This is a genomic window from Acinetobacter sp. YH12211, assembly GCF_013418015.1.
GTDB lineage: Bacteria > Pseudomonadota > Gammaproteobacteria > Pseudomonadales > Moraxellaceae > Acinetobacter > Acinetobacter towneri.
Window position 1 is genome coordinate 1 of the sequence record NZ_VPCW01000017.1, and the last position, 47,431, is coordinate 47,431.

General features: G+C 39.8%; 50 protein-coding genes and 1 pseudogene. 25 read left to right on the forward strand and 26 right to left on the reverse strand.

The features are described 5' to 3' along the window. Positions 1-136: 136 nt before the first annotated feature. The gene (locus FTU98_RS09260) at positions 137-787 is read right to left on the reverse strand and encodes a hypothetical protein (RefSeq protein ID WP_004973366.1); all 651 of its coding nucleotides are present in this window, start codon (positions 785-787) and stop codon (positions 137-139) included. A 98-nt stretch (positions 788-885) separates the two neighbouring features. Here FTU98_RS09260 and ispF point away from each other — a divergent pair, with 98 nt between their 5' ends. Further along, a complete protein-coding gene (gene ispF, locus FTU98_RS09265) occupies positions 886-1,374 on the forward strand; it encodes a 2-C-methyl-D-erythritol 2,4-cyclodiphosphate synthase (protein WP_004973369.1) in 489 nt (162 codons plus the stop codon). A 34-nt stretch (positions 1,375-1,408) separates the two neighbouring features. On the opposite strand, the gene FTU98_RS09270 is transcribed toward ispF, so the two are convergent. The 3 genes from FTU98_RS09270 to FTU98_RS09280 form a co-directional block, all read right to left on the reverse strand. Continuing rightward, positions 1,409-1,930 (reverse strand): protein tyrosine phosphatase family protein, encoded by a 522-nt coding sequence (locus FTU98_RS09270; protein WP_180051309.1) that lies wholly within the window; start codon positions 1,928-1,930, stop codon positions 1,409-1,411. Positions 1,931-1,990: 60 nt separating this feature from the next. Further along, positions 1,991-3,082: a 3-deoxy-7-phosphoheptulonate synthase gene (locus tag FTU98_RS09275; protein ID WP_180051312.1), complete on the reverse strand. Its 1,092-nt coding sequence runs from the start codon at positions 3,080-3,082 to the stop codon at positions 1,991-1,993. Positions 3,083-3,254: 172 nt separating this feature from the next. Next, entirely contained in the window at positions 3,255-4,142 is an 888-nt protein-coding gene (locus FTU98_RS09280; RefSeq protein WP_180038101.1) for a sulfite exporter TauE/SafE family protein, read from the reverse strand. A gap of 227 nt (positions 4,143-4,369) precedes the next feature. Here FTU98_RS09280 and lpxB point away from each other — a divergent pair, with 227 nt between their 5' ends. After that, positions 4,370-5,545: a lipid-A-disaccharide synthase gene (gene lpxB, locus FTU98_RS09285; RefSeq protein WP_180038100.1), complete on the forward strand. Its 1,176-nt coding sequence runs from the start codon at positions 4,370-4,372 to the stop codon at positions 5,543-5,545. 5 nt (positions 5,546-5,550) lie between these two features. Here the strand turns inward: lpxB and FTU98_RS09290 are convergent, their stop codons facing one another. After that, positions 5,551-6,504: an AraC family transcriptional regulator gene (locus tag FTU98_RS09290; protein WP_178867416.1), complete on the reverse strand. Its 954-nt coding sequence runs from the start codon at positions 6,502-6,504 to the stop codon at positions 5,551-5,553. Between the two features lie 166 nt (positions 6,505-6,670). On the opposite strand from FTU98_RS09290, the gene FTU98_RS09295 reads away from it, so the two are divergent. From FTU98_RS09295 to FTU98_RS09305, 3 genes are all read left to right on the forward strand, one after another. Continuing rightward, on the forward strand, positions 6,671-7,876 hold the full coding sequence (locus tag FTU98_RS09295) for an alkane 1-monooxygenase (protein WP_180051316.1): 1,206 nt from the start codon (positions 6,671-6,673) through the stop codon (positions 7,874-7,876). A 176-nt stretch (positions 7,877-8,052) separates the two neighbouring features. Further along, positions 8,053-8,301 carry an AbrB/MazE/SpoVT family DNA-binding domain-containing protein gene (locus FTU98_RS09300; protein WP_004973383.1) on the forward strand — a complete coding sequence of 83 codons (249 nt, stop codon included), beginning with the start codon at positions 8,053-8,055 and terminating at the stop codon, positions 8,299-8,301. After that, positions 8,301-8,636: a type II toxin-antitoxin system PemK/MazF family toxin gene (locus tag FTU98_RS09305; protein WP_096900853.1), complete on the forward strand. Its 336-nt coding sequence runs from the start codon at positions 8,301-8,303 to the stop codon at positions 8,634-8,636. The genes FTU98_RS09300 and FTU98_RS09305 overlap by 1 nt, the downstream gene beginning before the upstream one ends. A gap of 89 nt (positions 8,637-8,725) precedes the next feature. On the opposite strand, the gene FTU98_RS09310 is transcribed toward FTU98_RS09305, so the two are convergent. From FTU98_RS09310 to FTU98_RS09325, 4 genes are all read right to left on the reverse strand, one after another. After that, positions 8,726-9,925, reverse strand: a complete 1,200-nt coding sequence (locus tag FTU98_RS09310; RefSeq protein ID WP_180005666.1) for an acyl-CoA dehydrogenase family protein — start codon at positions 9,923-9,925, stop codon at positions 8,726-8,728. A 51-nt stretch (positions 9,926-9,976) separates the two neighbouring features. Next, entirely contained in the window at positions 9,977-11,287 is a 1,311-nt protein-coding gene (locus FTU98_RS09315) for an acyl-CoA dehydrogenase family protein (RefSeq protein ID WP_004973388.1), read from the reverse strand. A 269-nt stretch (positions 11,288-11,556) separates the two neighbouring features. Continuing rightward, on the reverse strand, positions 11,557-12,930 hold the full coding sequence (locus FTU98_RS09320) for an AarF/ABC1/UbiB kinase family protein (RefSeq protein WP_180051319.1): 1,374 nt from the start codon (positions 12,928-12,930) through the stop codon (positions 11,557-11,559). A gap of 143 nt (positions 12,931-13,073) precedes the next feature. After that, positions 13,074-13,379 (reverse strand): hypothetical protein, encoded by a 306-nt coding sequence (locus FTU98_RS09325; RefSeq protein WP_154320717.1) that lies wholly within the window; start codon positions 13,377-13,379, stop codon positions 13,074-13,076. A gap of 230 nt (positions 13,380-13,609) precedes the next feature. Here FTU98_RS09325 and FTU98_RS09330 point away from each other — a divergent pair, with 230 nt between their 5' ends. The 3 genes from FTU98_RS09330 (at position 13,610) to aroC (ending at position 16,215) form a co-directional block, all read left to right on the forward strand. Then, the gene (locus tag FTU98_RS09330; protein WP_180051322.1) at positions 13,610-13,990 is read left to right on the forward strand and encodes a hypothetical protein; all 381 of its coding nucleotides are present in this window, start codon (positions 13,610-13,612) and stop codon (positions 13,988-13,990) included. Positions 13,991-14,096: 106 nt separating this feature from the next. Beyond that, on the forward strand, positions 14,097-15,107 hold the full coding sequence (prmB, locus tag FTU98_RS09335) for a 50S ribosomal protein L3 N(5)-glutamine methyltransferase (protein ID WP_004973398.1): 1,011 nt from the start codon (positions 14,097-14,099) through the stop codon (positions 15,105-15,107). A 13-nt stretch (positions 15,108-15,120) separates the two neighbouring features. Beyond that, positions 15,121-16,215, forward strand: coding sequence for a chorismate synthase (aroC, locus tag FTU98_RS09340; protein ID WP_004973401.1), 1,095 nt, complete (start codon positions 15,121-15,123; stop codon positions 16,213-16,215). A gap of 252 nt (positions 16,216-16,467) precedes the next feature. On the opposite strand, the gene FTU98_RS09345 is transcribed toward aroC, so the two are convergent. The 8 genes from FTU98_RS09345 to FTU98_RS09380 form a co-directional block, all read right to left on the reverse strand. Continuing rightward, positions 16,468-16,767 carry a cyd operon YbgE family protein gene (locus FTU98_RS09345; RefSeq protein ID WP_004973403.1) on the reverse strand — a complete coding sequence of 100 codons (300 nt, stop codon included), beginning with the start codon at positions 16,765-16,767 and terminating at the stop codon, positions 16,468-16,470. Between the two features lie 4 nt (positions 16,768-16,771). Then, a complete protein-coding gene (gene cydX / locus FTU98_RS09350; protein ID WP_004860610.1) occupies positions 16,772-16,873 on the reverse strand; it encodes a cytochrome bd-I oxidase subunit CydX in 102 nt (33 codons plus the stop codon). 24 nt (positions 16,874-16,897) lie between these two features. After that, on the reverse strand, positions 16,898-18,043 hold the full coding sequence (gene cydB / locus FTU98_RS09355) for a cytochrome d ubiquinol oxidase subunit II (RefSeq protein WP_004973405.1): 1,146 nt from the start codon (positions 18,041-18,043) through the stop codon (positions 16,898-16,900). Between the two features lie 2 nt (positions 18,044-18,045). After that, positions 18,046-19,626, reverse strand: a complete 1,581-nt coding sequence (locus tag FTU98_RS09360; protein WP_096900849.1) for a cytochrome ubiquinol oxidase subunit I — start codon at positions 19,624-19,626, stop codon at positions 18,046-18,048. Then, positions 19,626-19,817 carry a cytochrome oxidase putative small subunit CydP gene (gene cydP, locus FTU98_RS09365; RefSeq protein WP_070155611.1) on the reverse strand — a complete coding sequence of 64 codons (192 nt, stop codon included), beginning with the start codon at positions 19,815-19,817 and terminating at the stop codon, positions 19,626-19,628. Before cydP ends, FTU98_RS09360 begins: the two co-directional genes overlap by 1 nt. Before the next feature lie 554 nt (positions 19,818-20,371). Next, positions 20,372-20,980, reverse strand: a complete 609-nt coding sequence (locus FTU98_RS09370) for an OB-fold-containig protein (protein ID WP_167846036.1) — start codon at positions 20,978-20,980, stop codon at positions 20,372-20,374. Positions 20,981-21,132: 152 nt separating this feature from the next. Then, positions 21,133-21,444: a Rieske 2Fe-2S domain-containing protein gene (locus FTU98_RS09375; RefSeq protein WP_180005707.1), complete on the reverse strand. Its 312-nt coding sequence runs from the start codon at positions 21,442-21,444 to the stop codon at positions 21,133-21,135. 14 nt (positions 21,445-21,458) lie between these two features. Next, the gene (locus FTU98_RS09380; protein ID WP_004973415.1) at positions 21,459-22,463 is read right to left on the reverse strand and encodes an adenosine kinase; all 1,005 of its coding nucleotides are present in this window, start codon (positions 22,461-22,463) and stop codon (positions 21,459-21,461) included. Positions 22,464-22,602: 139 nt separating this feature from the next. On the opposite strand from FTU98_RS09380, the gene FTU98_RS09385 reads away from it, so the two are divergent. The 3 genes from FTU98_RS09385 to FTU98_RS09395 all read left to right on the forward strand — a co-directional run bounded on the left by FTU98_RS09385 (position 22,603) and on the right by FTU98_RS09395 (position 27,326). Then, a complete protein-coding gene (locus FTU98_RS09385; protein WP_180038098.1) occupies positions 22,603-23,052 on the forward strand; it encodes a GNAT family N-acetyltransferase in 450 nt (149 codons plus the stop codon). Between the two features lie 151 nt (positions 23,053-23,203). Continuing rightward, positions 23,204-26,143, forward strand: a complete 2,940-nt coding sequence (locus FTU98_RS09390; protein WP_180051325.1) for an insulinase family protein — start codon at positions 23,204-23,206, stop codon at positions 26,141-26,143. 34 nt (positions 26,144-26,177) lie between these two features. Then, positions 26,178-27,326 carry a phospholipase A gene (locus FTU98_RS09395; RefSeq protein WP_179994410.1) on the forward strand — a complete coding sequence of 383 codons (1,149 nt, stop codon included), beginning with the start codon at positions 26,178-26,180 and terminating at the stop codon, positions 27,324-27,326. 96 nt (positions 27,327-27,422) lie between these two features. Here FTU98_RS09395 and FTU98_RS09400 read toward each other — a convergent pair whose 3' ends face one another. From FTU98_RS09400 to ilvA, 3 genes are all read right to left on the reverse strand, one after another. Next, positions 27,423-28,763: a TrkH family potassium uptake protein gene (locus FTU98_RS09400; RefSeq protein ID WP_179994411.1), complete on the reverse strand. Its 1,341-nt coding sequence runs from the start codon at positions 28,761-28,763 to the stop codon at positions 27,423-27,425. Continuing rightward, the gene (locus tag FTU98_RS09405) at positions 28,760-29,416 is read right to left on the reverse strand and encodes a TrkA family potassium uptake protein (RefSeq protein WP_004973425.1); all 657 of its coding nucleotides are present in this window, start codon (positions 29,414-29,416) and stop codon (positions 28,760-28,762) included. The genes FTU98_RS09400 and FTU98_RS09405 overlap by 4 nt, the downstream gene beginning before the upstream one ends. Positions 29,417-29,547: 131 nt before the next feature. After that, entirely contained in the window at positions 29,548-31,086 is a 1,539-nt protein-coding gene (gene ilvA, locus FTU98_RS09410) for a threonine ammonia-lyase, biosynthetic (RefSeq protein ID WP_019837302.1), read from the reverse strand. A 106-nt stretch (positions 31,087-31,192) separates the two neighbouring features. Here ilvA and rpiA point away from each other — a divergent pair, with 106 nt between their 5' ends. The 7 genes from rpiA (at position 31,193) to FTU98_RS09445 (ending at position 37,895) form a co-directional block, all read left to right on the forward strand. Then, entirely contained in the window at positions 31,193-31,864 is a 672-nt protein-coding gene (rpiA, locus tag FTU98_RS09415) for a ribose-5-phosphate isomerase RpiA (RefSeq protein ID WP_180051328.1), read from the forward strand. A 90-nt stretch (positions 31,865-31,954) separates the two neighbouring features. Then, a complete protein-coding gene (locus FTU98_RS09420; protein WP_180051330.1) occupies positions 31,955-32,635 on the forward strand; it encodes a M48 family metallopeptidase in 681 nt (226 codons plus the stop codon). 187 nt (positions 32,636-32,822) lie between these two features. Continuing rightward, the gene (gene argC, locus FTU98_RS09425; protein ID WP_179990765.1) at positions 32,823-33,878 is read left to right on the forward strand and encodes an N-acetyl-gamma-glutamyl-phosphate reductase; all 1,056 of its coding nucleotides are present in this window, start codon (positions 32,823-32,825) and stop codon (positions 33,876-33,878) included. 79 nt (positions 33,879-33,957) lie between these two features. Beyond that, entirely contained in the window at positions 33,958-34,731 is a 774-nt protein-coding gene (locus tag FTU98_RS09430) for a DUF6776 family protein (RefSeq protein ID WP_096901621.1), read from the forward strand. Positions 34,732-34,750: 19 nt separating this feature from the next. After that, positions 34,751-35,167, forward strand: coding sequence for an ATP-dependent Clp protease adapter ClpS (clpS, locus tag FTU98_RS09435; RefSeq protein WP_004973438.1), 417 nt, complete (start codon positions 34,751-34,753; stop codon positions 35,165-35,167). Between the two features lie 9 nt (positions 35,168-35,176). After that, positions 35,177-37,453 carry an ATP-dependent Clp protease ATP-binding subunit ClpA gene (gene clpA, locus FTU98_RS09440; RefSeq protein WP_180038092.1) on the forward strand — a complete coding sequence of 759 codons (2,277 nt, stop codon included), beginning with the start codon at positions 35,177-35,179 and terminating at the stop codon, positions 37,451-37,453. Between the two features lie 88 nt (positions 37,454-37,541). Next, on the forward strand, positions 37,542-37,895 hold the full coding sequence (locus FTU98_RS09445; RefSeq protein ID WP_180038091.1) for a YnfA family protein: 354 nt from the start codon (positions 37,542-37,544) through the stop codon (positions 37,893-37,895). Positions 37,896-37,965: 70 nt separating this feature from the next. Here the strand turns inward: FTU98_RS09445 and FTU98_RS09450 are convergent, their stop codons facing one another. The 3 genes from FTU98_RS09450 to FTU98_RS09460 all read right to left on the reverse strand — a co-directional run bounded on the left by FTU98_RS09450 (position 37,966) and on the right by FTU98_RS09460 (position 40,276). Then, the gene (locus tag FTU98_RS09450) at positions 37,966-38,409 is read right to left on the reverse strand and encodes a hypothetical protein (RefSeq protein ID WP_257220039.1); all 444 of its coding nucleotides are present in this window, start codon (positions 38,407-38,409) and stop codon (positions 37,966-37,968) included. 184 nt (positions 38,410-38,593) lie between these two features. Continuing rightward, on the reverse strand, positions 38,594-39,514 hold the full coding sequence (argF, locus tag FTU98_RS09455) for an ornithine carbamoyltransferase (protein WP_180051332.1): 921 nt from the start codon (positions 39,512-39,514) through the stop codon (positions 38,594-38,596). Positions 39,515-39,625: 111 nt separating this feature from the next. Then, entirely contained in the window at positions 39,626-40,276 is a 651-nt protein-coding gene (locus FTU98_RS09460) for a TetR/AcrR family transcriptional regulator (protein WP_168417358.1), read from the reverse strand. Positions 40,277-40,612: 336 nt separating this feature from the next. On the opposite strand from FTU98_RS09460, the gene prpB reads away from it, so the two are divergent. The 4 genes from prpB (at position 40,613) to FTU98_RS09480 (ending at position 43,438) form a co-directional block, all read left to right on the forward strand. Then, a complete protein-coding gene (gene prpB, locus FTU98_RS09465; RefSeq protein ID WP_004973459.1) occupies positions 40,613-41,497 on the forward strand; it encodes a methylisocitrate lyase in 885 nt (294 codons plus the stop codon). 4 nt (positions 41,498-41,501) lie between these two features. Then, positions 41,502-42,638, forward strand: coding sequence for a 2-methylcitrate synthase (prpC, locus tag FTU98_RS09470; protein WP_004973461.1), 1,137 nt, complete (start codon positions 41,502-41,504; stop codon positions 42,636-42,638). Positions 42,639-42,935: 297 nt separating this feature from the next. Next, entirely contained in the window at positions 42,936-43,157 is a 222-nt protein-coding gene (locus tag FTU98_RS09475) for a hypothetical protein (RefSeq protein WP_004973462.1), read from the forward strand. A gap of 5 nt (positions 43,158-43,162) precedes the next feature. After that, a complete protein-coding gene (locus FTU98_RS09480) occupies positions 43,163-43,438 on the forward strand; it encodes a type II toxin-antitoxin system RelE/ParE family toxin (RefSeq protein WP_004973465.1) in 276 nt (91 codons plus the stop codon). A 7-nt stretch (positions 43,439-43,445) separates the two neighbouring features. On the opposite strand, the gene FTU98_RS09485 is transcribed toward FTU98_RS09480, so the two are convergent. Beyond that, on the reverse strand, positions 43,446-43,940 hold the full coding sequence (locus tag FTU98_RS09485) for a CinA family protein (protein WP_180051334.1): 495 nt from the start codon (positions 43,938-43,940) through the stop codon (positions 43,446-43,448). A 212-nt stretch (positions 43,941-44,152) separates the two neighbouring features. Between FTU98_RS09485 and FTU98_RS09490 the strand changes: the two genes are divergently transcribed. From FTU98_RS09490 to FTU98_RS09500, 3 genes are all read left to right on the forward strand, one after another. Next, positions 44,153-44,383: a hypothetical protein gene (locus FTU98_RS09490; RefSeq protein ID WP_026438431.1), complete on the forward strand. Its 231-nt coding sequence runs from the start codon at positions 44,153-44,155 to the stop codon at positions 44,381-44,383. Between the two features lie 531 nt (positions 44,384-44,914). Then, positions 44,915-45,076, forward strand: coding sequence for a hypothetical protein (locus FTU98_RS09495; RefSeq protein ID WP_004973471.1), 162 nt, complete (start codon positions 44,915-44,917; stop codon positions 45,074-45,076). 546 nt (positions 45,077-45,622) lie between these two features. Next, a protein-coding gene (locus FTU98_RS09500; RefSeq protein WP_180051336.1) for an IS3 family transposase occupies positions 45,623-46,767 on the forward strand; the annotation gives its coding sequence in 2 pieces (ribosomal slippage) (positions 45,623-45,887 and positions 45,887-46,767; 1,146 coding nt in all). Between the two features lie 83 nt (positions 46,768-46,850). Here FTU98_RS09500 and FTU98_RS09505 read toward each other — a convergent pair. Beyond that, positions 46,851-46,988 (reverse strand): hypothetical protein, encoded by a 138-nt coding sequence (locus tag FTU98_RS09505; protein WP_158660382.1) that lies wholly within the window; start codon positions 46,986-46,988, stop codon positions 46,851-46,853. Between the two features lie 326 nt (positions 46,989-47,314). After that, positions 47,315-47,431, reverse strand: a pseudogene (locus tag FTU98_RS09510) (IS982 family transposase); the annotation flags it as partial.

Genomic DNA, 47,431 nt, shown 5'->3' on the forward strand with positions numbered 1-47,431 from the left:
AGGGTGGATGCGGTAAAGGTCGCCCTAAGAAGCAGAAAGCAAGCGAAATCCGTGAGGAAGTCGCCTAAGAGCTTTGCTTTTAGAATCCCCCACTTGAGTGAAAACGAAAGTGGTGGGAGTATGTCAATGTTCAGCATTAATCGTATAAACGATAGATGCCCGCAAAGCGTTCACAACCTTTTTGTTTGGTTTGAATTTTTAAGATTGCTTTAGAATAATTAAACTCATAACTGCAATCGTGCTCATTGTCGATGATTTTGTTTTTTTGATCAGGTGTTGTATAAGCTAAAAAGGCAATACTTTGGCTTTCAAGGCGGTTATTTGGATTGCGATAAGCAATACCTTCAATTTTAATGCTGTTTTTATTGAGTTGATGAATTTGTAAATGTACGGGTTGTGCAGCAAATTGACCATTTTCATATTTTAAATAATGTTGAGTCATGCTTTGATTCATTGAAGTGAAAAAATTCAGTTGATCAATTCTAAAATCAAATTGCTGAGTATAACAATTTAAGCTTTTGCATTGCTGTAAGCGTTGGATCCACAATTGCTGAGTATCTTCTAACAAGCGAATAGGCGCATCACTCATCAAATAAGCTGTTAAATGTTGATCACTTAATTTTTCACGCAATTCTGAGAAATTTTCTGTGCACACCTGCGCCAACTTTTTATTGGGTGTAGATCTACAATCAATCCCTTGTGCATAAGAGAAAGATGAATATAAACAGCCAAATAACAGCAGTGTACTTAAGTTTTTGATAAGATGAATCTCAGATTTCAACAGCATGATCGCTTATACTTTCACTATGTTGCGCTAGGTCTAATATAGCGAAATCGAAAGTATGAATACAAGATTTCAATGATTTATTTCTACAGGAGTTGAACATGGTTGCACAGATTCGTATTGGACAAGGATTAGATGTTCATGCCTTTGAAGCGGGAGATTTTGTGACGCTTGCAGGTGTTCAAATTCCTCATACACAAGGTTTAAAAGCACACTCAGATGGTGATGTAGTGCTGCATGCACTATGCGATGCATTATTAGGTGCTTTGGCGCTGGGGGATATTGGGCAGCATTTTCCAGATACCGATCCAAATTATAAAGGTGCAGATAGTCGGGTATTGCTTAAACAGGTTTATCAACTCATTTTAGACCGTGGCTATAAACTGAATAACGCCGATATTACTGTGGCGTGCGAACGTCCTAAACTTGCACCGCATACGCTAGAAATGCGCCAAAGTGTCGCTGATGTATTGGATGTAGAGGTCACACAAATCAGTATCAAAGCGACAACCACTGAAAAATTAGGTTTTACTGGGCGTCAGGAAGGTATTTTAGCAACAGCGATTGTATTGATTTCTCATACAAAATAATCGCGTTAGAATTTTATCTATACAATCTGCTGAATTAAGAAAGTTCAGCAGATTCTAAAGCTTGTTGTAAATCTTGCGTGGCTTTACGACCTTGTAATTGCAAAGAAACGGCGTGAATTAAGCCTGTCCAAGTTTCATTGGGTTTCCAGATATCATGTAAAAAGTCTTGAGCCGTTGCAATATCCACATCCATAAAATATTGACGATACAAATACATTAAACTACTGACGTGGTTGTTATTGCTGCAATGTACCCACACCATTTGGCTTTCTAATAAATGATTGACCAAATCGAGCAATAATAAACATTGATCAGAGGATGGTGTTTCCCATGAAATTGGCAGTTGAATATAGTTTAGTCCAACATCCAGACAAATTTTGTCTTCATGGGGAAGGGCGTGTTCCGCATCACTTTCAGCCAAATTAATGACAGTGCCAATACCATATTCTTTAATTTGTTTTAATTCGTCTGCGGTAGGTTGACCTGAAGTAAACAGGCGTTCATGAACAAACTGGAATTTTTTAATTTGGCTAAGTTGAGTTTCAAGTTCATTCATGGCAGGTCATTTCCTATGCAACAAATAGAAACGCCATCATGAAGATGGCGTTTTTAAATCTTAACGATTTGCTAAAACGTCTTTTAATGCTTCATGCATTTCAAGTAATGCTTTTTCTGTGGTTTCCCAGTCGATACAACCATCAGTCACAGATTTACCATACTCTAAATCGCATAAGTTTGCAGGAATATCTTGACGACCACCTTTAAGGTGACTTTCGACCATAATGCCTACAATAGACTTGTTACCATCAACAATTTGCTCGGTAATGTTTTTTAATACCAGCGGTTGTAAGAATGGGTCTTTGTTGGAGTTGGCATGACTGGTGTCAATCATGATTTTGGTGCTAACTTTGGCTTTAGTTAAAGCATTTTCAGCTTCTGCAACAGAGCCAGCATCGTAGTTAGGTTTGCCATTACCACCACGTAAAACCACGTGTGCATATGGGTTACCGCTGGTGCGAATTACAGAAACTTGACCTTGATCATTCAGACCTAAGAAGCTGTGACCATGTTTTACCGATTGCATAGCGTTAGTTGCAACTGTTAAACCGCCATCTGTACCATTTTTAAAACCAACTGGCGATGAAAGACCTGAAGACATTTCACGGTGTGTTTGGCTTTCTGTAGTACGTGCACCAATTGCAGACCAAGAAATTAAATCTTGATAATACTGTGGCGAGTTTGGATCTAGTGCTTCAGTCGCACACGGTAAGCCTTTTTCATTTAGCTCAAGTAAAAGTTTACGGCCAAGGCGTAAGCCTTTTTCAATATTGAACGAGTCATTCATGTCTGGATCGTTAATTAAGCCTTTCCAGCCCACAGTAGTACGTGGTTTTTCAAAATAAACACGCATGACAATGTAAAGAGAGTCTTTTACTTTTTCGCTTAAAACTTTCAAACGATCTGCATATTCGTGTGCAGCAACAGGATCGTGAATAGAACATGGGCCAATGACCACAAATAGACGCTTGTCTTTACCATCTAAAATATTGCGGATAGTTTCACGACCATGAAGAACGGTTTGATAAGCAGTTTCAGTCAAAGGTAACTCAGTTTTTAATTCTGCAGGAGTCACGAGTGGCTGAATACTTTTAATATTCACGTCATCGATGTCTGATTGTGTAAGAGGATTAGACTGTAAAGTATTCATTGCCGTCACTGGTTTGATCATACAAAAGATTGTTTAATAGTCTGAATATAACATGAATTTCACTGTATTTTGTTATAAAAAGATGAATACTTCTTTAAAAAATAAGTGGTGAATCGGGCAGATAAATTAAACTGCCCATTTCTATAAATTATATTCAAACTTAGTTTGTTAATTATTGCTTGGATTGTGCTTCAGAAATCACAGCCGCTGTTTCAGGTGTACTTACAGGCTTAGATTTGACAGGATTCACCATAAAGTTAATACCAATCACAAATAGGGTAATCCCTAAAACTTTACGAATCACTTTTTCAGGTAAACGTGAACTGACTAAAGTTCCCACCACAATTGCAGGAATCGAGCCAACCAACAACCAAACCAATAGGTGAAAGTCGACATTGCCTGAACTCATGTGACCTAAGCCTGCAACTAGGGTAAGCAAGACGGCATGCACGACATCTGAACCGATAATACGAATCATCGGTAGATTCGGGAACATCAGCACCAATGCCATGATGCCAAAAGCACCTGCACCCACTGAAGAAAGTGTGACAAATACACCCAGTACAACTCCCATAATTACAATGAGGGCACGCTTATCTGCAGCCTGTAGTTTGACCTTTTCAAGGTCTTGGGTCATATCGGGCAATTCTTGTTTATGGTATTTATTAAAAAACGTTTCAATTTGACTGCGAAACACAATTGAGATGCCAGTTAAGGTCAACATAAAGCCCAGTACCACGGTCAGTACCATTTTGTAATGGGTAGATTGGCTTAAATAATTCTCTAAAACCCAGTGGGTCGCAAATGAAGCAGGGATACTGCCCACCGCAAGCCAAATGACAATGGGCCATACAATATTCATTTTTTTGGCATGAACCAATGAGCCGCAGAATTTTGAAATGGCGGCATAAAGTAGGTCTGTTCCAATTGCGATATGCGGTTCAATTTTAAACAAGCTGATCAGAATGGGAGTCATCAGTGAACCGCCACCTACGCCAGTCACACCCACGCAGAAGCCGACCAATACACCTGCCAAAATAAACTCTAAAGGACCAACCATGAAGATATGCCGAAGTCAAAAATCGTGAATATATTATGACTTTTGGCAATAAGCTGTTGTCTTGATTAATGATTTACTTATTCTTAAAACAGATATAGTCAATGTGGAAAATCAGTGCAAAAGATCGCAGATTCAAGCCACGGCTTACTTTCTGTTTCTTACAAAATACAGTGGCTATGCTAAAATATGAAAAATTCATATCAATTAAAATTTAGAGGATAAAACGCTTGCAAAATCGGAAACTTAAAATAGGTATCGTTGTGGGAGAAGTATCGGGTGATACTTTAGGGGCACAACTCATGCGACGTTTTCGTGAGCAAGGCATTGATGCAGAGTTTGAAGGCATTGGTGGCCCACAAATGATTGCGGAAGGTTTTAAAAGTTATTATCCGATGGATATTTTATCGGTAATGGGCATTGTTGAAGTGCTGAAAGATTTGAAAAAACTCTTTGCAGTACGGGATGGTTTGGTCGAAAAGTGGACTCAACATCCCGTCGATGTCTTTGTCGGAGTTGATGCGCCTGATTTTAATTTACGTCTTGCCAAAAGTTTAAAACAGAAAAACTTGCCGATTAAAACCGTGCAATATGTCAGTCCTTCGGTATGGGCATGGCGACAAGGTCGGGTACATGGCATTAAAGCCAGTATAGATTTGGTACTGTGTTTATTTCCGTTTGAAAAAGCCTTTTTTAAAAAATGGGATGTGCCTGCAGCCTTTGTCGGACATCCTTTGGCGAGTCAGTTGCCGTTGGAAAATCCAATTGCTGCAGCAAAACAAGAATTGGGTCTAGACCAACAGCAACAATATATTGCGTTATTACCCGGTAGTCGACGTGGTGAAATTGAGCGTTTAGGGCCGTTAGTTTTAGATGCGGCTTATATTTTGACGCAAAAATATCCGCAGTTTAAGTTTCTAATTCCTGCAATTAATGATGCACGTAAACAACAAATTGAAGCGTTACTGCAGTCTTATCCGAGTGCATTACAAGACAAAGTGCAATTGATAGAAAATCGTGGCACAGAATCCAAAATTGGTCGTCAGGTAATGAATGCGTCCGATATGATTGCACTGGCTTCAGGCACGGCGACGTTAGAAGCGATGCTATTACATCGTCCAATGGTTACGTTTTATAAGCTCAATCGCATTACGTACTGGATTGCGAAACTGTTGGTGAAAATTCCTTATTATTCATTGCCAAATATTATTGCAGGTAAAAAGGTGATTCAGGAGTTAATTCAGGATGATGCAACGCCTGAGCGTTTGGCAGCAGAAATTGAAAAGTTAATTTATATCGAAACTGCACAAATTCAAGTGATGCAACATATCACTATGCATAAGCAATTATTGTCCGATAATAGCGAAGACCCTGCACAAGCAATTTTGGCGATTTTAGATCGTTAAACTGTTCATTTCGTGATTGCATTGTTGTTTTGAAACTGCTGCCGATACTGGCTAGGTGTTAGCTCGAATTGCTTTTTAAAAGTTTGGCTAAAGGCGGTTTCGGAAGAATAACCGACACGATGGGCAATTTGTTGAATCGACAATTGTCCTTGCTGTAAATAATGCGATGCCAAGCGTAGCCGATGTTGTTGTAAGTATGCCAAAGGCGGCTCACCAATTACCTGATTAAACAAATTGGCAAATTTAGAACGTGACATGCAACATTGTTCTGCCAAACTTTCTACCGTCCATGCTTTTTCGGGTTGACCATGAATAGCTGCGAGCGCATTGGAAAGTTCAGGATGTGCCAAAGCGCCGAGCCAGTTATTTGAGTCATCAAGCTGAAAAATATAATCACGCACACATTCAATCAGTAAAATACTGACCAAGTGATCTAATATTTTATCCCGTCCCAGTCGGATTTGATGACTTTCCACCGCTAAAAATTGCAAGCCAATTTGTAACCACTCGGGCGCTGTGCTGCACATGATATGCGGAATATGCAGATATTCGGGTAGGGCACTTAAAAGCGGTTTTGCCATGGTGGTGTCCATGTGGCATTGAATCACCAAAATAAATGCGTCTTCAGCTTGTGTGTGATTTATCGTGCCAAAATTTATTGACTGCTGTGACTGAATTTGAAATAAATCCGAAATATCAAAGTGTTCTGTCCAGTGAGTGTCTGCAGTTGCACTTGCGTAATGACTGCAACCCGATGGAATCAGGACAATATCACCTGCATCAATGTGAAGGTGTGTCTGTGCAGATAAATGGATATGCAGCGAGCCTTGTAGTACTACATAAGCCAGCATTGCCCCTTGGTCACGATATTGAAATGACCAATCTCCTTGAGGATTTAAATAGATATATTCTGATTGGTGCAGATGTATATCATCAAAAATTTTACTTAAAGCATCCATATTTTAAGCATAAATCATTATAAAAAATAAACCTGTGATTTCAGGACAATATAGCGCATTTTTGCGCCAAAGACTTTTGCATAGCTTTTTTGGACGTCTGCAACTGTTCATTCTCGTGTCTTTCCTCAAATATATAGGTAGAACAGCGTAGAAGGAAGAAAATAAGATGAACGCACCACTTCATTTGCTTAAAGAGATGGAACAGGATTTTCCTTATAAAAGCGCGGCTCAACTCGATAAAAAGCGTTATTTATGGTTGATCAGCCCATTTTTACCTGTATTGGGGATGGGGATTTTGGCGGGTTATCAATTCGCTCCGAAGCCTGCGAAAAAAGTTTTTGCTCTAGGTGGCCCTTTATTATTGCATGTGATTATTCCAACAATTGATACTTTAATTGGTCAAGATGCCAATAACCCAAGCAATGAAGATGTGAAACGACTTGAGGAAGATCGGTATTATTCGCGTTTGGTGAAAAGTTTTATTCCTTTGCAATATGCCGCCAATATTTATGCAGCTTATTTGGTTGGACGGCCACAAACCTCGTTAGTCGATAAAATTTTTCTGGGTATTTCCATGGGGATGGTGAATGGTATTGCTGTCAATACTGCGCATGAACTCAGCCATAAATCTTCAAAAATAGATCACTTACTGTCACATTTGGCTTTAGCACCAACAGGATATAACCATTTTCGGGTTGAGCATCCGTATGGGCATCATAAACGTGCTGCGACACCTGAAGACCCTGCATCTTCACGTATGGGAGAAACATTTTATGAGTTTTGGCCCCGCACGGTAAAAGGTTCGTTTAAGTCTGCACTGCAAATTGAAACTCAGCGTTTAAAACGTAAAGGCAAAAGTTTTTGGTCGAAAGACAATGAATTATTACAAGGCTGGGGCATGAGTGCGGCATTTCATGCTGCATTGTTGGCGCGTTTTGGTACTGGGATCATTCCGTATTTGGCGACACAGGCTTTTTATGGCATTAGCCTGTTTGAAATAATTAATTATATAGAACATTATGGCTTGCTTAGACAAAAAGATGCGCATGGCAAATATGAGCGCACTATGCCTGAACACAGCTGGAATAATAACAATATTGTGACCAATTTGTTTTTGTATCAATTACAGCGTCATTCCGATCATCATGCTTATCCAACCCGACCATTTCAGGCTTTGCGACATTTTGATGAAGCGCCTGAATTACCAAGCGGTTATGCCAGCATGTTGCTGCCTGCCATGATTCCACCTTTGTGGTTTAAAATTATGGATAAACGTGTATTTGAACATTATCAAGGCAATTTAAACAAAGCCAATATTCAGCCTAAACGCCGTGCACGAATTTTTAAGAAATTTGGTGTGGTGGATAATTGATTGAATTATTAAGATTATTTTTTAATATTCATTTTGATATTTCTTTTGTATATATCTTTCAAAGGAAAGATTGAGATGTATACCTGATGTCTATTTTCACTCATCTTACTATGAATTGACTTCATCTCATTTTGGCGCATAATAAAGTTATATATTTATATAATATTGAGGTGGGTATGATTCATACAAACTTGAGAAAAGTAGGTGGTTCGGTCATGCTTGCCGTACCGCCTACATTATTAAAAAGTTTAGGTTTAGATGCGGGAAAGGAAGTTTCTCTGAGCATTGTGAATGGTAAGTTAGTGGTCGAACCTAAAGCGAAGCCATCTTATAAATTGGCTGACTTGCTGCAAGAGCATCAAGCTTTAGCATTAGAGCAAGATGCGTGGCATGATGTAAAAGCAGTTGGGCGAGAAGAAATCTAATGAATCAAGGCGATATTTATTTGATTTCATTAGATCCAACACTTGGACATGAACAACAAGGTAAGCGACCTGTATTTGTTATTTCACCTAAGTCATTTAATCTTATTACTAAAATGCCGATTGTTTTGCCTATTACTTCTGGTGGAAACTTTGCACGAAATATGGGTTTCGCTGTAGAGCTTATTGGTGGGAAAACTACAGGTATTGTGCGTTGTGATCAATCTAGAGCTTTAGATTTTGAAGCTAGACACGCGCGGTTTTTAGAATCCTCGCACGCAGATGTTTTGGATGAGGTTTTAGCAAGATATATCGCAATTTTTTCACCTGAAGATTAATTTATATCGAAAAAGACAGAAATTTATAGCAATATTTCTATGAAAATCTGTCTTTTATCTTACTTTACTATATGCCTTAAATCATAAAATCACTTGAGCTCACTCGAACTTTTACCTAATTCACGACGGGCAATAATCAATAGCTGAATCTGTTGCGTACCTTCAAAAATATCTAAAATTTTCGAATCACGTGCCCATTTTTCCAATAACTCATCTTCGTTATAACCCACCGATGCAGCTAACTCGACACACCTGAGCGTGATTTCATTACACACGCGACCAGCTTTGGCTTTGGAAATAGAAGCTTCGCGTGAGTTAGGCTGTTTATTGTCTGCCATCCATGCTGCTTTGAGCATCAATAAACGTGCGGCTTCCCATTCTGCTTCCATCCGATAAGTCTGTGCTGCGATATGTGAACACTGTAAATAGGGCGTGGCATAATTTGCATCTAATTGGTCTTTAAAAATTTCCTTAATCCGCTCTAAAGCGGCTTTGGCACAACCAACGGCCATAGCTGCCACCAAAGGGCGAGTGTTATCAAAGGTTTCCATCACACCTGCAAACCCTTTGGCAACATCAATTTCTGTATTGCCTAAAAGGTTGCTCGCAGGAACACGGCAATTTTCAAATCGAATTGTTGCTGTGTCCGAGGCTTTAATCCCTAATTTATGTTCTGAGCGTTCCACGGTCATGCCAGGTGTGCCCTTAGTCACAACAAAGGATTTGATCGCAGCACGTCCCAGTTTTTTGTCTAAGGTTGCCCACACAACAACGGCATCGGCGCGGTCACCAGAGGTCACAAAAATCTTTTCACCATTTAAAATATATTCATTGTCTACTTTGGTGGCAGTGGTACGAATAGCCGCAGAGTCAGAACCACAGTTGGGTTCGGTAATTGCCATGGCTGCCCAAACACCATTAAAGCGTTGTAATTGTTCTTCATTGGCCACCGCAGCAATCGCAGAATTACCTAAACCTTGGCGTGGCATACTGAGTAATAAACCTGTATCGCCATAACACATTTCGACAATACTCAGTGCGGTAGACATATTTACGCCATTTTTGTTACCTGTAGATGTGTCACCACGTTTGTTGACTGCTGCACCTGCATTCATGCCATCGCCCGCTTGGTTCATACCATCAACTAAGGCGGCAAGCATGTCTAATTCTTTCGGGTAGGCGTGTTCGGCTTTATCATATTTCCTTGAAATGGGACGTAATACATTTAAAGCAACTTCATGTGCCTGATCGACCAACATTTTGAATTTTTTTGGATTTTGTAAATTCATGGATGTATTCCTTATTTTTCTAGCTGGCTATCGTTTATTGATGGTGTGAGATTAAGCATGCAAGCCTGAATGCATAATTGCAGTCGCACGTAAATCACGATACCAACGCTCTACAGGATGTTCTTTGGTAAAGCCATGACCACCTAAAATTTGCACGCCATTGGTGGCAATTTGCATAGATTTTTCTGCACAGAGCAGACGTGCTAAATATGCTTCTCGATGAAAGTTTTTACCCGATTCGGCAAGACTCGCTGCATTCAGCAACAGCATGCGCATGGCTTCAATTTCAATGGCCATATCTGCAATCATAAAAGCCACACTTTGACGATGTGAAATTGGTTCGCCAAATGCAGTGCGCTCATTGGCATAGCGAATACAATAACTTTTCACTGCTTCACAGCAACCAACTGCCATGGCGCACCACATGAGATTGCCTAAATCTAAAAATGCGCTGTAATCGAAATCATCTGTGCCTAAACGCTCCGCAGGGGTTTGATTAAACTTTAAAGTCGCCGTTTCGCAGGCTTTTAAGCCCATTGCAGGCGCTGCTTTAAATTGAATAGAAGCATCACGTTGCACAATGAACACATCGGCTTGACCATTTAGCTCTGCACTAACCAAAAATAAATCTGCTGTTTCGGCCAAAATCACCAGCGTTTTTTCACCTGTAATTAGGTACTGTCCATTTTGCAAAGTCGCTTTGGTTTTTAGCTGATACGGATTAAACGCAGCAGTATTTTCCTGAATCGCAAAAGTGGCTTGAAGTGGCGTTGGATGGTTCGCGTCTGTTTCGGAAAACGCAGATAAATACTGATTTTGAACCTGTTCTGAACCCCAGCGAGTTATGGCATTCATTACGCCAAATGTGGAAAGTAATCCTGCGGTTAAGCCAAAGTCGCCACGTGCCAATTGTTCGGCAATTAAAATATGGCTGACAATATTTTGTTCAGTGGCAACACCGCCTAAAGCTTCGGGCAGAGCATAGGTGTTCAAACCTAAATCTGTGCTGTATTGCCATAATACTTGTGGGAATTTCGCATCATGATCTGCCTGATGTGCCAATGGATAGATCACTTCTGTAGCAAATTGCTGCATGGCATCGACCAGCATTTGCTGTTCTTCACTCAATGACAAATCAAATAAATCTTTGGATTGACGTGTCAGTCGTTGTTGCGGTAATTTTTGTGTGCTTTTAAAATTTTTTTGAGTGGTTTCAAAGGTTTTAAAACCTGCTTTGGCTGAGTGATATAGAGATTGTTCAACCCATTTGCGTAATTTGAATTGATCGAGCAGATCACTCGATGCCATTTTAGTGAGTAGCGCTAAGCCGAATCCTTGGGCTTTGTTTATCATTTGACTCATGATTGTGTTGTCCTACACAGAGAATGCTTGTTTTTTATGCTGACATGCAGACTATAAAAAAACTATGTCATTGCTGACATGCAGAATTGTCAAAGATAAACGGTAAAAATTTTCTTATAACTGGACTAATATGTGGATTTTTATAGATTATTAATTTTATAGAAATCTACGCTTTTAAAATAAATTGACCTAAATGACAATTGCATCGAGTGGGCAACAATCATTTAGGTCTATATAACAGCTTTGATCAAAGAAATAAAAGTTGGGACTTAAATAAACTTTTGAATCATTTTGCGGACATTGGTTTTCGCATCAATCACGGTCATAAAGGTGTAGGCACCAATAAATTTACGGCTAATAAACATAAATTCTTTAGGCGGCACACTAAAGTAACGCGAAGCCATCGATTTAGATGCTTGTTGCATGACACGGCTATGCAGCTGACTTTTTTTCCAGTCATAGCGCGATTGTTCATCTATCACGCCTGCAGGTAAATCGCGGTTATTGTCTAAGTGACTAAAGGCTTCGGTTGCCAATAGAAACACTTTTGCCATGTCAGGTTTAATGCTTTCAGGGATGCTGTCAAAAAACTCATAACCCGTCATGGCATTCACCATCATTTGTGGGTCGTGGTAATAACCCGCCTTGATCAAATTACGAGCCACAGTCAGCAAGTGTTGATCAAATTGACGAATAGCACCAAAGTCGAGCAGTACAATTTTATCGTGAATATCTTCACCATTACCTAAGCGAACTAAGTAGTTGCCAAAGTTCGGGTCAGTCTGCATTTCGCCCCATTCAAATACTTCACGCACAGCAATTTCTAAAGAGGCTTCGCCTAATTGGTTACGGCGTTCTTGAGGTAATGAGAGCATGACAGGGCTGTTAATCGGTACGCCACGTTCAAAGGTCATACACAGCACTTGGTCGCTACAGTATTCATCCACAATTTGCGGCACAATGTAGCGCGGATCATCTTTTAAACGGGCAGCAAAACGACGTGTCGTTTCCGCTTCAATTTGATAGTTGACTTCACGATGCATCATTTCACGCACTTCATCAAACCACTGATCAAATTCACGGGTTTGCGGCACCATGCGTGTCAATTTGAGCATATTTCTAAATAGGCTCATGTCTGAGTCAATCGCATCTGCTACGCCTGGATATTGGATTTTTAATACCAACTCCAAACCATCCGACTTGCGGGTCGCGCGGTGAACTTGAGCCAAAGAGGCTGTACCTAATGGCTCATGATCAATGGTGAGATCATCAAGTTTGGCACCTAACTGTGCCTGTAATTGCTGTTTAATTGCAGGCCATGCCAATGCGACAGTCTGGTTATTCAGCGTGTTGAGTGCTTGCGTAATTTCTTCAGGTAAAAAATGTTCGCCGTACAGCGCCATCATTTGCCCAATCTTCACGATAGAGCCTTTGAGTTTGCCAATTTCAGCCACCAAGTAATCGGCTTGTTCTTTCATGGCTTTTTTTCGTTTACGTTCTTTTTCTTCTTCGCTTGAAAACATAGAGGTGGCATTCGAGGCTGCCCATCGTGTTCCTGCAAGTAAAGATGCCTTTGCGATGGATAAGCGTCGATCCATAGAGGAAGTCTTGAGTTGTTTAAGCTTATCGTTCTGATCTGACATTAAAATCAATCCTTAAATCAGCAATACGCAGGAAAATTAGATTGTAACGGATATTAGCGCGTCTTAACGTATTAAAAAAGTTCAACTTGCTGAACGACGAGTTTCCTCGTGAAAAAAGTATGAAAAACGGCTTAAAAGTACTTTTACATCCGATATTGCACTTTGGTTTCGGCTTTTTTCATCAATTGCGCTTTGTTGTCTTGGATAAATTTGAGAATCATCAATTTTACAGAATCGTGTAAAAAACCATGCGCATATCCCTTAACAATAATCACGCTGGGCAAACTAAAAAATAGATATTTGGCATCATCTAATGACGAATTTTCAAAAATGCCGTTTTCAATCAAAATTTGCTGAAAAAATTGTTTTTCAATCAAGACTGCTTCGGAGTGGTTGTCGTTCCAATAGCTTTGGCGCATGGCCATCAAATTATTGTGTTTGTAGCTCATAAGGCTGAAAGTTTCATCTATAAAATGAGTAATTCAATTATTGGGATATTGTCACATTTTTCAATGATTGTTGTGCATTTATCATAGACTGAATCATAAAAAGCAGGGGATTGACTATATGCTTTTTAACCTGAATCTTGTAGCATCAATGCAGCAATTTGGGTTTTGTAAAATTATAAAATATTGAAAATTTACCGCGCTTTAAAAACAGACTGCGCTCAGGGGAAAATATGAAAGTTTGGATATTTACACTATTGGGGATGCTGACTTTGGGTACAGCTCAAGTTTGGGCGAATGGCGTTTCACAAGGCTATACGCAATGTATGAACAATAGTTATGGCAAAATTTCCCAATCGCAAAAATGTATTAAAACTGAGCAAAAAGCACAAACCAAACGACTCAAAAAACACTATAAAGCCTATGTAAAACGCAGCGCAGGCAATGCCAGTAATATTCAACAACAGCATCAACTTTGGGAAAACCGTGTAAAACAACGCTGTTATTTATCGACTCAAAGGGATTTTGCCGCATTACAACGTGCACAATGTGTTTTGCTGCAAACAGCAGAGCGCGCTGATTATTATCAAGGTCAGTTTGTGGGAATCAAATAAGTAAAACCATAGCAAATAAATTACTTGGAAACTGCTTAAACATTATAAAACCGAGCAAAACAAGGTATCATAAGGCGTTTTAAAATTTGACCTTGGAGCGCCTTAAGTGGATCGACCGACAATTAGCCCTGAACATTTGCAGGAAGCTGCTGAAAACCTATCAACCATTCGTGATTTTATTCGCTTTGGGGTTACAGCACTACGTCAATACGATGCACATTTAGGTCAAGGTACAGAAGATTATTTTGCAGAAAGTTCTGCATTGGTGTTACAAACTTTGTCTTTAGACTGGAATGCAGACGCTGAAATTTTAGATGCAAAATTATTGCCGAGCGAAGCAGCTGAATTTTTAAGCTTGCTCGAACGTCGTATCAATGAAAAAGTACCAACTTCTTACTTATTAAACTTGGCGTATTTCTTCGGAAAACCATTTTATGTCGATGAGCGTGTTCTAATTCCACGTTCACCTATTGCCGAGCTAATTGAAAATCGTTTTGCGCCATATTGCCTAGATGAAGAAGGTCAAATGCGCGAAGCAGATAACAATTTACCAGCCAATGCTGCGCCTAAAACCCCACAACGTATTTTGGATATGTGCACGGGTTCAGGTTGTATTGCGATTGCTTTGGCTTATGCTTTTCCAGATGCTGAAGTCGATGCAACTGACATTTCAAAAGATGCTTTGGAAGTCGCACAAATTAACTGTGAACATCACAACAAACAATACCAAGTGGCGTTGCTTGAGTCTGATTTATTCGCCAAAATCCCAGCCGAAAATCAGTATGATTTAATCGTATCTAACCCGCCGTATGTTGATGCGGAAGATATGGCAGATTTACCTGAAGAATTCCATCATGAGCCAGAATTGGCATTGGCAGCAGGGCAAGACGGCTTAGATTTAGTCCGTAAAATGTTGGCGCAGGCGGCAGATTACTTAACTGAAGATGGTCTGATTGTGATTGAAGTAGGTAATTCTGAATGGGCGATGAAACAGAATTTCAACACGGTTGATTTGCACTGGTTAAAATTCCAAAAAGGTGGTTCAGGTATTTTTGCATTGACTGCAGCACAATGCCGTCAATATCGCGATTTATTTATTCAATCTGTTCAAGCATAAGGAGTCGTTGGACGTGGCAGGTAATAGTATAGGGCAACTTTTCCGTGTAACGACTTGTGGTGAATCTCATGGCGTAGGTCTGATGGCGATTGTCGATGGCGTGCCACCGGGGATTGAACTGTCTGCAGAAGATTTACAAAAAGATTTGGATCGCCGTAAACCGGGTACGTCTAAGTTTGCGACACAGCGTAAAGAACCCGATGAAGTTGAAATTATTTCAGGTGTTTTTGAAGGTAAAACCACTGGAACTTCAATTGGTTTACTGATTCGTAATACTGACCAAAAATCGAAAGACTACGGTAATATTGCACAGACTTTCCGCCCTGGGCATGCAGATTATACCTATACGCAAAAGTATGGTTTCCGCGATTATCGTGGTGGTGGACGTTCAAGCGCACGTGAAACAGCAATGCGCGTTGCAGCAGGTGCAATTGCAAAAAAATACCTGTTCGAAAAATTTGGAATTGTGATTCGTGGTCACGTCACTCAAATTGGTACAGAAAAAGCTGAAAAGCTAGATTGGAACGAAGTACCAAACAATCCATTTTTCTGTGGCGATGCCGATGCTGTACCACGTTTTGAAGCTTTGGTAACGTCTTTGCGTGAACAGGGTACAAGCTGTGGTGCAAAACTGGAAATTGTGGCTGAAAAAGTTCCTGTGGGTTGGGGGGAACCTGTTTTTGATCGTTTAGATGCCGATATTGCCCATGCCATGATGTCTATCAATGCTGTGAAAGGCGTTGAAATTGGAGATGGTTTTGCAGTGGCAGCGCAGTTTGGGCATGAAACCCGTGACGAACTGACCACTGACGGCTTTTTGGCGAACCATGCAGGCGGTATTTTAGGCGGTATTTCTAGTGGTCAAGATATTCGTGTTGCGATTGCTTTAAAACCAACAGCCAGTATTACTACACCTGGTAAAACCATTAATTTAAACCGTGAAGATACAGACGTACTGACCAAAGGACGCCATGATCCTTGCGTAGGTGTGCGTGCAACGCCAATTGCAGAAGCTATGCTTGCGATTGTATTGATGGATCATTTCATGCGTCATCGTGCGCAGAATGCCGATGTGGTTGCACCGTTTGCACCCATTGAGCCGAAATAACAATATGCTTTAAGCAAGGTGCATAATCATTGCCAAGTGCGAAAATATGTTGTGAAAAAAGCCAAACCGTAGTGTTTGGCTTTTTTCTGCCTGAGTTTTGAGCTTAGTTCTTCTTTTAGATTGTAAGTTTCAAAATTTTATACGCTGTTTTATATGGTGAAGATGCAGAGGAATGATCTGCGGCTCCTAAATATTAAGCCAATAAAAAAGAGCGCATATTGCGCTCTTTTCAAGGAATTTATTTACACCTCATTAAAGAAACCAAGTGTAATAACCCCAAATCATCAATGGCCAAGCCACAAATGGGCTAAATAACCATTTCCAAAACCAAAAGCGTGGAATAAAACCAACACCGTGTACAAAGCCACCTGAAATACCAATCATAATAAACATCATGGCACGGTGGCTATATTCACCGTTGGCATCCAGCATTGCTGCTGGATGAAGAAGCAGTACAGCTGCGAGTGGGAATGCCAATAAACATGAAATAACCATCGCAATCTTGTTCGGTTTTTGAACTGTTGTTTCAGCGTTCACTGCAGTGTCTGTCATCTAATTATTCCTCGTCAAGGTCTTGATGAGATTCAATATACAGGGCACTCAAGACACCTGCAAAGCATGCCATCAGAATACCGAGAATCCATGCAAAGTACCACATAATTTATTCTCCTTAGACACAGCCTTAGTAAAGGCTGTGTGAATTCTCTTTAATGTGCTTGTTGGTGATAACGCCCCACATTTTGTAGTAACACCAAGTGGTGTATAGCAAAATAATTGGTACGAAGATACATGCTGCAACAGTCATTACAGTTAATGTGTTTTTACTTGATACCGCATCCCACATGGTCAAGCTTGCAACTGGGTTGAGGCTTGATGGCATTAAGAATGGGAACAATGCAAAACCTGCAGTTAAAATCGCACCGATCACCGCTAAAGATGAACCTGTGAAACTTAAACCAGCTTTGTTTTTACCTGCTGCAAGAATAATCAAAATACCACCCAAGATGCCCATAATTGGTGCAATCATGGTAATAGGGTACGCTGAGTAGTTGTTCATCCAACCTGGGTTTGCATTAGTTAAAACTTCTTTAGCCAATGGGTTTGCTACGCCGTTCGTGTCGTATGGAGTGACTAGGGTATAACCTTCGATACCACCGAAGTATAGCCATGCGCCTGCACCCAAGAAACACACAAGGAACACAATGCCCATGATTTGCGTTGCTTTTGCAGAGCGTGCACGTAAGTCACCATCGGTACGCAGCATTAACCATGCACCACCATGCGCGCAAAGCATAGACAAGCTGACTAAACCACACACTAAAGCGAATGGGTTTAATAATGCAAAGAAGCTGCCTGTATATGTTGAACGTACAGTTTCGTCTAGGGTAAATGGTACGCCAAGGAACATATTACCAAACGCAACACCGAACACTAATGCAGGAACTGCACCACCTACAGCCAAACCCCAGTCCCAAGATGTACGCCATTTGGTGTTTTCAAGTTTTGAGCGGTAGTCAAAACCAACTGGGCGCAGGAATAGGGCAAACAGAACTAAGAGTAGTGCCCAATACATGCCTGAGAATGCTGTTGCATATACCATTGGCCAAGCAGCAAATAACGCGCCACCCGCTGTAATGAACCAAACCTGGTTACCATCCCAGTGCGGTGCAATCGTGTTGATTGCAGCACGGCGTTCTTCGTCATTTTTACCTACAAATGGCATGATCGCCATTGAGCCCATGTCGAAGCCATCGGTGAGGGCAAAGCCAATGAGTAATACACCCACTAACACCCACCAAATGATTTTGAGTAATTCATATTCGATCATGCTTAAGCCTCCTCATTGGCTTTTTTCGCAGCTTCAATTTTCTCGAAGTGGTATTTACCAGTATGAAGCGAGCTTGGGCCTAGACGTGAGAATTTGATCATCAAGTACATTTCAATAATCAGCAAAACGGTATAGAACGCTGCCAATGCAATGATTGAGCCCCATACGTCGCCAGTGCTGAGTGAAGATGCAGACAAGTGTGTTGGAAGTACTTCACCAATTGTCCATGGTTGACGACCAACTTCTGCTACATACCAACCTGTTTGCGCTGCAATCCAAGGTAATGGTAATGAGAATAACGCAAATTTTAATAACCAAGGTTTGCTTTCTGCGTTGCGTTTAGCCACTGCAAAAGTTGCAAGTGCGAATAACAACAGCATTAAGAAACCAGAAGCTACCATGGCACGGAATGCCCAGAACAAACTTGGTACGTGTGGAATAGTATCCGCAGCAGCCATTTTAATTTGTTCGTCAGTCGCATCTACTACGTTTGGCGTGTATTTTTTCAACAATAAACCATAACCCAAATCGGTTTGAGTTTGCTCAAATGCAGCTTTAAGTTCAGGAGATTGGTCGCCCGCACGTAATTGCTCAAGTTGTTGATAAGCAACCATACCGTTACGAATACGAACTTCGTGGTTTGCGATCAGGTCTTTAATACCAGTCACTTCTTCGGTGATAGAACGCGTTGCAATAATCCCCATGACATAAGGAATTTTAACTGCGTAATCTGTCGTTTGCGTTTCTTCGTTTGGAATACCAAATAAAGTGAACGCTGCAGGAGCAGGGTGAGTATCCCATTCTGCTTCAATTGCTGCGAGTTTGGTTTTTTGAACATCACCTAATTCATAACCTGATTCATCACCAAGTAGAATTACAGATAAAGTAGAAGCTAAACCGAAAATTGCTGCAATAGCGAATGAACGACGCGCAAATGGCAAGTCTTGCTTTTTCAATAAGTAATAACTTGAAATCGCTAAAACGAAAATAGCACCCGTTACATAACCTGCAGAAACAGTGTGTACGAATTTAACTTGCGCAACAGGGTTAAAAATTAACGCCCCGAAGTCAACCAATTCCATACGCATGGTTTCGTAGTTAAAGGTAGAACCCACTGGGTTCTGCATCCAGCCGTTGGCAACTAAAATCCAGAGAGCGGACATATTAGAACCAAGCGCAACCAGCCACGTTACACATAAGTGCTGCACTTTGGAGAGGCGATCCCATCCAAAGAAGAATAAACCAATGAAGGTCGATTCTAAGAAGAAGGCCATTAAACCTTCAATTGCGAGTGGTGCACCAAAGATATCACCCACGTAGTGTGAGTAATACGCCCAGTTTGTACCAAACTGGAACTCCATGGTTAAACCAGTGGTTACCCCTAAGGCAAAGTTAATACCGAAGAGTTTTCCCCAGAATTTGGTCATGTCTTTATAAATTTCTTTACCAGAAATCACATACGTGGTTTCCATAATGGCAAGAATAAAAGCCAGACCTAAAGTCAGTGGAACAAAAATAAAGTGATACATCGCGGTCATTGCGAATTGGAACCGCGAGAGATCGACCACGCTTTCAGAAATCATCAACGTGTCTCCTTGATTGAGGAAGGACTGCCAGCAATACGCTCAGCAACTTGTGAATCAAAATTTTGAGGAATAGTTGGGGCATCAAACCAAATATTTTTGATGACCATTAACAGCACGACCTTAATTATTAAAATGATCGTGAGTTCACGAACTACTTTTCTATTTAAATCTTTAGGAACTAAGCTCACTTTTATAAGCCTATTTTTTAAACTGTGTTTTATATTATTAAACAAAAACATACAAAAAAAAATAGCTGGCACAGTTAAAATGCAAATATATTGTTAACTTATTATAAATCAATAGTTTGTTTTTAGGTGTTGCAGAGAATAAATGGGAGAAATTAGTATTTTTTAAACTTGACAGGAACACTTGTAATTAATAATTCCAAATCTGACTAAAATACTTATATTTTAAAAAAGCAAATCTGACTAAATTGCTATGAATAAAAATCAATCTAAAAACCACAATAAATTAGAGATATTATCAGCTAATAATTATTCTCATTCATTTGTTAAAGTTTAATGACGATTCCGCACATTTTTTTTATTTCCCTACAATGTAGTGGTACTTTGTCTTTGGCTTAGTCTAACGTAAATAGCATTTTTTCATAATAAGTTTGTTTAAATATTGTTCAGATCACATGAAATGTATCGTTTATAAACAAACAGATTGTGTTGAGTTTGAGTGAAAAATTTTAACTTTCTTAGGTCAGCAAGATTGGTTTTAAATCTTAAAAAATGACTTATTGATTGCTAAACAAGTTATTTGATGCTGAAATTTTTTTAGCTAGATAGTGTGATCTTTTTTTGCGCACAATAATAATTTGAGCTTGAAATTCAAGTTCACCAAATTCAGGTTCAACCTGCACATAATGCAGTTGTCCAAACTCATCACGCACACGTGCTTGTGCAGAAAAACCAGGACGGGCATTGCCACTGGAAATTGTGGCTAAGCGTCCGAGTAAATCGACTTGGCGTATGCTATATTTGGGCTTAATCACTTGGTCTAGACAGTGAATCATAAAGACTGTAAAAAAGATGGCAATAATAAACGCTGGAATTATAATGTAATAAGCGGGAACGAAATGTTGTTGTTGTGAGTAAATTAAAAACTGTAAAAAATATCCTGCAACACTGAAATTCATCAGTAAAAAAATAAAAATCAGTACCTTAGAAAATTTAACATCTAAAAGTGGTGATTCTGTAATCCGTTGTGAAAATGCACGCTTGAGCAACTGACTTGGGCGAAAATTAAAGTAATAACCAATCGTTTCGACAGTGCTGAGTAGCAATAAAACAACTAGGCTGAGATGAAAGGGCATTAAGTTCAAATCAGATAAAAACTCATGCATGCGCTAAACTCACGTGTTGAAATATTTATAGGTGATGTTATTAGATGCAGATCATTGATCTAACTCTGCTTAGAGAGCATAGATAAATGATCTGGTTTTGTATAGAGCTAAGATTTGGAACTTTTCGCTTCTTTCTGAAAGTTGCAAAAAAGTTAGTCGTTGATCAAGTAAATCCCACCATCTGAATGAACGCTGATCTCAACTTTCTCAAGTGATTGACCTAAACATGGGCCAGAAATACATTCACCTGTTTCAACTAAAAATAAAGCACCATGCGTTGAGCATTCGATATATTCTTGGTCACGGTCTAAGAACTGGTTTTCTAAAAATTCTAATTCCACTTGTAGGTGTGGGCAGACGTTTTGGTAAGCGTAATACATGCCATCACGTTGGGTGATAAAAATTGTGTCACCATTTTGCGTTTCGTAGGCACGTGCTTCACGCTCAGGAATGTCTTCCATCATACAAATTTTATTCATTATGCAGATTCCTTTTGAATGCTATGCAAAAGTTTAGCGTAATCTTCTACCGCAAGACGAGGGCCGAATTGAGAAACCACTTCACTTGAAATCAGAATGGCAAGTTGAGCTGCAGTTTGGAAACCTAAGCCTGCATTGAGTGCATACAGGAATGAACCTGCAAAGGCATCACCCGCACCGTTGGCATCAACAGCAGTGACTTGACGACCTGGTACAGAAAAAGCGTTGTTGCCATCATAAATTAGGGCACCTTGTGCGCTCAATGTAATGACAATGTATTTGCTTTTTTGTTTTAGTTGTTCTAATGCCGCTTCAGCCGTTTCCGTTCCTGTGTACATCATGGCTTCTTGCTGGTTACAGAAGATCAAATCCACACCATCATCTAGTAACTCATCCAAACCTTCACGCGCATATTGCACCATGGCAGGATCAGATAAAGTCAGTGCAATTTTAACCTGATTGGCTTTGGCAATTTCACGCGCTTGTTTTACCGCAGCACGTGCAGTATCACTAGTAGATAAATAACCTTCGATATAAAGCCATTTTGCTGTTTTAAGTGGCTCAAAATCAATTTGTGTAGCAGAAAGTTCTGCGGTAATGCCCAAGTAAGTGTGCATGGTACGTTCAGAGTCATCACTCACAAGTACCATACAAGTCCCTGTAACGCCTTCACTGACCGATTTGGTTGTGGTGTGAATACCTGCTTCATTTAAGCCTTTGAGGTAAATATCACCCAATTCATCGTTACCAACACGGCAGGCATAGAAGGCTTGACCACCTAAAGCACTAAATGCAACGGTGGTATTTGCGGCAGAACCACCCGAAGCTTGGCCTTTATGTCTTTGTGTTTTAATTAAGTTGTTGTATAAATTTGCTTGTGTTTCACCATCGGTTAATTGCATAGTACCTTTTTGCAAGCTATGTTGAATGAGAAAGTCATCCGAGACTTGAAATTCTTGGTCAATTAATGCATTACCAATTGCAAAAAGGTCAACAGTTGCCATGTCTTTAAATCACAGTCAAAATTAAAAACGCTAAGTTTACACCAATGCTCAGGATTGCTGTAGTTTCATGAATAAAATTCAGCTGAATGAATGTTATTGATGAAAAATAGGGGTTTAGCAGAGTTATCAGGAAGGTTAGATGAACATCGAAATTAAAGAAGCACAAGAGTTACCAACGCAAATTCAGACTTTGGCCAAACATGCTGCTCAAGAAGGCTTTGATTTTGTCCATCGTTTAATTGAAGAATGGGAAAGTGGTAAAAACCGCTTTAGTCAGCCTGGTGAGTTTTTATTGTTTGTTTACGATGGTGATCAATTGGTTGCATGTGGTGGCTTAAACCAGCAATGGAATGAGCAAGATATTGAAAGTCGTATTGGACGTGTACGTCGTTTTTATGTTTTGCCAAATTATCGTAAACATGGCGTAGGTAAACAGCTCTTGCAACATTTAGAGAAAAAAGCACGTGCTAATTTTTCGGCGTTGTGTTTAAACACTGATACCAAATCGGCAGCGCATTTTTATCAAAAACAGAATTATGTGTATGTCGAAAATCATCCAAACTATAGTTATTTTAAATACCTGATCTAGTTTTGCTCATGCTACAAGCAGCAGTGTAGGCAGCATTTTGTTGATACTTTGCAAATTTCAATCAATTTAGTCGGGTTTTCAACGTGAATTATCTAAAGAACTAAAGCTATAATGGCTTTAGTTTTTTATTTGCTTATTTTTAGGAGATCACATGACTGTAGATGTCACTGAAACCATTTCCCAGACTGTACATCCTGCGTTTCAGTTGGTACGTCAACACCATGTTGAAGCCTTAGACATTTTAGTGTCTGAATATAAACATAAAGTTACAGGTGCGGTGCATTATCATTTGGCGACAGATCATGATGAAAATGTATTTTTAGTCGCATTTCGCACCCAACCAATGGATTCCAAAGGCGAGGCGCATATTTTAGAGCATACTGCGCTATGTGGTTCAGAAAAATTTCCTGTACGTGACCCGTTCTTTTTAATGATTCGTCGTTCATTAAACACCTTTATGAACGCATTTACCGCTGCAGACTGGACGGCGTATCCATTTGCGACACAAAACAAAAAAGATTTTCAAAACTTACTTTCGGTATATATGGATGCGGCTTTTGCAGCCAATTTAAATCCTCTCGATTTTGCTCAGGAAGGTATTCGTATTGAGTTGGAAAATGGTGAGCCTGTTTATAAAGGCGTGGTATTTAATGAAATGAAAGGTGCGATGAGTTCGCCATCCGATCAGCTTTATCACCAATTGGCTTATCATTTATTCCCTGAAACAACATACCACTACAATTCAGGTGGCGACCCGAAAGATATTCCAGATTTAACCTATCAAGAATTGGTAGATTTTTATAAGTCACATTATCACCCAAGTAATGCGGTATTTATGACTTTTGGCAATACGCCTGCATACGATTTACAAGAACAGTTTGAACAGTTGGCTTTGGCGAAATTTGAACAGGGCGAAACGTTGTATTCGAAGCCTGAGCGTCGTTTAGCTGCGCCAGTGGCAGTGACTGAAAGTTATGCAGTCGATGCAGAAGAACTGAAAGATAAAACTTATCATGTTTTGGCGTGGTTATTGCCTGAAGCAAGCGATATTAAATTACGCTTAGGTATGCGTTTGGTTGAAGGTGTTTTACTTGAAAATTCTGCATCACCACTGCGTCATTATTTGGAAACTTGGGCGCATGCACAATCTACAGGGCCATTGACGGGCGTGGATGATTCCAACTTTGAAATGACCTTCTTCTGTGGTGTGCAAGGTTCTAACCCTGAACATGCAGCAGAATTTCAGGCGGGCGTTTTAAAAGTTTTACAAGACGTGGCTGCACAGCCTGTGGATACGGCATTGGTCGATGCAATTTTGCATCAAATTGAATTGCATCAGCGTGAAATTAATGGCGATGGTATGCCATACGGATTGAGCTTGATTTTAAATGGTTTAAGCAGTGCAATTCACCACAATGACCCAATTCAGGTGTGGGATGTAGATACTGCGATTGAGCAAGTCAAAGAAGAACTTAAAGATCCAATGTGGTTATCACGGCTAATTCAGACGCATTTAATTGATAACCCGCACCGTGTTCAAATGACTTTGGTTCCAGATGCAGAAAAATCGGCCAAAGATGCTGCACTTGAAAAAGCACGTCTGGCTGAGATAGGCGCACAACTCACAGATGAGCAAAAAGCAGAAATCGTCGCGCAAACGGAAGCTTTAAAAGTCCGTCAAGATACGCCCGATGATTTGAACTTATTGCCAAAAGTTGGTTTGGAAGATGTGCCTGCAGCCTTGCATATTGTGCAGGGTGAGTTGCGTGAAATTATCAGTAACCGCATTGATTATCCTTTAAATTTATATCATGCAGGAACCAATGGAATTTACTATCAGCAAGTGTTGATTCAAATTCCAGATGAAATTGTACAATCGCCATACTTTAATTTGCTGTCCATTTTAATGGGCGAAGTGGGTGCAGGTGAATACGGCTATTTAGAATTGCAACAGCTACAAACCGCAGTTAGCGGTGGTTTGGGCATGGGTGCATCTTTACGTTCTAAAGTCGATGACAAAAATCAGATCAGTGCATGGCTCACATTAACCACTAAGTCTTTGGTGAATAATCTTGAAGCCATCCGCTTGCTGAAATTAGCATTTGAGCAATTACGTTTTGATGAAAAAGACCGCATTATTGAGCTGTTACAACAACGAAAAACCCGTTGGCAGTCACGTTTGTCGGGTTCGGGGCACAGTTATGCCATGCAAATTGCAGGACGTCATCACAGTGCTTTGGCACAGCGTGATTACAACAACACAGGTTTGGGCGCATTAAATTGGTTGGCAGACTTGGTTGCTAAAATTGAAAAAGATGCAGCGGAATACGAGAAATTGATTGCTGAGTTGCAATTGATTCACCATAAATTACTGCAAGCATCTAAGCAATTTTTGTTAGTATGTGAAGAACATCAATCCGATCGTTTGGTCGAAGAAGTTCAAGAAGTTTGGGATAAACTTATTGTTGCAGAAAATCCTGCTGCTTTAACTCAAGTTCCTGTAGATCATTCAACGCAAGATCAGGCATGGTTGATTCAAGCCAATGTGCAATTCTGTGCGGCTGCGTATCCTGCGGTGGAAGTGTCGCATCCTGATGCTGCACCTTTGATGGTATTGGCTGCATATTTGCGCAATGGTTTCTTACACAGCGCAATCCGTGAAAAAGGCGGTGCTTACGGTGGCGGTGCAAGCTACGATGGCAATGCATGTTCATTCCGTTTTTACAGTTATCGTGATCCACGCTTGGCAGAAACTTTCGCAGACTTTGAAGCGAGTATTGATTGGTTATTTAATGCAGAGCAATTGCCGCATCAACTAGAAGAAGCGATTTTAGGTTTAATTGCTAGTATGGATAAACCAGGTTCGCCTGCAGGTGAAGCGATTACTGCATGTTATGCATTATTGCACGCGCGTACACCCTCATTCCGCACAGTATTACGTGAGCGTTTATTGGCGGTGACTTTAGACGATTTAAAACGTGTTGCGGAGCAATATTTGCGTCAGCAGCAAGCATCTAAAGCCGTAGTCGCACCTGTGTCAAAACGTGAAGCATTGCTCGAACTTGGTTTTGAAATTAAACAAGTGAACTGATACGTGAAATAACAACGAAAACTTAGGGGGATTTATGAGCGCGTTCAAACTGTTTGAACGCACAGGACTGTCGCTGAGTGTTGCCGCACTCAGCACTGTGTTTGTGGCGAAAACCTATGCACAAGACCCAGCTAGCTTAGTTGCACCTGCAACACCTGAAGCCTGTGTGGCTTTAGAGTCAAATGCTGATCGTTTGGTGTGTTACGATGCTCTGTTTAAAATTCCTGAAGCAGAAAAAACAGCGCTGATTAGCGAACGTCAAGCTGCTCAGGCACTAGCGCCTGAACCCGAAACGGTGACAGAAAAAATTGCAGTGGGTGTGAGTAATTTATTTTCTTTTGATGTACCAAAGCTTGATCCGAATGTATCTTTACTGGATAAGCGCTGGGAGCTTTCACCCGATAGCAAATTAGGCACATGGAATTTACGTGCTTATCAACCTGTGTATTTGATGCCTACTTTTTGGACGTCCGATAAAAATGAACGTCCACAAAGCTTGAATGAGCAAAATACCGTTCCCGTGGGTAAGGAGCAAAACCTGACCTCAATGGAAACCAAATTTCAGCTGTCTTTAAAAACCAAAGCGGTAGAAAATCTGTTGGGTGATAACGGTGATGTGTGGCTAGGTTATACCCAGTCATCACGTTGGCAGGTTTATAATGGTGATGAGTCACGTCCATTTCGTGAAACCAATTATGAGCCTGAAGCCAGTTTGATGTTCCGCACCAACTATACACTTATGGGGCTGCATGGTCGTTTATTGGGTGTGACGTTGAACCATCAATCCAATGGTCGTTCTGATCCATTATCACGCAGTTGGAATCGGGTGATTTTTAATTTAGGTTTTGAAAAAGACAATTTTGCCTTGATGTTACGTCCGTGGTATCGCATTGAAGAAGACCGCAGCGATGACAATAACCCTGAAATTAAAAATTATATCGGGCGTGGCGATATGTTGGCATTTTATCGCTGGAAAGAGCATGACTTTTCTTTGATGCTTCGTCATAGCTTAAAAGGCGGTGATGACGCGCACGGTGCAGCACAGTTTGACTGGGTTTTCCCAATCAGTGGAAAATTACGCGGTCATTTCCAATTGTTTGATGGTTATGGTGAAAGCCTGATTGATTATAACCACCGCGCCACCTATGTTGGTTTGGGTGTGTCTTTAATGAATTGGTTTTAAGTAGATTAAGATTGATTTCTCATTATTGCTCGCTGAATATAAAACGCCAATCTTGAAGATTGGCGTTTGTTTTTGAAGTCGGATCGTATCCAGCTTTTATCCAACTTGAATATCTGCGGTTGGATGTTTAAGTCGGCTTTTTTGTGGTGTGGCGATTAAATAAGCCAAAGTCAGCGGCCCTAAACGACCTGCAAACATCAACAACATTAAAATAATTAAGCTGGCAGGTTGTAATTCACCTGTAACACCACGGGATAAACCCACCGTGCACGCTGCAGATACAGCCTCAAACAACAGGTCTAAAAAATTCAGTTTCGGTTCAAGGGCAAGTAAGCTAAACAAACCGAGGCAAATTAACATACCTGTGATGCTGATCACCGCCAAAGCTTTAAAGGTGGTACGTTCAGGTACAGCATGATTAAACACACGCACCTCATCTGAACGTCTTAAAAAACTGATCACACTTAAAATGACAATAATAAATGTGCCAACTTTAATACCGCCTGCGGTACTGAGCGAACCGCCACCAATAAACATCAGTAACATGGTGAGTAGGGTGCTGGCATTTTGCATGCTGGCCATATCTAGACTGTTGAAGCCAGATGAACGTGGCACGGTAGCATGGAACCAAGCATTGAGGGCTTGATCGCCAATACTCATGGCTGCAAGGGTATGTGGATTATTGGCTTCAATCGCCCAAATCAGCAGAAAGGCCACAAAGTTTAAACCAGCAATGGTCGATAAAATCAGCTTGCTATTGGGTGAGAGTTTTTTCCAGCGTTTGGCACGTTTAATATCCATGAGTACTACAAAACCAATACCGCCAATGATATACAGCATACTAATAGTTAAGGTAATCAGGTATTGATCTGCAAAACTCATTAAGCTATTGGGAAATAATGAAAATCCACCATTGTTAAAGGCTGAAACACTATAGAAAGCCGCATAGAAAAATGCATCGCTAAATGGATAATCCTGCATCCATGCCAAGGTTAAAATAACCGTGCCAATCCCTTCAAAAAACAATGAGTAGAGCAACACGCTTTTAATGGTCATCGACACTTTAGACAGGTTGGTTTGCCCAATGGTGTCTTGCGCCATGATTTGTTGTTTTAAACCAATTTTGGATGACAAACTTAAAACCGCTAAAATCGCAAAAGTCATAAAACCTAAGCCACCACATTGTAACAACAACATAATGACCATTTGCCCAAATACGGTATAAGCATCGCCAATATTCACTACAGACAATCCAGTGATCGTCACTGCAGATGTAGCAGTAAATAAGGCATTAATCCAACTCATCTCGCCATGATGGGAAATGGGCAGTTTCAGCAAGATTGTGCCAATGCTAATAAAGCTTAAAAAGCCCAGTGCCAAAAGACTGGGTGGGCTTAAATTGACAGTTTTGATTGGTTGTTTCGCTGTTTTTTTCATTCTGACTTAAATTGTTTAGATAAGCGTTTTAATGGTTCAAGTTGTCCTTCAACCACCAAAATATCATCTGTTTGTAGCATTAAATTGGATTCAAGCGTATAGAAAATCGTTTCGGCACGTTTAAACAGTAAAAGTTTAACCTCGGGTGCATGTGACATCAGACTATGAATGCGCGTGCCATGCAAGTTGTCTTTAATTTTTACTTTTACAATATAGTGGTTGTCGTTTAGGCTCATATAACGACTCACCATCGGATAACTCAGCGATTGCGCGATGCGAACGCCCATATCTTCTTCAGGGTGAATAATTTTACTTACGCCCAAATGGGTCAAAATCATGGTGTGCGCTTTACTTTTGGCTTTAACGTAAATTTTAGAAATACCCAAATTCTTTAAATTTAAGACACACAAAATACTGGCTTCAATATCTTCACCAATGGCGACCACCACGGCATCGCAATTTTGAATATTCAGTTCTTCCAAAACGTGTTCATCGGTTGCATCGGCAATCACCGCATGGGTAATTTGATCGGCAATGTTTTCTACAAACTTTTTATTGCTATCAATCCCAATGACATCATGGTTGAGTTTGACCAATTGTGTCGCCACAGTTGCACCAAAGCTACCTAAACCAATGACAGCAAATTGTGCCATAGCATCATCCTGAAAAAATTATATTATTCTCTTAATATTTTAGAATACTTTGTGACTCAACACTGTATCAATATGACTAAAAAAACCGCTGATTGCAGCGGTTTTTTGCACTTATTGACGTGTATGATCGTTTATTTTAAGAAACGCTGATAACCCAAGTTGTTAGTAATTTCTTGGTATGGATAAGTGATCTTTTCCAAAGTTTCAATTAAACCATCTGGGTTCTGTTTGGCATCCGAAGCTTCTAAACCGACCAATACACGACCTTCCGCTGCACCGTGGTTACGGTAATGGAACAGGGTGATGTTATGGGTTGGGCCTAAGCGCTCCAAGAAAGTCAGTAATGCACCCGGACGCTCTGGAAATTCCACACGGAATAGACGTTCATTTTCAATATCGGCATGACCACCGACCAAATAACGAATGTGTAGTTTTGCTACTTCATCATCCGACAAATCATCAACATCGTACTGGGTTTTGAGTAACTCATAAATATCGTGGCGTTCTTTTTCACCAGATTTTAAGCTGATGCCGACAAAGACTTGTGCAGCAGTAGCATCGCTGGCGCGGTAGTTAAACTCGGTGATATTACGACCTTGCAGCGCACGGCAGAAGTTAAGGAACGCACCTTTTTCTTCTGGAATGGTCACGGCAAAAATTGCTTCTTTATGTTCACCGAGTTCAGTACGTTCCGCAATATAGCGTAAACGGTCAAAGTTCATGTTTGCGCCACAGACAATTGACACAATATTTTTATTTTGCAATTGGTGTTGCTCGACATATTTTTTGATGCCTGCCAAAGCCATTGCACCTGAAGGTTCTACAATGCTGCGGTTTTCATCAAAGGTGTCTTTAATTGCCGCACAGATTTCATCGGTATTCACCAAAACGACATCGCGCTCAACAATTGGGCCTGATTGATCTGATTTTTGTAGTTGTAAAACTTCAAACGGTTTCTCACCAATTTGTGCGACAGCAGTACCATCGGCAAATAAACCCACTTGCGGCAAAATAACCCGTTCATTGGCTTCAAAAGCCGCTTTTAAGCAAGCCGATTCATCATATTCTACAGGAATGACTTTGACATGCGGTGCGACATCGCCCAAGTAGGCTGCAACACCTGCAATTAAACCGCCACCACCAACAGCAACGAAAACATATTCGACATCGCGCCATTGACGCAAAATTTCATTGGCAATCGTACCTTGACCTGCCATGACCAATTCATCGTCATACGGTGGAATAAAAGTCATGCCTTCATCTTGGGCACGTTGAATTGCATATTTGTTGGCAACATCAAATGAGTCACCATGTAATACCACTTCGCCACCCAAGCGTTTTACCGCTTGTACTTTAATATCTGGCGTGGTTTTAGGCATAACGATAATGGCGCGAATACCCAGTTTTTGCCCAGACAATGCTACACCTTGCGCATGGTTGCCTGCAGAGGCAGTAATTACACCACGTTCAAGTTGGTCTTTGGGTAATTGGCTAATACGGTTATACGCACCACGCAATTTAAAAGAGAATACAGGTTGTAAGTCTTCACGTTTAAAGCGAATGTTATTGTTCAGTTTTTCACTAATTCGTGGCGCTGCGTCGAGTGGGGTTTCGATTGCAACATCGTAGACCGTTGCTTGTAAAATTTGTCGAACCAAACGAGACAGCATGTTAATCTTCCATCTAACAGTTTAAAATAGGGGGTTATTGTAACAAACCCCTGCACATTTGCGCTGTAAAATCGGCAACAAATGTCAAAAATAGTTGAGTGAAGTCATGAGTCTGTATGCTACCCAAGATGAAAAGAAGCAAGCGGCTGCCAAAGCAGCATTAAAACATTTGCCTAAAGGCGGGATTTTGGGGGTAGGTACAGGCAGTACAGTGAATTTCCTGATTGATTTATTGCCTGAATTACAATTAGAAGCAGCTGTGGCAAGTTCTGAAGCGACTGCGGAGCGCTTAAAGAAACTTGGTATTGAAGTGGTCGATATGAACTCTGTGGGCAGTTTAGATGCTTATGTTGATGGTGCAGATGAAATTGACCGTCACATGCACATGATTAAAGGCGGCGGCGCAGCGTTGACCCGTGAAAAAATTGTGGCTTCTATTGCACGTAAGTTTATCTGTATTGTCGATGATTCAAAATGGGTAGAGCAATTAGGACGTGAGTTTCCATTGCCAATTGAGGTGATTCCAATGGCTCGTTCTGCGGTAGCACGCAAAATTGTGGCTTTAGGTGGCGATCCTGCTTACCGTGAAGGTGTGGTGACTGATAACGGTAACGTGATTTTAGATATTTATAATTTAAATATTTTAAATGCGTTGGAATTAGAAAAAACCTTGAATGATATTCCGGGTGTTGTGACCAATGGTATTTTTGCCATCAATAAAGCTGATATTGCAATTGTAGCGACCAATAACGGCATTGAAGAACGTACTGTGGTTTAATTCGTCTCCCAAGCCCCTTGTTTTTAATAGGGGGCTTTTCTCCCTCCTTTATTAAAGGAGGGTCGGGGAGGATTTAATAAAAGAACAACAATGACATTATCCGACTTACCTGAAATTCAAATTACACCACATGCAAAAGCAACACGTTTACGGTTACGTGTCGAGCCGAATCAAATTCGCTTAACTGTGCCGAAATATTGCACTCAGCGACAAATTCAGGATTTTTTGCAGCAATCTGAACAGTGGATGATTGAAACTTGGCATAAACAGCAGGCGCAGCAAGGACTTGTTCGGCGTGAATTGCCAAATCAGTTATCACTTTTTAATTTGGCTAAGCCTTTAAATATTCATTATCAAACACAAAAACACAGTTTTATTTTAGATTTAAAACAGCATTGCCTATGGGTTAGTGACCGCCAACCTGCGGCATATTTAAAAGCCTTTGTTATTGCTTATGCCAAGCAAATGTTGCCGATATATTTGCAAACAGTCAGTCATGAAATTGCTTTGCCATTTAAACAGTGCGCAATTCGTCAACCGAAAACCCGTTGGGGCAGTTGCAGTACGCAACAGCATATTATGCTCAATAGCGCCTTGGTGTTGTTTCCTGAACAAATTGTGCGATATGTTGCTGTGCATGAGTTGGCGCATACACGACATTTTGATCATAGTCCTGCATTTTGGGTTGAAGTACAACGGCATGATGCGCACTATTTGCAGCATCGCAAACAGTTAAAAACAACGTCTTTGCCTTGGTGGTGGTATCAATAAAAAAGCCAACACCCACATGATAAGACTACAATGCAAAGGTGTTGCACGTATTGACTACAATCCAAATCATCTTTTATAAAATCAACAGAATAAAGAAAAGCCCCAAAACCCTAGTAAAACAGTTCAGAAAACCAAAACTTCCTGTCATACTATAGCGTTAGCTTAAACATGCTTTTGAATTGAGGTAATGCACGTGATTTCAGTTGGTATTGTCGGTGGTACAGGTTATACAGGCGTTGAATTATTGCGTCTTTTGCTACGACACCCAAATGTGAAAGTAAATGTACTGACTTCACGTACAGAAGCGGGTCGCCGTGTAGATGATATGTTCCCAAGCCTGCGTGGACACACAGACCTGTGCTACTCAGATTTAAACATCGAAGAATTAAAACAGTGTGATGTGGTGTTCTTTGCTACACCGCACGGCGTTGCAATGCAACATGCTGCGGAGCTTGTTGCAGCCAACACCAAAGTGGTCGATTTAGCAGCAGACTTCCGTTTGCAAGATTTAGCACAGTTTGAAAAATGGTATGGCATGCAACATGCTTGCCCAGACATTTTAAAAGATTCAGTTTATGGCTTGTCTGAACTCAACCGGGAACAAATTAAACAAGCACAGGTGATTGGTAACCCAGGGTGTTATCCAACCACAGTGCAACTTGGTTTAGCGCCATTATTTAAACAAGCTGAAGCTTTAGTGAAACCTGAAAGTATTATTATTGATGCAAAATCGGGTGTATCTGGTGCAGGGCGTAAAGCCAGTTTGGGCATGATTTACTCTGAAAATGCCGACAACTTTAAGGCTTATGGCGTTGCGGGGCATCGTCATCATCCAGAAATTGTAGAAGCATTGGAAAATATTTCGGGTCAAAAAGATGTGTTTAATCACATTGTGTTTGTACCGCATTTAGTACCTATGATTCGCGGTATGCTCAGCACCATTTATGTAGATTTAACTGAGGCAGGTAATGCAGCAGATTTACAAAGTCTGTATGAGCAGTTTTATGCCAATGAACAGTTTGTAGATGTCATGCCTGCCAATAGTTCACCAGAAACGCGCTCGGTACGTGGCGCTAACCAGTTGCGTATTGCATTGTATAAACCACAACCGAAAAAATTAGTACTTTTGGTTGCGCAAGATAACTTGGTGAAAGGTGCAGCAGGGCAAGCAGTACAAAATATGAACCTCATGTTTGGTTTTGCAGAACATGCAGGACTTGAGGTGATTGGTTTATTACCATAAGAACACGTTTTTCAACTTCACACACATTTAGATTTCGATTTAAATGTGTGTTTTGAATGAATCAAAACAAGAGATGACGATGCATAACACCGATACAGAAACCACGTCACAGTCAAATTCAAGCATGACACCCTCATCTACACCGCCAGAAAAAAAGCCATTTCTTGAAAGCAATGCGCCTTTAGCAATTGGCGCTGCCATTTTAATTTTAGGCAGTGGTTTTTTGGGCTATTCAGTCGGGCATCGTCAGGGCTTAACTGTGGTTGGTTACGATGCTGATGCAGAACAACTGGTTGAAGTGGTGCAAGAACAAAAAACGCGGTTGGAAAGTCTGAATAAGAGCTTAAATGCTGCGGTTCAAGAACGCGATGTTGCGGTCAGTAACTCCAATGATTTGTATCAAGCTTTCACTCAAGCAACTGAAGATAAGCAACGTACTGAAGGCATGAGTGCGATTTATCGTGAAGTTTTGCGTCAACGTGGTGGTTTAAGCCTGACCGTGCAAAATCTTGGGGTGAAACCATTACCAGACAATGCTTATGAATATCAGGTCGATTTGGTACAAGTGAGTCCAAACAAGCGACGTGCAAGTGGTACGGTAGAACTGCGTTTAATTCAAGGCACAGAAGTGCTGGTTGTTCCGATGGAAGACAGCAATTTTAATTTTGATAATTATGAGCGTTTAACAGGGCGCTGGAGCATGCCTAAAGGCTTTAATCCAGACTTTATTGAAGTCCGTTTAAATGGCGCAACTCCTGTGATTAAACGCTTCAGTTGGAGCAAAGGCAAAGCCGTGGAGGCAGATTCTGCCTTTATTTCTGAAATTCCACAAGCAGAAGCTAGCGCTCAATAATGTGTGATATGTAAAACTTATGCGAACCCAAAAAAGATCCATCTGTTTAAATGAAATTAAAACCACTTTTCATCAATCTGGCTATGTCGATTGGCATTTAACCCCGCGTTTAAGTGTGGATGATGCAGGACATGAAGATGATGGTGATATTGCGGTACAAACTGCGCCGCCACAATTAAAACGCCCACCTTTATATGTTGTCGTTTTAATGAACGATGATTACACCCCAATGGACTTTGTAATTGAAATTTTACAACAATACTTTGCAATGAATCTTGACCAAGCGACTCAAGTAATGCTAACTGTACACTATGAAGGAAAAGGTGTCGCAGGGGTCTATCCGCGGGATATTGCGGAAACGAAAGCGAACCAAGTCAATAATTACGCTCGATCACAAGGTCATCCATTACTTTGTCAGATTGAGCCTAAAGATTAAGGGGGTTACATGCTCAGTCGTCAATTAGAAGTATCACTACGTTTGGCTGTTAGCATGGCTCGTCAAAAGAGACACGAGTTTCTAACGGTTGAACATTTATTATTGGCTTTATTAGACAATGATTCGGCAGTCAATGCACTCAAGGCGTGTGGTGCAGATGTTATTGTGCTGCGTAAAGAACTCGAAGAATATGTAGAACAACATACCCCTAAACTTGCTGAAAATAACGATCAGGCACCGCACCCGACCGAAAGTTTTGACCGCATTTTGCAGCGTGGTATTTTCCATGTGCAATCTAGTGGTGGTGACCGTACGGTTGAAGGCGCAGATATTTTAGTGGCAATGTACTCTGAACGTGATTCATTTGCCGTGTATCTACTCAAGCGTCATCAAATTAACCGTTTGACCTTAACGCAATACTTATCGCACGGTACACGTAAAGACGAAACGCAAGCGGAAGAAGAGGTTGAAGAATTAGATAGCGAAAGTTCAAGCTCTGCCAATGCTGGCCCGTTAGAGCTTTACACGCTAAATTTGAATACTGAAGCGCAAAAGGGTAAAACCGATCCGTTAATTGGGCGTGAAAAAGAAATTGAGCGTGCTGCACAAATTCTATGCCGTCGTCGTAAGAACAACCCATTGTTGGTGGGTGATCCAGGCGTGGGTAAAACCTCTATTGCCGAAGGTCTGGCGTGGCTGATTGTGAATGGTAAAGCGCCAAAACCACTCGAAAATGCCGAAGTATATAGTTTGGATATCGGTGCGTTGGTAGCGGGTACAAAATACCGTGGTGACTTTGAAAAGCGTTTAAAACAACTGTTAAATGCCTTGAAAAAGAAACCTGATGCCATTTTATTTATTGACGAAATCCACATGATTATTGGTGCAGGCTCAAGCATGGGCAGCACTATGGATGCATCAAATTTAATTAAACCTGCGTTGGCAAATGGTACTTTGCGTTGCATTGGCTCGACGACATTCCAAGAATATCGTCAGGTATTTGAAAAAGACCATGCACTTTCACGCCGTTTCCAAAAAATTGATGTGAATGAGCCTTCAATTTCAGAAACGATTGATATTTTACGTGGTTTAAAATCGAAATTTGAAGAATTTCACCATGTTAAATATGATGATAAAGCATTGGTGTCTGCGGTAGAGTTATCGGCCAAATTTATCAATGACCGTTTCTTGCCAGACAAAGCCATTGATGTGATTGATGAAGCAGGTGCGCAGCGCCGTTTAAGAGCTGAGCAAGATGATACTTTAATCACAGTAGAAAACATTGAAGATATCGTCTCTAAAATTGCACGTATTCCACCTAAAACCGTATCGAAAGATGACAAGACTGTACTTGAACATCTTGAGCGTGATTTAAAACGTGTGGTCTTTGGTCAAGACGAAGCTATTGAAGCGTTAGCATCAGCAATTAAACTGTCACGTGCTGGTTTAAAAACACCAGACAAACCAGTGGGTAGTTTTGTATTTGCTGGCCCGACAGGCGTTGGTAAAACCGAAGTTACCAAGCAGTTGGCAAAACTGTTGGGTGTGGAATTGGTTCGCTTTGATATGTCTGAATATATGGAGCGTCATGCAGTTTCACGCTTAATTGGCGCGCCTCCGGGTTATGTAGGTTTTGATCAGGGCGGCTTACTTACCGATGCGATTCATAAAAACCCGCATTGTGTGTTGTTGCTAGATGAGATTGAAAAAGCACATCCTGATGTATTTAACTTATTGCTGCAAATTATGGATCATGGCTCATTGACCGACAATAATGGTCGTAAGTCAGATTTCCGTAATGTGATTTTAGTACTGACCACCAATATTGGTGCAGAAAGTATTTCACGAGTCAGCATTGGTTTCATGGATCAAGACAACAGTAATGACAACCAAGAAGCAATGAAAAAAGCCTTCTCGCCAGAATTCCGTAACCGTTTAGATGGTGTGATTCAATTTAAGGCTCTACCAGCTACCGTGATTGAAAATGTAGTAGATAAATTCTTAACTGAATTACAAGCTCAATTGGATGATAAAAAAGTCATTCTTGAGGTTGATCAAGATGCACGTGAATGGATGGCTGAGCATGGATATGATCGCTTGATGGGCGCACGCCCAATGCAACGCCTGATTCAGGAACACTTGAAGAAACCATTAGCAGAAATGATTTTATTCGGTGAATTGGCTGAACAGGGCGGTAATGTCGCTGTTTCTGTGAAGAAAGAGAATGGTAAAGCGGTTGGTTTGAAACTTGAAGTATTTGAAGATCAAACTGCTGAACCAGCTTAACTTTTATATTGCATCACCATGAATGAAAATAACCCATGTTCAACATGGGTTATTTTTTTATGTATTCCACTTTTAAGTAAAGTCGCTTATGGATGTTCAGATCACAAAAATTGCCAGTACCGTACTTTTGTTTTTTATAACAGCATTAATGGAAATATTAGGTTGTTATTTTCCTTATTTAATTTTGAATCAGGGAAAATCGCAGTGGCTTTGGGTGCCAACAGTTTTGGCTTTAGCGGCTTTTGTGTGGTTGCTTACTTTGCATCCTGCGGCATCGGGGCGAATTTATGCAGCGTATGGCGGAATCTATATTTGCACCGCTTTGATTTGGCTAAAGTATGTGGATCAGTTTAATTTAACCCGTTGGGATATGTTTGGTGGGATGGTGGTCATTTTGGGTGCATTGATTATTATTTTACAACCTCAAGGTTTAATACGTTAACTCTCAACTGTTTTGAGTATTCAACCTATTAAACCTGTAATGAGGATGTGATGCTTAATAGAATTTTTATTTAATCTGTTTTAAATTTACATTCACTATTCGACAATTGCACATTAAATTGTGTTTTCTCTGCACTGAGTTGTAAATTCAACACATACGGATTTACACGCTGAAATTGATGCTCAAACATTGAATCGCAGTTGTGAATCAAGTTTTGTTTAATCATGTTTTTAACATTGTTGTAGCCCGTGCTTTCTACAAACTGAGTAAAATCGGGTGAAATAATCATGCCGCGAATGTTAATTTGCTTGTCTGTAGTTGTACTTTGTTCAATCACGGTATTTTGATCGACTTGATACGGCATAGTGCGGGAATCTTCATCGCTGATTACATCTAAAATTTCATTTAAAGCTGCTACATTTTTAATTTTGTAGTCAGCCGTTAAAATATCGTGCTGAACCAAATATTGGTCTAATTCGCTAGGTTTAGCATAGGCTGTGCTATGAGTAAGCATTGCAGCTGCACAAAGAGTTATTGTCGCAAGTGTTTTATACATCATATTATTCATCTAGGCTCTTTTTGAAATTTTAGAAAATCAACCGTCGTTTCAGATTATAGCGAGCCAAATAAAAAAACAGCACTATTTAGTGCTGTTTGTAACAAAACTCATCAAAGCGTACTCAATGCTTTGAAGTCGTTTAGTCTTTTTTGAGGTTTTCGTTCAATAAAAACTCAACCAATGCTTTTTGAGCATGTAAGCGGTTTTCGGCTTCATCCCAAACCACGGCATTTTTATGATCTAGCATATTTTCAGAAATTTCTTCACCACGGTGCGCAGGTAAACAATGCATAAATAAGCAATCTGGATGTGCCAAGTCCATCAAATGCTCATTGACTTGATAGTCTGCAAAGGCTTTTTCACGGATTTTTTGTTCTTCTTCCTGCCCCATACTCGCCCAAACATCGGTTACAATCAGGTCAGCATTGACTGCTGCATCTTCAGCAGAGTCTACTAATTCTACACAGTGTGCAAATTCGGACAGGAAACGTTGTTCAGGTTCATAGCCTTTAGGTGTTGCAATTTTTAAATTAAAGCCCCACATGTGCGCAGCTTCAATATAAGAGTTACACATGTTGTTGCCATCACCAATCCAAGCCACGGTTTTACCTTCAATTGAACCGCGATGCTCTAAGTAAGTTTGCATATCTGCAAGTAACTGGCAAGGGTGGTGATCGTCAGTTAAAGCATTGATTACTGGAACTTTTGAATAAGATGCAAAACGCTCTACAATGTCATGTCCGAAAGTACGAATCATCACAATATCAAGCATGCTTGAAATGACACGTGCAGAATCTTCAATCGGTTCACCACGGCCTAACTGTGTGTCACGTGATGATAGGAAAATTGCGCTGCCACCAAACTGACTCATACCTGCTTCAAACGATACACGAGTTCGGGTACTAGATTTTTCAAAAATCATTCCCAAGACTTTGCCCACAAAGGGTTGGAAAACTTCATTGTTATGCTGTTTACGCTTAAGCTCAATGGCGCGTTGCAAAATTTGATTCAGTTCTAAAGTCGATAAATCGCGTAATGTTAGAAAGTGACGTAGAGCCATTCGTTACTCCACAATAATTGCTGAATGAGAAAAACAACAATTAGTTGTTGGTTGGTTAAGTGAAAAAGGGAATCGGCTAATATACTATAGGATGAAGAAATTGCAAAAAAACTAGACTTTTTGATGGGCGTCTAGAAAGCGATCTACACAATAACTTACATAATTGATTGTTTCTTGTTCAGTTTCTTGTTTTGGAATGCCCATAATAATGCGCCATTCTAAATTTCTTAAAATCCCAAAATACAATTGTGCCGAATAAACAGGGTGTTCGCAGCGAATGAGCCCTTGTTGGCTGGCATGCTCTAGCACTTTGGCAATGCACAATTGTACGTGCAGAGGGCCGCGCTCATGAATATGCAAGGCAATGTCAGGGTTGCGCTGACTTTGCTCTAAAACTAAACGCATAAAAGCTGCATTTTCAGGCGCTAGTATATGATGATAAAAATTCAGCAAGGTCTGAATTAAATAACCACGTAAATTGGAATCTATTTGTTCAAAAGGGATGTGAATATCCTGAAAAAACTTGTCACGGCGATAATCACAAATCGCTTTAAACAAGCCTTCTTTATTGCCAAAGTATTTATAAATAGAAGCTTTAGAACCGCCAGCATGTTGCACAATATCATCTAAAGATACGGCATCGTAGCCACGTTCTAAAAACAGATCAGTTGCACTGACGAGCAGCGCCACACATCGCTCATGTCCACGCTTTGTAGGAGGGACATCTTTACCGAAAGGGGTTAAATGAGCGATATCTTGCATATTGGATAATATTTCAGCAAATGATCAAAGGGAGAGATTGTTATTATAGCAAATTTATGCACAGCGTGCTGTGTTGAAGTGTACGGGCAGCGTGCTTGAATTCAGAAAAAATAGAAATACACTCAAAATAAGCAAAATTTTGCTTATTTAGTATGCAAAAAAGCTATGTTTATTAAATTTAAATAATAAGCAATATCACGAAAATTTATTGTGCAATAAAATTTCGAATTATTTGACTAAAGTTTTAGAGCATAGATTCTAAAAAGTCATGGCGCAGCGTTGCATTCCCGATATACTCAAACCTCGAAAAATATAGTAAGAAAAGCGGAAAGGAAGATGACAGAACAAACATCTGCGGGCTTAAGATTCAGACAAGCTTTAGAAGTGGAAAAGCCATTACAAATTATCGGCACGGTAAATGCTTATGCTGCCATGATGGCAAAGCAGGTTGGCTATAAAGCCATTTATTTATCTGGCGCAGGTGTCGCCAATTACTCTTACGGTTTACCTGACTTGGGCATGACCAGTTTAGACAACGTCTTGGAAGATGTGCGTCGTATTACTGAGCGTGTAGATACTCCATTATTGGTGGATATTGATACAGGTTGGGGTGGTGCATTTAATATTGCCCGCAGTATTAAGCAAATGATTGCTGCAGGTGCTGCTGCAGTACACATTGAAGATCAGGTTGCACAAAAGCGTTGCGGACATCGTCCAAACAAAGAAATTGTAACTCAGCAAGAAATGGTCGATCGAATTAAAGCTGCGGTTGATGCAAAAACTGATTCAAACTTTGTAGTCATGGCACGTACAGATGCCTTGCAAAAAGAAGGTTTGCAAGCGGTGATTGACCGTGCTTGTGCATGTGTGGAAGCGGGTGCAGATGCAATTTTTGCTGAAGCGATGACAGACATTACCATGTATAAAACAGTATGTGATGCAGTTGGTGTACCAGTACTTGCAAACATTACTGAATTTGGTGATACCCCATACTACACCACAGAAGAATTGGCGGAGCAGGGTATTCGTATGGTGTTGTATCCACTTTCACCAACACGTGCCATGCAAAAAGCTGCCTTAGAAGTGATGCAATCTATTCGTAAAGATGGCACTCAAGTTAATGTCTTAGACAAAATGCAGCAACGTAAAGAATTATACGAATTCCTTGATTATCACACTTTTGAAAACACATTAGACAAGCTGTTCAAACAGGAGAATTAAAAAAATGGCTGAAGGAAAAGTACTCACAGGCGCAGGATTGCGCGGACAAGTGGCGGGTAAAACTTCACTCTCAACTGTAGGTAAAAGTGGCGCAGGCTTAACTTACCGTGGTTATGATGTACAAGACTTGGCAGAAAATTGCCAGTTTGAAGAAGTTGCTTACCTGATTTTCTTTGGTGAATTGCCTACTTCAGAGCAATTGGCTGCCTATAAAGCAAAATTGAAATCTTTACGTGCATTGCCACAAGCATTGAAAGAAGTGCTTGAGCGTATTCCTGCAGATTCACATCCAATGGATGTGATGCGTACAGGTGTTTCAATGTTAGGTAACCTAGAAACCGAACAGTCATTTGAACAGCAACAAGATGTTGCAGACCGTATTTTGGCAACTTTGCCAGCCATTATCTGCTATTGGTATCGCTATAGTCACGATGGCGTACGTATTGAAGAAAATACGGATGATGATTCAATTGGCGCACAATTCCTGCATTTATTACGTGGTGAAAAACCAAATGAATTGCATGAACAAGTCATGAATGTGTCATTAATTTTGTATGCAGAGCATGAGTTCAACGCATCAACATTTACAGCACGTGTTTGCGCATCAACTTTGTCTGACATGCATTCATGTATTACAGGCGCGATTGGTTCATTACGTGGCCCATTACACGGTGGCGCGAATGAAGCAGCGATGGAAATGATTGAAAATTGGACATCGCCAGAAGAAGCTGAACGTGAAATGCTAGGCAAGTTGGAACGTAAAGAAAAGATCATGGGCTTTGGTCATGCGATTTATAAAGACAATGATCCACGTAACGGCATCATCAAAATCTGGTCTGAGCGTTTAGCGCAAGATGTAGGTGATACAGTACTTTATCCTGTATCGGTGCGTTGTGAAGAAGTGATGTGGCGTGAGAAGAAATTATTCTGTAATGCTGACTTCTTCCATGCGTCTGCGTATCACTTTATGGGTATTGCGACCAAACTATTTACACCAATCTTTGTGATGAGCCGTGTAACAGGTTGGGCAGCACACGTGATGGAACAGCGTGCAGATAACCGTATTATCCGCCCAAGTGCAGATTATACAGGCCCAGAATTGCGTAAAGTTGTACCAATTGCAGAGCGTTCGGCTGCTTAATTGGTTGTCTAAAAAGCTGTACCGTGCATGAACATCATGTGATGCAGCAGTTTAGGCTGAAGATAAGGTTTCATTGTTAAGCAATGGAACCTTATTTTTTTGAGGTTTGGATGAGGGTAGTCAAAAATACAATGAGTAATTATTGAAGCGTTAGAGAATTAAAAAAGATCGGACGTACGATAGCGCATTTTTAAATATTTGATCATAAAAGAAGGTTGTTGTATTTTGTTTCTTAAGGTTGTAAATGGTTGCATGATTGGCTAAAATTTATTCCATAATTAATATGAGGAAAAAGCAATGTCACATGTAGCAGTTAAAATCGACAGCGATATTGTTGAATCAGCAAAGATTTACGGGATGGCTGAAAGTAGAAGTGCAACTAAACAAATTGAGTACTGGGCTAAAATTGGAAAAATCGCACAAGACAATCCCGATTTAACTTTTCAAGATATAGCAGATTTGTTGCTTAGTATGGCGCATGTCAAAGCAGGGAATACAACACCATATAGCTTTGGTTGAGTTCAATGAATATACAACAAACTCCCTTATTTGAACGGACAGTGAAAAAACTAACCAAGCAGCAGAAAAAAGATGTTGATAATGCCGTAATAACCGTTTGGAATAATCCTGATATCGGAGAAGCTAAAGTGGGGGATTTAGCAGGAGTATTTGTTTATAAATTTAAAATGGACAAACAGCTTGTGCTACTGGCTTACTCTGTGAGTGATGACGAAATCATGACACTCTATCTTTTAAAATTGGGCAGTCATGAGAATTTTTATAGAGACTTAAAAAGATAGGTTTACTTCAGGGTGCAGTACAAGTGCTTGTATCTTGCATTAGATCAATCAGGTCTTGAGCGACTAACAGAGTGAGCTGTTCTAGTCGTTGTAATGGATTGCCATCTAAAAAATATTTGTACTGAAAAGTTTGCTGCTGATAATGAATGGCGATAAAAAATGTCCCTACAGGTTTTTCTGGTGTGGCACTGCCGCCTGGTTTCAGTAACCCTGTGCATGCCACAATAAAATCTGCATGTTGAAATAGTTTTTTGCCTTGAACTGCCATGGCTTGTGTGACTTCTGCGGATTCAGCGGTATAGGTGGCAATTAAGTCACTATTCACATGCAAAATCTCACGTTTAATGCTTGGGTCGTAACTGACTAATCCACCAAGTAAAATATTGGCACCGCTATTTTTATAAATAGAAAACTGACTACATAAGTAACCTGAGCTGGCACTTTCAATAAAAGCCACAGTCTGTTGGCGTTGTTCAAGTATGGTACAGCATTGTTTGAGCATGATAAATCTGCAAGTGAATAGAATAAGTTGCTCAAGTGTACTGAATTTTGTCGACTTGTGCGAAAAAACATCAAAAAGTGAAATGCTAAAATAAGAATGTTCACGATTTAACTGCCTATAAATACAGCAAAATTTACAATTATAGGTTTAATCGTGGCATGAACGGTGATACAAATAAAAGTAAAGCAAAAAGTAATAAAAAGGATGCTGTGATGAAAACAACGGTGAAATATATCGTTTTAAAAAGTTTGGACTATCAACTTGGTACATCATTATTTGAGGATGAAATTGATGCTGATGCACAATATTTTGACCAAATTCCAAGCATTATTGAATATCAAAACTTGCGCTTTAAAGTGGTGAGTAAAGAACAAAAGCGTTTACAGTTGATTGAGGAAAATGAAGAACATCAAACCATCATTGTCAGAGTTTTGGTGATTTAAAGTCATTTCAATCTAGATTAGTCAGAGCTTCAATATAACAGCAGAATGATTGAGCATCAGTGGAGCGTATCGAAGTTGGTGTTTTTTTAGTCACTGGATGCAAAAAATTGTATTTCACATCACAAGAAAAAATTGAAGAATTGATTAAAAATGCTAACTACGTCACATATTTGTGTTGGTATTTTTGTAGATTAGCATTTTTCAAACGGGCTGTAATGGCTTAAATAAGCTTATGTTTTTTAGATCAATTTTTATTTTAACAGACTGATAATTGAGATAGAGAGAAAATTAATTAAAATATCTTAAAAATATAATCATGACAGATAGAACAAAATATAATTGAATTTTAACGTATTTTTTGAATGCGTGTTACATTTTGGTTTTTATTATATTGTTAAATAATAAAGTGTTTTTCTTAGATAAAATTAAAAAAAACAGTGTATTTTCTTTATGGAATTGAGCATTTTTGTTATTGCTGTGTATAGTCCTTGCATCTCACAATAGTGAGGAAGTTTAAAGGGGCTAAATATAATGAATCATAATGCAATTATCATGATGACGCTGATCATTTTAGCTGTGGGATTTTCTCTAGGCATTTATGTGTATTTTGAACAAAAGAGAAAGCAAAATGAAGAAATTCAGCTGATCATTACAGAAGCAAGACAGGGTCTAGTAGAGTTAGATCGGAAATAATAATCTAGGTGTAAATCGTATACTTCGATGCGGATCCAATGGGATATGTTAAAGGTGAAAAATAGACTTAAAAAAGTAATTTTATGCCACTGTTTGTCGGTCAGATGACGATAAAATAAATGAACGAAACATAGCTGTAGTTTCTTAGTTTTCCCACATTCCCATGTGGGATTTTTTTTGTCTAAAATTTAGACTAGCGCAGTATTTATTAAGATAAGTCATTATTTTTATGTACAAAAGTGACCTTTATTATAAAGATCAAAATAAGGTGCATATTCCTGCATAAACCTACCACCTATTCCTATTCGTTCCCTACCACTCATTCCTATTCCAAGTCGGCCACTTAGGGTTTATTCAGTAATAGAATTACAAGAAGAATGAACCTCATAAAAAGTATTCAAATGCCAATATTGCACAACAGCGCTACTTATATCATTTAGCGATGAACTGATTTACGATTACGTTCGATGAGAGATGGATCCGGAAATATGAACAACTCCTATAAGTGATACTCTGCTCCTCAAATGATGTTATAAACATCAATATATGGAGTATTTTATGGCACGTAGACCAAGAAGAAATCATTCAAACGACTTTAAGGCTAAGGTAGCACTTGCTGCGATCAAAGCAGAAAAAACACTTGCTGAATTGAGTGCTGAATTTGATGTTCATCAAAACCAAATTATTGACCGGAAAAATCAATTGATCTCAGCTTCCTCGCAAGCTTTCGATCAATCAAAAGCTCCATCAGAACCTCCCATTGATCTTAAAAAGTTACATGCAAAAATCGGTGAGCAGGCATTAGAAATTGATTTTTTAGAAGGTGTGTTGAAGAAACTGGGCCGCTTCAACCACAAAAGTTAATCGACGACTCACTTCAGATTTCAGTATCTAAACAAGCTAAGTTACTGAAAGTCTCTCGTGGTTGTTATTATTATCGCCCAAAACCTGTTAGCTCATCAGATCTGAAGCTGATGCGATGTATTGATGAATTACATATGCAATATCCTTTTGCAGGTAGCCGTATGATGCGTGATTTGTTGAATCGTCAAGGACATCATATAGGACGACGTCATACACGTACTTTAATGAAGAAAATGGGTATTCAGGCGTTATATTGCAAACCAAATTTAAGCCAGGCGAATCAAGCTCACCGTAAATATCCATATCTGCTCAAAGGATTGGCTATTCAGCGCAGTAATCAAGTGTGGTCTACGGATATAACGTATATCCCTATGGCAAAAGGTTTTGTTTATTTATGTGCTGTGATTGATTGGCATAGCCGCAAGGTACTTGCGCATAGGGTATCGATTAGTATGGAGGTTACATTTTGCATAGAAACATTAAATGAAGCGATTGAAAAATATGGATCACCTGAAATATTGAATACAGACCAAGGCAGTCAGTTCACCAGTGATGCATTTATTGATGTATTGAAATCAAATGGCATTCAAATCAGTATGGATGGTAAAGGTCGATGGGTAGATAATGTGATGGTTGAACGATTATGGCGGAGCGTTAAATATGAAGAGGTGTATCTCAAAGCTTATAGCAGTGTCACAGATGCGAAAAAGCAATTGAGTGCATATTTTGAGTTTTATAATCTGAAACGACCTCATTCGAGTCTAGACAAAATGACACCAAATGAGTTTTACTATGATCAGCTACCCCAACAAAACAAGGTGGCTTAACTAGAGCGGAATATCACTTATAAATACGCTTTTAGTTGTTCAAACAAGTGGAACCACCTCTATGATCGATTAAAAAATCGAACTTACACAAAATAATTTACAGGCTCTAAAATACGTTTAGTACTTTTAGCAGTATCAATAACAATACCACCACCTTTCTTCGCAACCGTTACCATCCCTGTACTAATCGCTGCTGAAAGACCATTGAGTGCTGTTGTCATCTCCTAATTTTGGTGGGTATTTAGCCTTATCGACTACAGCCCCTTAATTAATTACTTCAAGAAAATCATCTATTAAATTGAGTAAATCTAGACTTTTACATTTAGAAAAAATTACCTTATTTACAATGTTATCTTTGTATTCAAAAAAATGATCTTCATATAAAAACCAAGTAAAATAAATAGTATTATTATTCCTTGCTGCCCTTTTACTGAAATCATCAAAGGTTTCTTCTAAAGTGATTCTGTAATTCTCAGATAATAAACCTTTAGGATAGAAAAATTTTTTACAATTTTCATCATTTATCACATTGCTATAATAACCCCAGTTACGGATAAGCCAAAGATTTAATCACATGAATTTTAGGCTTATTCTTTTGGCAAAGTTGATACGCACATAGTGAAGAAAATACGCCTGCTAAAAAACCAGCAATCGAACGATGTTT

What these genes read in the sequence shown, in the direction of transcription:
- FTU98_RS09260 (WP_004973366.1), bottom strand. Translation starts at nt 787, where the DNA reads ATGCTGTTGAAATCTGAGATTCATCTTATCAAAAACTTAAGTACACTG.
- ispF (WP_004973369.1), top strand. Translation starts at nt 886, where the DNA reads ATGGTTGCACAGATTCGTATTGGACAAGGATTAGATGTTCATGCCTTT.
- FTU98_RS09270 (WP_180051309.1), bottom strand. Translation starts at nt 1,930, where the DNA reads ATGAATGAACTTGAAACTCAACTTAGCCAAATTAAAAAATTCCAGTTT.
- FTU98_RS09275 (WP_180051312.1), bottom strand. Translation starts at nt 3,082, where the DNA reads ATGAATACTTTACAGTCTAATCCTCTTACACAATCAGACATCGATGAC.
- FTU98_RS09280 (WP_180038101.1), bottom strand. Translation starts at nt 4,142, where the DNA reads ATGGTTGGTCCTTTAGAGTTTATTTTGGCAGGTGTATTGGTCGGCTTC.
- FTU98_RS09290 (WP_178867416.1), bottom strand. Translation starts at nt 6,504, where the DNA reads ATGGATGCTTTAAGTAAAATTTTTGATGATATACATCTGCACCAATCA.
- FTU98_RS09295 (WP_180051316.1), top strand. Translation starts at nt 6,671, where the DNA reads ATGAACGCACCACTTCATTTGCTTAAAGAGATGGAACAGGATTTTCCT.
- FTU98_RS09300 (WP_004973383.1), top strand. Translation starts at nt 8,053, where the DNA reads ATGATTCATACAAACTTGAGAAAAGTAGGTGGTTCGGTCATGCTTGCC.
- FTU98_RS09305 (WP_096900853.1), top strand. Translation starts at nt 8,301, where the DNA reads ATGAATCAAGGCGATATTTATTTGATTTCATTAGATCCAACACTTGGA.
- FTU98_RS09310 (WP_180005666.1), bottom strand. Translation starts at nt 9,925, where the DNA reads ATGAATTTACAAAATCCAAAAAAATTCAAAATGTTGGTCGATCAGGCA.
- FTU98_RS09315 (WP_004973388.1), bottom strand. Translation starts at nt 11,287, where the DNA reads ATGAGTCAAATGATAAACAAAGCCCAAGGATTCGGCTTAGCGCTACTC.
- FTU98_RS09320 (WP_180051319.1), bottom strand. Translation starts at nt 12,930, where the DNA reads ATGTCAGATCAGAACGATAAGCTTAAACAACTCAAGACTTCCTCTATG.
- FTU98_RS09325 (WP_154320717.1), bottom strand. Translation starts at nt 13,379, where the DNA reads ATGAGCTACAAACACAATAATTTGATGGCCATGCGCCAAAGCTATTGG.
- FTU98_RS09330 (WP_180051322.1), top strand. Translation starts at nt 13,610, where the DNA reads ATGAAAGTTTGGATATTTACACTATTGGGGATGCTGACTTTGGGTACA.
- FTU98_RS09345 (WP_004973403.1), bottom strand. Translation starts at nt 16,767, where the DNA reads ATGACAGACACTGCAGTGAACGCTGAAACAACAGTTCAAAAACCGAAC.
- cydX (WP_004860610.1), bottom strand. Translation starts at nt 16,873, where the DNA reads ATGTGGTACTTTGCATGGATTCTCGGTATTCTGATGGCATGCTTTGCA.
- cydB (WP_004973405.1), bottom strand. Translation starts at nt 18,043, where the DNA reads ATGATCGAATATGAATTACTCAAAATCATTTGGTGGGTGTTAGTGGGT.
- FTU98_RS09360 (WP_096900849.1), bottom strand. Translation starts at nt 19,626, where the DNA reads ATGATTTCTGAAAGCGTGGTCGATCTCTCGCGGTTCCAATTCGCAATG.
- FTU98_RS09370 (WP_167846036.1), bottom strand. Translation starts at nt 20,980, where the DNA reads ATGCATGAGTTTTTATCTGATTTGAACTTAATGCCCTTTCATCTCAGC.
- FTU98_RS09375 (WP_180005707.1), bottom strand. Translation starts at nt 21,444, where the DNA reads ATGATGGAAGACATTCCTGAGCGTGAAGCACGTGCCTACGAAACGCAA.
- FTU98_RS09380 (WP_004973415.1), bottom strand. Translation starts at nt 22,463, where the DNA reads ATGGCAACTGTTGACCTTTTTGCAATTGGTAATGCATTAATTGACCAA.
- FTU98_RS09385 (WP_180038098.1), top strand. Translation starts at nt 22,603, where the DNA reads ATGAACATCGAAATTAAAGAAGCACAAGAGTTACCAACGCAAATTCAG.
- FTU98_RS09390 (WP_180051325.1), top strand. Translation starts at nt 23,204, where the DNA reads ATGACTGTAGATGTCACTGAAACCATTTCCCAGACTGTACATCCTGCG.
- FTU98_RS09395 (WP_179994410.1), top strand. Translation starts at nt 26,178, where the DNA reads ATGAGCGCGTTCAAACTGTTTGAACGCACAGGACTGTCGCTGAGTGTT.
- FTU98_RS09400 (WP_179994411.1), bottom strand. Translation starts at nt 28,763, where the DNA reads ATGAAAAAAACAGCGAAACAACCAATCAAAACTGTCAATTTAAGCCCA.
- FTU98_RS09405 (WP_004973425.1), bottom strand. Translation starts at nt 29,416, where the DNA reads ATGGCACAATTTGCTGTCATTGGTTTAGGTAGCTTTGGTGCAACTGTG.
- ilvA (WP_019837302.1), bottom strand. Translation starts at nt 31,086, where the DNA reads ATGCTGTCTCGTTTGGTTCGACAAATTTTACAAGCAACGGTCTACGAT.
- rpiA (WP_180051328.1), top strand. Translation starts at nt 31,193, where the DNA reads ATGAGTCTGTATGCTACCCAAGATGAAAAGAAGCAAGCGGCTGCCAAA.
- FTU98_RS09420 (WP_180051330.1), top strand. Translation starts at nt 31,955, where the DNA reads ATGACATTATCCGACTTACCTGAAATTCAAATTACACCACATGCAAAA.
- argC (WP_179990765.1), top strand. Translation starts at nt 32,823, where the DNA reads ATGCACGTGATTTCAGTTGGTATTGTCGGTGGTACAGGTTATACAGGC.
- FTU98_RS09430 (WP_096901621.1), top strand. Translation starts at nt 33,958, where the DNA reads ATGCATAACACCGATACAGAAACCACGTCACAGTCAAATTCAAGCATG.
- clpS (WP_004973438.1), top strand. Translation starts at nt 34,751, where the DNA reads ATGCGAACCCAAAAAAGATCCATCTGTTTAAATGAAATTAAAACCACT.
- clpA (WP_180038092.1), top strand. Translation starts at nt 35,177, where the DNA reads ATGCTCAGTCGTCAATTAGAAGTATCACTACGTTTGGCTGTTAGCATG.
- FTU98_RS09445 (WP_180038091.1), top strand. Translation starts at nt 37,542, where the DNA reads ATGGATGTTCAGATCACAAAAATTGCCAGTACCGTACTTTTGTTTTTT.
- FTU98_RS09450 (WP_257220039.1), bottom strand. Translation starts at nt 38,409, where the DNA reads ATGCTTACTCATAGCACAGCCTATGCTAAACCTAGCGAATTAGACCAA.
- argF (WP_180051332.1), bottom strand. Translation starts at nt 39,514, where the DNA reads ATGGCTCTACGTCACTTTCTAACATTACGCGATTTATCGACTTTAGAA.
- FTU98_RS09460 (WP_168417358.1), bottom strand. Translation starts at nt 40,276, where the DNA reads ATGCAAGATATCGCTCATTTAACCCCTTTCGGTAAAGATGTCCCTCCT.
- prpB (WP_004973459.1), top strand. Translation starts at nt 40,613, where the DNA reads ATGACAGAACAAACATCTGCGGGCTTAAGATTCAGACAAGCTTTAGAA.
- prpC (WP_004973461.1), top strand. Translation starts at nt 41,502, where the DNA reads ATGGCTGAAGGAAAAGTACTCACAGGCGCAGGATTGCGCGGACAAGTG.
- FTU98_RS09475 (WP_004973462.1), top strand. Translation starts at nt 42,936, where the DNA reads ATGTCACATGTAGCAGTTAAAATCGACAGCGATATTGTTGAATCAGCA.
- FTU98_RS09480 (WP_004973465.1), top strand. Translation starts at nt 43,163, where the DNA reads ATGAATATACAACAAACTCCCTTATTTGAACGGACAGTGAAAAAACTA.
- FTU98_RS09485 (WP_180051334.1), bottom strand. Translation starts at nt 43,940, where the DNA reads ATGCTCAAACAATGCTGTACCATACTTGAACAACGCCAACAGACTGTG.
- FTU98_RS09490 (WP_026438431.1), top strand. Translation starts at nt 44,153, where the DNA reads ATGAAAACAACGGTGAAATATATCGTTTTAAAAAGTTTGGACTATCAA.
- FTU98_RS09495 (WP_004973471.1), top strand. Translation starts at nt 44,915, where the DNA reads ATGAATCATAATGCAATTATCATGATGACGCTGATCATTTTAGCTGTG.
- FTU98_RS09505 (WP_158660382.1), bottom strand. Translation starts at nt 46,988, where the DNA reads ATGACAACAGCACTCAATGGTCTTTCAGCAGCGATTAGTACAGGGATG.